Consider the following 43218-nt stretch of genomic DNA (forward strand, 5'->3'; position numbering starts at 1 on the left):
CCCCCGCCGCTACCGGAGTACGTGCCCCATGCCCCCCGTCCTCGGCCTCGATTTCGGCACCACCAACACCGTCCTCGCGCGGGCGGGCGACGATGGCCACGCCACGCTGGTCCCGCTCGCCACGCCGCACGGTCCCGACAGCGTGTTCCGCTCGGCGCTGTGCTTCTGGCAGGACGAGGTGCCCGGCGGCATCGCCCATGCCGCCGGCCCGTGGGCGATCGACGAATATCTCCAGTTCCCCGAGGGTTGCCGCTTCCTGCAATCGTTCAAGTCGGTCGCCGCCAGCGCCTCGTTCGACAGCGCGCCGATCTTCCAGCGCCGCTACCGGTTCGAGGATCTCGGCCGGACCTTCCTCGATCATCTCGCCAGCCATGCCGGCGGCGCGCTGACCGGGGCGAAGCGGATCGTCGTCGGCCGCCCCGTCACCTATGCCGGCCACCGCCCCGACGAGGCGCTCGCCCGCACCCGCTACGACGCGATGTTCGCCGCGCTGGGCGCGCAGATCGTCTATGTTCACGAACCGCTCGGCGCGGCGTTCAGCCATGCCGCAACATTGGATGCCGCCGCGACGATCCTCGTCGCCGATTTCGGCGGCGGCACCAGCGACTTCTCGATCGTCCGGCTGGAGGCACCGGGGTCGGAACGGCGCGCTACCCCGCTCGGGTCGGCCGGCATCGGCATCGCCGGCGACCAGTTCGACCGCCGCATCCTCGACCGCCTCGTCCTGCCGTTGCTCGGCAAGGGCGGCACCTATCGCTCGTTCGACAAGGTGCTGGAAATCCCGCCCGGCCATTTCAGCGACTTCGGCGACTGGTCGCGCCTCGCGCTGATGCGCAACCGCAAGACGCTCGCCGAACTCGAAACGCTGCGCCGCGCCGCGACCGACCCGGCGGCAATCGAACGCATGGTCGCGGTGATCGAGGGCGAACAAGGCTATCCGCTCTACGACGCGGTCGGCCAGGTCAAACGCGCGTTGTCGCAGGGCGACGAGGCGACCTTCGCGTTCGAAGGCGGCGGCATCGCGATCGAGGCCCCCGTCACCCGCGCCCAGTTCGATGACTGGATCGCCCCCGACATCGAGCGCATCATGGGCGTTGTCGAGCGCGCGCTCGACACCGCTGGCGTATCGGCCGACACGATCGACCGCGTGTTCCTGACCGGCGGCACCTCGCTCACCCCCGCCATCCGCCGCGCCTTCGCCACCCGCTTCGGCGAGGGGCGCCTAGCCAGCGGCGGCGAACTCACCTCGGTCGCCCACGGCCTCGCGCTGATCGGCGCGCAGGAGGATGTCGCCGCCTGGGCGGCGTAGCGGTACGCGATCCGTCATGTTGCCCCTTCGTCACCCCGGACCTGTTCCGGGGTCCACCGGGCCGCAAACGCTGTCGATAGTGCATCCATCGATACCGGTCGCTGCACCGTAGACCCCGGAACAAGTCCGGGGTGACGGCGCGGAAATGAATGTCGCGTCCGACGACCTCCCCCTGTCCTACACCGCCACGCTGCTGCAGGATGCCGCCCGGACGCGACGCGACAGGAGGAACCCGCGATGGACAGACGATCGATCCTGACCGGCATCGGCGCGGCGGGCTGCGCCGCGATCCTCCCCCGCCCCGCCGCAGCGCGGACCTTGAGCGCCCGCCCCCGCGCGCGCGTCATCCTCGACAATGATTTTTCGGGCGATCCCGACGGGCTGTTCCAACTTGCACACCATCTGCTCTCGCCCGCCGTCACCGTGCCGCTGGTGATCGGATCGCACATCCACCCGAACGATTTTCTCGACAAATGCACGACGCAGGCGGACCATGCGGTGCGCGTCGCCAGTGAATTGATCGACCGGATGCGCCTCGCACAGCGCCCCGTTCTGATCGCCGGCCGCAACGCCGCGCCGCCGCCCGGCGCACCGCCCGAAGCGACCCCCGCCGCCCGCCGGATCGTCGCCGAGGCGCTGCGCACCGATACCGACCTGCCGCTGTTCTACGCCGCCGGCGCAGGGCTGACCGATCTCGCCGAGGCATTGCGGATCGACCCGCGCATCGCGTCGCGCCTGAAGCTGGTCTGGATCGGCGGCCCCGAGCATGACGATCCGGTCCGCGCCGCCACCCCCGAATACAACCTCACCATCGATCTCGCCGCCGCGCAAACCGTGTTCAACGATTCGGGCGTCGAGATCTGGCAGGTCCCGCGCGACGTCTATCGCACGCTGCTCGTCAGCCATGCCGAACTGGTCGAGGGGCTGCGCGGCGCCGGCGCTCTCGGCGACTATCTGCTCGACCGGCTCGAAGCGACGATCGCGCTGGCCCGCTACCGGCTCGGCGAAACCTATGCGCTGGGCGACAGTCCGCTGGTCACACTCACCGCGCTGCAATCGGCGTTCGACGCCGATAGTTCGTCGAGCGCCTATCGCGTTCGCCCGACCCCGCGCATCACCGATCGCGGCGGCTATGCGCCCATGCCCGGCGGCCGGCCGATGCGGGTCTATACCGCGATCGACACCCGCCTGACGCTTGCCGACATGTTCGCCAAATTCCGCACGGCAAGCGGATGATCGCGCCACCTCGGAATGCTACGCATTCGCAACAAACCCGTCGCTAGTGTAAACTTTGTAAACTTTGGACCGACTTTCGGTATGAAACGGCCCATTCTCCCCTCCCTGACAAGGGAGGGGAGCAAGTCCGGCCTAATTCCGCCCCGCCGAAGCCCGGTCGAGCAACGCCCGCGTCACGCCGTTGGTCCAGCCGAACCCGTCCTGCAACGGATACTCGCCGCCCCCGCCCGGCCGCACCGCCTCGACGTCATATTTCTCGACCAGCTTGCCCGAGGCGGCATATTCACGCTCGACCGTGGTCAGGAAGCTGCCCGCGATCCGGTCGGCCAGCGCGCGCTCGCCGACCCGGTCGAGGCCGTGGACCGCCACCCATTGCAGCGGTGCCCAGCCGTTCGGCCGGTCCCACTGCTGCCCGGTCTGAACCTCGGTACTGCGCAGGCCGCCGGGCGCGACCAGCCGTGCCTCGATCGTCCGCGCCACCCGCGCGGCGCGCGGCGCGGTCGTCAGCCCGACGAACAACGGAAAGGCGGTGGCGGCGCTCGCCCCGCCGCGCAACCGCCGGCGGGCGACGTCATAATCGCCATAGCGCCCCTCGTCCTCGCTCCACAGCCAGCGCTCGATCGCCTGCCCGCGCCGCGCGGCCCGCGCCGCAAAGTCGCGCGCGGTCGCCGCATCGCCGGTCCGCGTCGCCAGATCGGCGATCGATCGCTCCAGCCCCCACAACAGGCTGTTGAGATCGGCGGGCAGCAGATTGGCGGTATCGATCGTCGCCAGCGTCCGCCCATCGGCCAGCCAGCGCGACGAATAGTCCCAGCCGCTCTCCGCCCCGGCGCGCAGGTGGCGATACACCTCGGCCGCCGGTCGCCCGCTCGCCCGCGCCGTCTCGACATCCTCGCGCCACGATTCGTCGCGCGGGGTATCCCTGCCATCCCAGTAATGCTGGAGCACCGCGCCATCGGGCAGCGTCACCGACCGTTCGGGCGCGGTGAAAAAGGCGTGCTCGCGCTTTAGCGCCGCCAGCCGCCGCTTGAGCACCGCCGGGTCCTGCACCTTCGACAGCCCCATCATCAGATACAGGAACGGCGGCTGCGACCGGCTGAGATAATAGCTGCGCGTGCCGTTGGGCACATGGCCATAGCGCTCGACCAGATCGGTGAAGCCGGCGACCATCGATTCGATCAGGTCCTGCCGCCCGTCCGCCGCCAGCCCGAGCATCGTGAAATAGCTGTCCCAATAGTACAGTTCGCGAAACCGCCCGCCGGGCACCACGAACCGGTCGCTGACCGCCAGCGCGCTCGACCCCGGCGGCGGCGTGACGGGATCGCGGGTCAGATGCGGCCACAGCTCGGCGATATGCCGCGCGATCGGCAGGCGCGGCCCGGTGGCGGACGCAGGCGGCGTCTCCAGCCCCGGCACGTCGAAATTGGCCAGCACGAACGCGCGGAGCGCCGCGTCATCGGCAAAGCTTCCACGGCGATACTCGGCAAGGATCGCCGCGTCGCTCCGCCTCGGCACCGCATCGACGAAGGTCTTGCCGTCGGGAAAGATGCGCCGCATCTGCACCGCCTCGAACAACGGCCCGAAGCGTTCGGCTGGCGTCGCCACCGCGCCCGCCCGCGATACCTGCGCCACCGGCGGCGCGCCGTGCGTCGTCGCGCACCCGGCGAGCAACAGCGGCAGCGCCCAGCGCAGCGGTTTGGCGTGAATCATGGCATGGCCCCCGGACGGTTACGACTCCGGTGCAAATCGTCGAGGGGCCACCCCCGTTCCCTTGAACGTTACCCGCCGACGACCTGTTCGATGACCCCGAAGATCGGATGATGCCGGTCGTCCTCGGCCCAGATGCGGACGGTATCGCCGCTTTTTAGGAACGGCGTCTCCGCCTTGCCGCCCCGGATCGTCTCGACGGTGCGCAGTTCCGCCAGGCACGAATAGCCGACCCCGCCGTCGCCCACCGGCTTGCCCGGCCCGCCGTCGGCATCGCGGTTGGACACGGTGCCAGAGCCAATGATCGTCCCCGCCCCCAGCGCGCGGGTCTGGGCGGCATGGGCGATCAGCGTGCCGAAATCGAACGTCATGTCCTCGCCCGCTTCCGCCCGGCCGAACGCCACGCCGTTCAGATCGACGCACAGCCGGCGGTGCAGCTTGCCGTCCCGCCACCAACTCCCAAGCGAATCGGGCGTCGCGAACACCGGCGAGAACGCCGAGGCCGGCTTCGACTGGAAGAAGCCGAACCCCTTGGCCAGTTCGCCAGGGATCAGCCCGCGCAGGCTGACGTCGTTGGTGAGGCCCACCAGCCGCACCGCCGCCAGCGCCTCCTCGCGCGACGCGCCCATCGCGACATCGCCGGTCACGACCACCACCTCGCCCTCAAAATCGAGGCCCCAGCTATCGTCGCCGGCCGGGATCGGATCGCGCGGGCCAAGGAATCCGTCCGACCCGCCCTGATACATCAACGGATCGTGCCAGAAGCTGTCGGGCATCTCCGCGCCGCGCGCCTGCCGCACCAGCGCGACATGGTTCACATAGGCGGAGCCATCGGCCCATTGATACGCGCGGGGCAGCGGCGATGCCGCGTCGCGCTCGTGGAACCGGTCCTTGGGGATGACGTCATGGTCGAGATCGGTGGCAAGGTTGCGCAGGTCGCCCTCCACCCGGTCCCAATCGTCCAGCGCCGCCTGCAACGTCGGCGCGATCGCGCTCGCATCGGCATACCACGCCAGGTCGGTCGAAACGACGACCAGCCGGCCGTCGCGGCCATGCTTGAGGCTGGCAAGTTTCATGGGCACGCTCTCCTGCGATTATCCTGTGCGCCCGGTTGTGCGCGCGGGTTTCACGGATGTCGAGGGCGCGTATCCCTCATGCTTTGTTAGCGTTTTCATACGATCCATATGTATTGTCATCCGCACCGCACCGGGGGAATCGAGCGATGTTGCACCGGGATCGACTGAGCGAGGAACACAGGGCGATCGAAGCGGTCGCCGCCGGCTTGCTGGGCCTGTGCGCCACCCGTCCGCTCGATCCGGGTGCCGTCGCCCGGGCCCGCTGGCAGCTCAGCCGCCTGCTGCTCGCCCATCTCGCGACCGAGGACCAACTGCTCTACCCGCTGCTCGAACGCGATCCGTCGCCAGAGGTCGCCAATCTGTCGCGGCGGATGCAGGCGCAGATGGGCGGCCTCGCCGATGCGTTCAAAGCCTATATGCGCGACTGGGACGGCACCGCCCTCGCCGCCGATCCCGACGGCTTCGTTCACGCTACCCGTGCCGTGCTCGCCGCGCTCGGCCAGCGCATCCGGCAGGAGGAATCGCAACTCTATCGTCACATTCCGCCGCCTTCGGCACCGCGCACGGTGGACGCGGCCCCGCGACGCGCCTAAGCGCCGTCCACATACGCGGACAGTATCGAGGAATTGGACGGAGTGGCCAACGTAGCGGTGATCGGCGCCCAATGGGGTGACGAGGGCAAGGGCAAGATCGTCGACTGGCTGGCGGAACGCGCCGACATGGTCGTCCGGTTTCAGGGCGGGCACAATGCCGGCCATACGCTGGTCGTCGGCGGCACCACCTATAAATTGTCGCTGCTGCCCTCGGGCATCGTGCGCGGCACGCCGTCGATCGTCGGCAACGGCGTGGTGCTCGACCCTTGGGCACTGAAGGCCGAGATCGAGCGGCTGCGCGATCAGGGCGTCTCGGTCACGCCCGACACGCTGATGATCGCCGAAACCTGCACGCTGATCCTCCCCTTCCACCGCGACCTCGACGGTCTGCGCGAGGATGCGAGCGGCGCCGGCAAGATCGGCACCACCCGTCGCGGCATCGGCCCGGCGTACGAGGACAAGGTCGGCCGTCGCGCGATCCGCGTGTGCGACCTTGCCCATCTCGACCAGCTCGAACCGCAACTCGATCGCCTCACCGCGCATCACGACGCGCTGCGCGCCGGCTTCGGCGAGAGCGCGATCGACCGGGCGCAACTGATCGCCGAACTGCGCGAGATCGCCGGCTTCGTGCTGCCCTATGCCCAGCCGGTGTGGCGCGTGCTCGCCGACGCCCGTGCGAAGGGCAAGCGCATCCTGTTCGAAGGCGCGCAGGGCGTGCTGCTCGACATCGATCACGGCACCTATCCCTTCGTCACCTCGTCCAACACCATCGCCGGCACGGCGGCGGGCGGTTCGGGCATGGGGCCGGGCGCGGTCGGCTTCGTGCTCGGCATCGCCAAGGCGTACACCACCCGCGTCGGTTCCGGCCCCTTCCCGACCGAACTGGAAGACGCCACCGGCCAGCGGCTGGGCGAGCGTGGCCATGAATTCGGCACGGTCACGGGGCGCAAGCGCCGCTGCGGCTGGTTCGACAGCGTGCTGGTGCGTCAGGCGGTGGCGGTATCGGGCGTGACCGGCATCGCGCTGACCAAGCTCGACGTGCTCGACGGGTTCGAGGAAATCCGCATCTGCACCGGCTATCGCCTCGGCGATCGCACGCTCGATTATTTCCCCGCCCATGCCGCCGACCAGATGGCGGTCGAGCCGATCTACGAAACCATCGCCGGCTGGTCCGAATCGACCGCGGGCGCACGGAGCTGGGCCGAACTCCCGGCGCAGGCGATCAAGTACATCCGCCGGATCGAGGAACTGATCCAGTGCCCGGTGACGCTGGTATCGACCAGCCCCGAGCGCGACGATACGATCCTCGTCCGCGATCCCTTCGCCGACTGATCGCACGTCGACCGACGCGAAAAAGGCCCGCCCGGAACCTCCGGGCGGGCCTTTTTCATACGCAATCCGTACCGCGTCAGCGGGGCGTCGCGCCCGGCGGCGTGCCGACCGGTGTATCGCCGGTGGTATTCGGCGGGGTCGTATCGTCGGTCGTGGTTGTCGACGGATCGGTCGGACGTGCCGGATCGTCGGGCTGCGTCGTGGGTTCCGGCACCGGGTTGGTCGGACCGGTCGTCAGCGGCGCGGGCTGCGTCGGACGGGTCGGATCGATCGTGCCGGGTGTCGTCGTCGGTGAGGTCGGCGACGTCGGGGTCTGCGGCACCTGCGCGATGGCGGCGGTCGATCCCGCGAGGATCAGCAGGCCGGTAAAGATGGTCTTACGCATCGGAAGTCTCCTTGCATCAAGCAGGAGGTTCAAGTCCCCGGGCGTCCGATTGGCTCCACCAGTCCTGCTCAACCCATCGCAGGATACCAACATTTCCCGGACCAGCCGTTGCCGATCGACGATGGCCGGTCCGGTTGGTTCAGCCGGTCTGCCCGCGATGCCGCAGTTTCTGGTCGGCCAGCACCAGCGCGACCATCGCCTCCACCACCGGCACGCCGCGGATACCGACACACGGATCGTGGCGGCCCTTGGTCGCGATCACCGCCGCTTCGCCCTGCGGCGAAATCGTCTCGACCGGCGTCAGGATCGAGCTGGTCGGCTTGAACGCCACGCGCAGCCGCACCGGCTGTCCCGTCGAGATGCCGCCCGCGATCCCCCCGGCATGGTTCGCCAGAAACTCCGGCCCATTCGCGCCGGGGCGCATCGGATCGGCATTCGCCTCCCCCGACAGCGCCGCCGCCGCGAAGCCGTCGCCGATCTCGACGCCCTTTACCGCATTGATCGACATGGCAGCGCTCGCCAGTTCGGCATCGAGCTTGGCATAGAGCGGCGCGCCCCACCCCGCCGGCACGCCGACCGCTTCGCAGGCGATCACCGCGCCGAGCGACGATCCCGCCTTGCGCGCGCCGTCGACCAGCGCTTCCCAACGTAGCGCGGCGGCGGCATCAGGGCAGAAGAAAGGGTTACGGCCGATCTCTTGCAGGTCGAACTTCGCCGGATCGATCGCATCGCCGCCGATCGATTCGACCCATCCGGTGATCGTCACTTCGGGGATGACCAGTCGCGCGACCGCACCCGCCGCGACCCGCGCCGCCGTCTCCCGCGCCGACGACCGGCCACCACCGCGATAGTCGCGAAAGCCGTATTTCGCATCATAGGCGTAATCGGCATGACCGGGGCGATAGGCCTTGGCGACCTCCGAATAATCCTTCGACCGCTGGTCGACATTCTCGATCATCAGGCTGATCGGCGTGCCGGTCGTCCGACCCTCGAACACGCCCGACAGGATGCGCACCGCATCCGGCTCGCGCCGCTGCGTCGTGAACCGGCTGGTCCCCGGTCGCCGCGCGTCGAGGAACGGCTGGATATTACCCTCGCTCAGCGGCAACCCCGGCGGACACCCGTCGACGACCGCGCCCAGCGCCGGCCCATGGCTCTCGCCCCAGGTGGTGAACCGGAACAGATGCCCGAAGCTGTTGTGGCTCATTGCTATTCTCCAAGCATCGCGAACGCACCGGCATGGGTCGCCGTGCCGGGGGTGTGGATGCACGGCCCGTCGTTCAGGCGCAGCGCCATGAAATGCTCGCCGGCATAGGGGCTGTCGAACCCTGCCGCGACGGCGGCGTCGAACCCGAAGCGGTCGTAAAACGCCGGATCGCCCAGCACGAACGCCAGTTCCGCGCCACCGCTGCGCAGATGGGCGATGGCGGCGGCGGTCAGCGCCTCACCTACCCCTTGCCCACGCGCCTCACGCGCCACCGCCAGCGGCGCGATGGCGACCGCCGCCACCTCGCGCGTATCGGCGGTGACGTGCATCCGGCTGGCGGCGACCATGCCGGTGATCGCGCCGGCATCCTCGGCGACCAGCACCAGCACCAGATCGCCGTCGACGGCGAGGTGCTGCACCAGCCGCGCTTCCTCATCCCGTGGGAAACAGGTGCGCAACAGCGCATCGACCGCCGGAGCATCGCCGCCGGTCGCGGCACGGATCACCGCCACGGTGGCCTCAGGACAACGCGATGTCGGGCGCGTCCTCGGCCTTCATGCCGATGACATTGTAGCCGGCATCGACATGGTGGATCTCGCCGGTCACGCCGCTCGACAGGTCGCTCAGCAGATACAGCCCCGCCCCGCCGACATCGTCGATCGTGACGTTCCGGCGCAACGGCGAATTCAGCTCGTTCCATTTCAGGATGTAGCGGAAATCGCCGATGCCGCTCGCGGCCAGCGTCTTGATCGGACCCGCCGAGATCGCGTTCACGCGGATATTCTCCGGCCCCATGTCCATCGCCAGATATTTGACCGACATGTCGAGCGCCGCCTTGGCGACGCCCATCACATTGTAATGCGGCACGACCTTTTCCGACCCGTAATAGGTCAGCGTCACCAGCGATCCGCCATTCGGCATCAACGCCCGCGCGCGCTTGGCGACGGCGGTGAAGGAATAGACGCTGATGTTCATCGTCATCAGGAAATTGTCGAGGCTGGTGTCGTAATAGTGGCCGCGCAGCTCGTTCTTATCCGAAAAGCCGATCGCATGGACGACGAAGTCGATCGTCGGCCAGCGCGCCGCGATCCGCTCGAACGCGGTGTCGAGCGATTCCATGGTCGCGACATCGCATTCGATCAGAAAGTCCGATCCCAGTTCGCCCGCCAACGGCCGCACGCGCCGCTCCAGCGCCTCGCCCTGATAGGTGAAGGCCAGTTCGGCCCCCTGCGCGGCCAGCTGCTTGGCGATGCCCCAGGCCAGCGACCGATCATTGGCGAGTCCCATGATGACCCCGCGCTTGCCCTGCATCAGTCCGTTCACGCGACTTTCCCTTTTTCTTCGTCCGTCGGCCCCTCTAGCGCGGCTTCGGGCGTCTCCGCCAGCGCCGCGTTCAATTCCCCGCCGATCACCACACCCAGCCCGACGATATAGAAGAAGAACAGCGCGATCATCACGCCCGCAAGGCTGCCATAGGTGCGATCATACCCCCCCAGCATGTCGAGCGTGAGCGGCAGGAGCTGCGTCGTTCCGATCCACACCCCGGCCGTCGCCACCGCGCCCGGCCATTTGGGGCAGCCCGACTGCCGGTATCGTTTGGGGGCCAGCGTATAGAACAGGATGTAGAGCGCCAGCAGCAGCGCCAGCGCCGGAAACAGCTTCGCGATCGACAGATACGCGGCATAGGGCGCGAGGAACGGCAGCGCGCGATAGATCAGTTGCTCTACGCCGACCAGCACGACCTGCAGGCTGAACGCCACCATCAACAGCACGACCGACCCAACGATCAACCCGATCGATCCCAGCCGATATTCCCAGAACGGCCGCGAGAACGGCACGCCATACGCTTGCCGCAGAATCGATCGCACCGTTTCGATGAACCCGGTCGTCGTCCACAACCCCACCAGCGCACCGAGCCACAGCAACGATCCCGACCGTGCCTGCAACACGTCGAGGATCGGCTGCTGCAGGACGCTCGCCACTTCGGCGGGCACGGTTTCGAGGAACGCGCTGACCGCATGGACGCTGTCGTCGCTGCGCCCGAACGCCCGCGCGATCGCCGCCGCGACGATGAAGAACGGGAACAGCGTCAGCAGCGACAGATAGGCGAGGTTGCCGGCATGGGTGAAGCCGTCGTTGAACGTGCCGACCACCACCCGCTTCGCCACCTCGATCGCGCGCACCGACGGGCGCAATCGCGACAGGGCGGGGCGGCCGCGCCGGTGGCGTGCTTCGGGGCTTTCGGGCGACGGCTGGGTCATGGCTGCTCCAGCCGGGTTCAGGTCGGCGTCAAACGCCGAAGCGGCCCCGGGGGTCCGTCGCCGGTCCGTCCCACCGCTGGACGAATTCGACCAGTGCATCGTCATCGACCGGCAGATCGACCAGCAACGTCACCAACTGATCGCCGCGCGTCGCGTCCTTGCGGTGGAACCCCCGCCCTTTCAGCCGCAGCGTCTTGCCCGAGGTCGACCCCCTCGGCACGCTCAGCATCACCGCGCCTTCCACGGTCGGCACGCGAATCTTCGCGCCAAGCACCGCTTCGGACAGCGTGATCGGCAGGTCGACGCGAACGTCGTCCCCGTCGCGGACATAGAAGCGATGCGGTTCAACCTCGATCGTCACGATCGCGTCCCCCGCCCCGCCGGGGCCGGGCTCGCCCTTGCCCGACAGCCGCATCTGCGTACCGCTCTCGACGCCGGCGGGCAGCTTCAGGTCGAGCGTCTTGCCGTCGGCCAGCGTGATGCGCTGCGGGCTGCGCGTCGCGGCATCCTCGAACGGGACTTTCAGGCGATAGGCGACGTTCGCGCCCTTGGGCTGCGGCCGGCGGCCGAACCCGCTGGCGAAGCCGCCGCCCGGACCACCCGCATTGCCGCGCCCGCCGAACAGCCCCTCGAAGATGTCCGAAAAATCGCCGCCCTGGCCCGCACCGCCCATGTCGAAGCCGCCGCGTCCGCCCGGCCCCGGCTGGAACCCGCCGCCGGGTCCACCGCCATAGCCGAACGGCGACGCCGGATTGCCCTCTCCGTCGATCTCGCCCCGGTCGAACCGCGCGCGCTTGTCCTTGTCGGTCAGCAGGTCATAGGCCTGCGTCACCTTGGAAAAACGGTCGGACGCCGCCTTGTTGTCCTTGTTGCGATCGGGATGCAGCTCCTTCGCCAGCTTGCGATAGGCCTTTTTTATATCCGCTTCGCTGGCGTCACGCGCCACGCCCAGGGTTGCATAGGGGTCTGCCATGGCCCGGTAGCTAGGGCGGGCGCGCGGAATCGGCAATGGCTGGCATCGCGAAACGGCCGCAAAAGCGTTCACGGTTCAACATCGGTTCACGGCAGGGACGGCACCGGAACGCGCATGGCTGCGTTGGCAGCGCATTGGATTGTCCCTGAAGGAGACCGCATGCTCCAGTCCCCCGTTTCGCGCCGGCATATCCTGGGTGGTGCCGCGCTGCTGCTGCCGGTCGCGATGCTCGGCGGCTGCGCCACGCCGCTGGGCAGCTATGGCGTCGAGGAAGGGGTGCGCCGGCTGCTCACCCTGTCGAGCGAGCGCGCCTTTTCGCGACTGATCCGGCCCGGCGGATTCTACGACGATCAACTCACCCGGCTGACGCTGCCCGACACCGGCGGGCAGAACAATGTGCTGGCCGCCGTGCTGCGGACCAATGCGGTGCGCTCGCGGATCGCGCTGGCGCTGAACGAAGTGGCGGTCGATGCCGCCGACCGGGCGACGCCGGTGGTGCTGGACGCCATTCGCGGGCTGACGCTGGGCGATGCGCTGGCGGTGCTGCGCGGCGGGCCGACCGCCGCCACCGACCTGCTGGCGCGCGAAACGCGCGGCGCGGTGGTCGAGGCGATGTTCCCCGAATTTTCGAACGGCCTGCGATCCGACGCGACCGAAATCCTCTCGGCGATCGTCACCGCGCAGACCGGGATCGACTATACCGCCATCGCCCGCAGCGCGGCGGACCAGGCGGGTGCCGCGATTTTCCGCGCGATCGGCCGGGAAGAAGCCGCCATCCGCGCCGACCCGCGCCGGACCGGCGATCCGGTGCTGACCGCGCTGTTGCTGGGGACGGGGCGGTAAATCTTGTCGTAGACGCAGAGCACGGGAATCATAATCCTGGGGTCGGAGGTTCAAATTCCCCTCCCGCGCTACCACCGCCATCCCCGCGCAGGCGGGGATCCATATGCGCCAACGTTCGCGATCAATCGTAACCGTCAGCGGCTATGGATTCCCGCCTGCGCGGGAATGACGACGGTGGGAAAACCTACTCCACCAACACCACACCCTCACGTCGCGGATCATAGCCGCCGTCGATCCGCCCATCGCGCACGATGACGCCGTGCAGCCCCGAATCCTCGCCCTGCCCCGGCTGCACCCGCACGCCGCGCGCCGCCAGCGCCGACAGCACGGCGGGCGGGAACTTCGTCACCTCGCCCTGAAACCCGTCCCCCTTGGCGACGAGGTTCGGCAACGCCAGCGCCTGCTGCATCGGCAGCTTCCATTCGACCGCGCCGACCAGCGACTTGCCGACATAGGCGAGGATCGCATTGCCCCCGGCCGATCCCAGCGCGCCGGCGAACTTGCCGCCGCGGTCGATCATCACCAGCGGCGTCATCGACGATCGCGGCCGCTTGCCCGGCGCCACCGCATTGGCCGCCGCCCGCCCCTGCGCATCGCGCGGGGCAAAGGCGAAATCGGTCATCTGGTTGTTGAGGAAGAAACCGTCGACCATTCGCCCGCTGCCGAAGAAGCTTTCGACCGTGGTGGTCATCGATACGACATTGCCCGCCGCATCGCCGACGATGAAGTGCGAGGTGCCGGTCGGCTCCAGCGTCGAATCGATCCCCGCCGTCACCGTACCCGCCGGCACGCCCGCCACAGGCGCAGGTCCGGCGACCGGACCGATCAGCTTCGCGCGATCGGCGATATAGGTCGGGCTGAGCAGTCCGGCGATCGGCACGGTGACGAATGCCGGATCGCCGACATACCGGTCGCGATCGGCATACATCAGCCGGCTCGCCTCAGCGAAGAGATACCATGCCTGCGGATCGTTCGGCCCCCGCGTGTCGATGTCGGTCCGCCCGAGGATCGCGAGCAGTTCGAGCAGGCCGACGCCCGACGACGGCGGCGGCGGCGTGCAGACGATATAGACGCGCCAGTTGCCGCACAGCGGCGCGCGCTTGACCGCACGGTAGCCGGTGAGATCGGCCAGCGTCATCGTGCCCGGCAGGCTGCCGGTGGTCGTCGCCGCGACGATCGCCTCCGCCGTCCTGCCGGTATAGAGCGCGTCCGGCCCCCGTTTGGCGAGCCGTTCGAGGAAGTCGGCATAGCGCGGGTTCTTGATCCGCGTGCCGGCAGTGACGAAGCCGCCGCCCTTCGTCCCGAAATAGCGCTTCACGTCGTCGGTCGCGAGCTGCGGCGACTTGCCGGCAAGGAACCGGCCGAGACGCGGCGAGACGAGGAAGCCCTTGCCCGCCGCGCGCTCGGCATCGTCGAACAAGTCGCGCCAGCGCAGCGTACCGTGATCGCCATGCGCGGTCGCCAGCATCCGCACCACGCCCGGAACCCCGGTCGCGCGGCCGCTGACCACGGCTTGCGCGAACGGCATCGGCTGGCCATCGCTCCCAAGGAACATCGTCGGCGCGGCGCCCGCCGGGGCGGTTTCGCGCCCGTCGAAGATTTCGACCTTGCCGGTCTTTGCGTTGAAATAGGTCAGGAACGCGCCGCCGCCGATCCCTGAGCTTTGCGGTTCGACCAGCGACAGCATCGCCTGCACCGCGATCGCCGCGTCGATAGCGCTGCCGCCCTTGCGCAACACCGCCATCCCCGCTTCTGCCGCCTGCCGGTTGGCGGCGACGACGAACTTCTGCTGCGTGGCGGCGGGAGCGGCGGCGGCGGGCCGGGCGACGGGGGCATCGGCGGCGGCGGTGCGCGGCCGTCCTATTCCGAAACAACCGCCAAGCGAGAACGCGAGGGCGGCGGTGAGCGCGGTGGCGATGATCCTCATGGAGCAAGGGCTTAGCCAAGCCGGCCCGCCACCGCCACAGGAACATTGCCGTGTGCCCGAGCGCTGCCTAAACCAGCGGTCAGGAGAAGGACATATGATGGCCCGGCAACTGGAACATTTCCCCAATCTGGTCGCGATGTTCTTCGCACGCGCCGCCGAGCGCGGCGACGCCCCGTTCCTGTGGTCCAAGCGGCAGGGTACGTGGCACAGCATCAGTTGGGCCGATGCCGCGCGGCAGGTCGCCGCGCTGGCCAATGCGTTGCGGGCGATCGGGCTGAACCGGGGCGACCGGGTAATGCTGGTCAGCGAAAACCGCCCCGAATGGTGCATCAGCGATCTGGCGATCATGGCGGCGGGCTGCGTGACCGTGCCGACCTATGTCACCAACACCGTGCGCGACCATGCGCATATCATCGAGAATTCGGGCGCCTGCGCGATCATCGTGTCGACCGAGAAGCTGGCGCGCACCGTGCTTCCGGCAGCGCTCAACGCCTCGCAATCGTCGGAAAAGATCATCATGATCGAGCCGATGCGCAACGCGCAGCACGGCAGCCTCGAATTCCACGACTGGCACACGCTGATCGCCGACCATCCCGCCGATCCGGCGACGATCGCCGCCCGCGCCGATTTCGCGCGCGGCGACCTGGCGTGCATCATCTACACCTCGGGCACCGGCGGGAGCCCGCGCGGCGTGATGCAGCACCACGGCGCGATCCTGCACAACGTCAACGGCTGCTGCACTGTCATCTCGGAAGATTTCGGCTGGGGCGACGAGGTCTTCCTGTCGTTCCTGCCGCTCAGCCACGCCTATGAACATACCGGCGGGCAACATTTCCCGATCGGGCTGGGCGGGCAGATCTATTACAGCGAGGGCCTCGACAAGCTGGCGAGCAATATCGAGGAGGTCCGCCCGACGATCATGGTCGTCGTCCCCCGCCTGTTCGAAGTGCTGCGCACCCGCATCGCCAAGGGCGTGCAGAAACAGGGCAGGCTGTCGGGCTGGCTGCTCGACCGCGCGATCGCGATCGGCGGGCGCGAGAACGGCCCGGCGCTGACCGACTATCCCGCCAAGCTGCTGGTCGACACGCTGCTGAAACCGAAAATCGCCAAACGCTTCGGCGGACGGCTGAAGGCGATGGTATCGGGCGGCGCCCCGCTCACCCCCGAGGTCGGCCTGTTCTTCCAGTCGCTCGGCCTCACCTTCCTACAAGGCTATGGCCAGACCGAGGCCGCGCCGGTCATCTCGTGCAACCGCCCCAAAGCCGGCCTCAGGATGGACACGGTCGGCCCGCCGCTCGCCGAGACCGAAGTGCGTATCGCCGAAGACGGCGAAATCCTCGTGCGCGGCGAACTGGTGATGCACGGATACTGGCGCAACGACGCCGAAACCGCGCGGGTGCTGAAAGACGGCTGGCTTCACACCGGCGACATCGGCGAAATCGACGCGAAGGGCCGCATCCGCATCACCGATCGCAAGAAGGACATCATCGTCAACGACAAGGGCGACAATGTCGCCCCGCAGAAGGTCGAGGGGATGCTGACGTTGCAGGACGAGATTGCGCAGGCGATGATCGTCGGCGACCGACGGCCCTATATGGTCGCGGTGATCGTGCCCGACGCCGAATGGACCCAGCGCTTCTGCGCGAAGGGCGGCGCGCGCTGCGACTTCGCCCGGCTGCGCGAGGACAGCGATTATCGCGCCGCGCTGGGCGCGGCGGTCGAACGGGTCAACAAGGACCTGTCGGTGACGGAACGCATTCGCCGCTTCATCATCGCCGACGAACCCTTCGCGATCGAGAACCAGCAACTGACGCCGAGCCTGAAGATCCGCCGCCATGTGTTGAAGGACGTCTATGGCGAACGGCTCGACGCGCTGTACCGTGGATGAGGAACTTCCTGTTCGTGTGCAGCCAGAACAAGCTGCGCAGCCCCACCGCCGAACAGATCTTCGCCGATGTCGAGGGAATCGAGGTCAGTTCGGCCGGAACCAACCACGATGCGGAGAACCCGCTGACCGACGAACTGGTCGACTGGGCCGACACGATCTTCGTGATGGAACGCGCGCACCGCAACAAGGTGCAGCGCCATTTCCGCCGCAGTTTGAACGGCAAGCGGATCGTCTGCCTCGAAATCCCCGATGATTACGACTTCATGCAGCCGGAGTTGGTCGCATTGCTGAAAGCACGAATGGCGCGACACCTGCCGGTCGCGCCACCCGTCGGCTAGGCCGGGGGCGGCACCACGCCGCCCCCGCCCCGCATCAGAACCCGCGACGCAGCGTCACGAACCACTGGCGCGGCGCGCCCGCCAGCAGCGTCTGGTTGTCGCCGCTCGCGGTATAGCCGTTGCTGCCGACCGTCGCGACATAGGCCTTGTCGGTCAGGTTGGTCACGCTCCCCTCGATCGCGAGCCCCTCCAGCACGCCACCGGCACCGGTCAGGCGATAGCCGATGCTGGCGTCCACCAGCACTCGCGCACCGACCGACCGGTCGTTCAGATAGGTGAAGTAGCGCTTCGACATGTAATCGCCACCGACCCGCGCGAAGAAACGGTCGTCGTCATAGGCGATCTCGCCCTTGGCCATATGTTCGGGCGTGTCGACCACGGTCTTGCCCGCGATCGGCTGCAACACCACGCCGGCGGCATTGCGGACATCGTCCTGATAGGTCGCCTTGTTGTACGAATAGCTGGCGAACAGCGTCAGCGGCCGCATCACGCGGTAGCTCGCCGCCAGTTCGGCGCCATAGCTGCGCACGCTGCCGGCGTTGTTCAGCGTCGGCGGGTTGCCGATGATCCCCGCGCCATTGGCGAAGCCGAGCAGCCGGTCGGCGAAATCGACATGATAGCCGACCGCCGAAAGCTGCAACCCGCCCGATCGCAGCCGCACGCCACCCTCAATCGTCGTCGAGCGTTCCGGCTTCAACGTCGAGCGGATCGCGTCGAACCCGTTCTGCGTCGTCGCGAACGGACCCGTCGTCGCCGAGGAGACGAACGCGCGCATATTCTCGGTATAGCTCGCGAACACTTCCGCCCCTGCGCCGAGGCGATAGAGCGCGGCGGCCTGCGGCAGGAACCAGTCGCGCGCCTCGATTCGACCGGCGACCAGCGTGCCGACGCGCAGGTTGGCGCGGTTCTGCACGCGCATCCCCTTCCATCCGCCGCTCAAGGTCAGGTCGCCCAGATCGAGCGTGTCAGCGACATGATATTGCAGCGTCGCGGTATCGTACTTCCCGTCCCATTGCGTGCGATACGCATTGCCCTGGAAATCGCGCGCGTTGCGGATCGCAGTCGCGCCGTCGTTCATGCCATAGAAGCGCCGCGCCTGCTGGAAGCTGTTGCTCTCGACCCAGCCGCCGACCTCGAACCGGTTCGGCCCGGTGGTCAGTGCGATACGGGTCAGATTGCCCGCCCGGTCGATGCCATATTCGGTGGTACGAAAGCCGAGCGGCGAGGCGAGGCCAGCGGTCGAGGTCGCCGATGCCGCCAGCGCCACGCCATCGGGACCGAGCGCGCCGGCCGGGGTCGGCGAATAGGGGGTGATCCACGACCCCTGCCCCTTGTTATGGTGATAATAGCTGGTCGAGGTGAGCGACAACGCCTCGGTCAGCTTCGCATCGACGGTGAACCCGCCCAGCCAGTCGCGCCGCAGCCCGGCCGCGTCGTAATAGGCATCGTCGACCGTGCCGAACCCGGCCGGAAAGGTGAACCCCGCCCCGGTCCATGGCGCGACGAAGCCCGTCATCGATCCGTTGTTGGCGGCGGCATAGCCGTTGCGCGCCACCTGATTCTGGTAGACCTTGCCGATCTGCACCGCGAGCGGATAGTCGTTGCTGATATTGTCCGCGCGCAGCCCGCGCCGGGCGATGATGTCGTAGCTCAGGTCCTGATAGTCGTTCTCGCGCCGGTCGGAGAAATTGACGAAGGCGGTGATGCTGCCGCGCGTGTCGATCTCTTTCACCAGCTTGGCGTTCGCCTGATGCTGGCGCTGCGTGCCGAAACCCTTCCACTTGTCGGTCGTCAGATAGCCGTAGGACAGATAGCCCTTCAGCCCGCCGCCCAGATCGCCGCTGTCGATCCGTGCGAAGGCACGGATGGTGTCGTTGCTGCCATAGGTGCCCGACGCCACCAGATCGGCATCGTCCGACGGCGTACGACTGACGAACGCCAGCGTGCCGCCCAGATTGCTGGTCGACGCGGTGCCGAGCGCACCCGCCCCCTGCGCCACCGTGGTCGAGGCGAGATTTTCGGAGATCACCGCGCGGCTGACATGCAGGCCGTTGACGTTGCCATAGCTCATGTCGCCCAGCGGCACGCCGTCGAGCGTGAAGCCCAACTGGTTCTGGTTGAACCCGCGCAGGCTGATCCGCGTCGACCATTCATAGGCGCCGAACGCATCAGCCGACTGGAAATTAACGCCGGGCAGCTTGGCGGCGGCTTTCAGCGGCGAGGTGCCGGGGGTCAGCCGTTCCAGATCGGCGGCGGTGATCGTCTGCACCTGTCGCGTCTGGCCAAAGCCCAGCACGACGATCTCGTCCCCCTCGCCATCCGCCGCGACCGGTTCGGTCGTCGGCACGTCGGGCGCGGCCACCGGCACGTCGCGGGCGGCGGCCTGCTGCGCGATCAGCGCCAGTGGCGCGACGCTGGCGAACCAGAATGAAATGGACATGCTTTCCCCGATAGTAATGTTGTTCCCGCTCCGGGCCGCTAGGCGGATCGGATGACGCGCGCGGGGCATTCGTGGGTCGGTTCGATGACGACCGGTGGCGATCGGACGGCCCTGCTACGAAAGGTTGATCGCGACGCGACGTCTCCCATATGGCCCGATGGAAATGCTGCGATGCAGCAAATGGAGCCTGTCGCATGTCTGCCCAACGATCCCCCGCCCTCGTCCACCTCGCGCTCGCGCTCGGCGGGTTCGCGATCGGGACGACCGAATTCGCGACGATGAGCCTCGTGCCCTTCTTCGCGCCCGGTCTCGGCATCGACGAGACCACCGCCGGCCATGTCATCAGCGCCTATGCGCTGGGTGTCGTCGTCGGCGCGCCGTTGCTCGCGGTGCTGGGTGCGCGCATGGCGCGGCGGACGCTGCTAATCGCGCTGATGGCCTGCTTCGGCATCGCCAATGCGGCCAGCGCGCTCGCCCCCACCTATGATGCGATGCTGGTGGCGCGCTTCTTCAGCGGGTTGCCGCATGGTGCCTATTTCGGGATCGCCGCGCTGGTCGCGGCATCGCTGGTGCCGCCCGAAAAGCGGACGCAGGCGATCGGGCGGGTGATGCTCGGCCTGACGACCGCGACGATCGTCGGCGTGCCGTTCGCCAATGCGCTCGGGCAATGGCTCGGCTGGCGCTGGGGGTTCGGCGTGGTGGCGGTGCTCGCCGCCGCGACGATGGCGATGATCGCATGGGCCGCCCCGCGCGATTCGGGGGACCCGCAGGCCAGCCCGCTCGGGCAATTGCGCGTGCTGCGCTCGTCGCAACTGTGGCTGACGCTCGGCATCGGCGCGATCGGTTTCGGCGGCATGTTCGCCGTCTACACCTATCTCGCCTCGACGCTGATCGAGGTGACGGGCAGCGGACCGGCGATGGTCCCGGTCGTGCTGGCGGTGTTCGGCATCGGCATGACGATCGGCAACATCGTCGTGCCCCGCTTCGCTGATCGCGCGCTGATGCCGACTGCCGGCGGCCTGTTGCTGTGGAGCGCGGCGACGCTCGCGCTCTATCCGCTGGCGGCGGGGCAGCTCTGGTCGATGCTGGCCATCGTGTTCCTGATCGGCATCGGCGGCGCGCTCGGCACCGTGCTCCAGACGCGGTTGATGGACATCGCCCACGACGGGCAGAGCCTCGCCGCCTCGCTCAACCACTCCGCGTTCAACACCGCCAACGCCATCGGCCCGTGGGCCGGCGGTCTGGCGATCGCCGCCGGCTATGGCTGGACCTCGACCGGTCTGGTCGGTGCCGGACTGGCCTTGGGCGGCTTCGCGGTATGGGCCGTGGCCGTCGCCACCGCCACGCCGAAGCGGGTGGCGGCGACCGCCTGAACCGCTGTGTGCAGCGCCGGCATTCGATCATCTGCACGGAAACGTCGCCCTGGCGAAGGCCGTGGCCTCAAGCGGTGCCAGAGCGGATCGACATTCAGGCGCGCATCGTCACCCCGGACTTTTTCCGGGGTCCACCTAGTCGCCAACGCGGTCAATCGAGATTCAGGGCATACCGATCGCCGAGCCGTGGACCCCGGAACAAGTCCGGGGTGACGTTCCTTTCAGGATAGCGCGCCTCTCCCGGCGCTTTCAGACGTATCCCCTCACTTCTTCTCCGGCACGACGACCATCGACCAGTCCTTGCCCGGCACCAGATATTTCGCGGCCAGCGCCTGCAACTCCGCCGGGGTCGTCCCCCGTATATCGCCGGCCAGACCGGGAATCGCCGTCAGCCGCACCGGGTCGCGCGTGCCGCCCGCCGTCTGGTTCATCCAGAACATGTTGCCGCTCGACATCCGCGCGATCAACTGCACGACCGGCAGCTTGGCCCGGTCCAGTTCGTCGGCCGGCACCGGGGTCTTGACCAGATCGGCCGCGATCTCGCGCACCAGCGTGAAGAAATAGTCGGTGCGATCGGGCGGGACCATGCCGATCGCCATGATCCGTCCGCCACCGGCCAAGCCGACCGGCCAGCCATTGTCGACGTTGGGCGAATAGCTGACCCCCGCCTGGCTGCGCAGCCGGTCGAGCAGCCGGTCGCGGAACACCGCCGCCAGCACTTCCAGCTTGCGGCTTTCGGTCAGGCCGGCGCTGCCGCCGCCGGTCGGCCACGCGATCGCCGCCGCCGCCTGATTAGGCTGGCCGCTGTGCGTGCGCGTAACCGGCTGCGCAACGTGCGCCGGGAAACGGACCGGCGGCGGTGGGGTGGCGGCGGCGCTGCGCGGGGCCATCGCCCCGATCGTCGCCGCGACCGCATCGACGGCCGCCGCCTGCGTCACGTCGCCGAACACCTGCACCTCGATCGGGCCGGAGGCGAGCAGCGGCGCCCACAGCGCCTTGAACGACGCGGCATTCAGCGCCTCGATCGCCTTGCGGTCGGGCGAGCCCCAGCGCGGATCGCCGGCGTGGAGCAACCCGTCGAGGTCGCGCGCCATCACCCCGTCGGGCGACGAACCCAGCCCGTCATAGCCCGCCAGCATCACCGCCCGCGCGCGCGCGACCGGCTTGGGGTCCCATGCCGGCGATTGCAGCTTGGCCGCGATCAGCCGGAGCTGGTCGGTCAGGTCGGCGGCGGTGGTGACGCCCGACAGGGTAAAGGCGTCCTCGTCGATCCCGAACGACAGCCCGATCTGCCGCCCACCGGTCATCCGGTCGAGCTCCTCCTGCCCGAGCACGCCCTTGGGCGTCTGGATGCCCGAACTCACCAGCGCCAGATCGGCGGCGAAGGCGGGCGTCGTGCGATCGGCGGGCAGCGCGTTCAGCCCCCGGCCGAAGCGGACCCGGACATAGACCTTGCCTGTCTCCGATTCGTTGGGAAACAGCAGCAGCGACGATCCGTTGGCGAAGTCGACCCGTTCGACCGGCGGATCGGCCAGCGCCATGCTGCGCTGGGTGATCGTGCCGGGCTTGCCAAGTGCGGGCAGCCGGTCGAAGCCGATCGCCGCCTGTCGCGTGCGGCTGGCGGCGCTGGCGGTCAGCTTCGCCGACAGCGCGGTCGTCAGCTTTGCCTGCGCGGTCGGGTCCGGGGTGCGGGTGTTGACCAGCGCGCGGGTGGCGGTGCCGGCGAACACCTTCTTCGTCGCTGCCAGCACGCGCGCGGGCGTGAAGAACCGCTTGGTCACTGCGCCTTCGAAGATGCGCAGCGAGGTTTCCGGGCCGGCCACCGTCTCGCGGATGTCGGTCGCCGCGATCAGATTGTCGGCGAGCAGCGCGCCCGCCGTCACCGGTGCGGTGCGGACCTCGTTTTCCATGCCGGCGCGGATTTCGCCCACTTCGCGGTCGATCTCCGCTTGGGTCGGCGCGGTGCGCATCGCGTCGGCAATCGTCTGGCGCACGTCGCGCAGCGCCGCCGCCCAGTCGTCGCCGACCGGCAGGATCGACACCTGCGTGATATTCGCCGACCGCGACACATCGTCGAGGTTCGCGCCGGCCGAGATATAACTCGCCCCCGCCCGCGCCCGGCTCTCCAGCCGGCGGTTCAGGATGCGCAGGCCGATCTGGTCGATCATCCGATCCTGATTGAACACGATGGTATCGTCGCCCACGGTCCACGGCCGCAGCACCGCCATCTGGACCAGTGGCGGCACCGCCGGCTCGGCGGTGACGGCGGCGACGGGCTTGCCGGCGACCGGTGCGCCGAACTTCGGGTCGGCCGGAGCCGGGCCGGTGCCGGTCCAGCCGGCGAAATGCTTCTTCACCGCCGCTTCGAGGATCGCCGGATCGGCATCGCCCGCGATCACGATGATCGCGCGGTCGGGTCGATACCAGCGGTCGTGGAACGCCTTCACGCTGGCGGCGGTCGCGGCCTGCAACGTCTCGACGTTGCCGATCGGCGACCGGTCGGCGAGCGGCTGCCCGGCGAAGAACAGCGCGCGGGTGGCATCGCCCATCCGCACCTGTGGGCCGGGCTGTTCGCGCTGTTCGGACAGCACCACCGGCCGTTCGGCGTCGAGCGCCGTCTGGCTCAGCGTCGGCTCGGTCATCATGCCCGACAGGATCTTCATGCTCTCATCGAGCCCGGCGGGCGTCGCGGCGGGCAGGTCGAGCTTGTAGACCGTCTGGGTGAAGCTGGTCGACGCATTGCTGTCCGACCCGAAGGTGACGCCGAGGCGCTGCCACACCCGCTTCGATTCGCCATCGGGCACATGCACCGATCCCCGGAACGACAGATGCTCGATCAGATGAGCGAAGCCGCGTTCATTGTCGGTTTCCATCAGCGACCCCGTGCCGATCGCGACGCGGATCGCGATCTGCCCCGGCGGCACGCCATTCTTGCGCACGGCATATTTCAGGCCGTTGGACAGCACGCCATAGGTCCACGACCGGTCGGGCGGAATGTCGCTGCCCTTGAACAGCCAGGGCGTGTCCGGCCCCTGCGCCACCGGTTCGAGCGGTGGAAGCTGCCGGGCAGGAACGGGCGACGATGCCGGGGGAGCGGTCTGCGCGACAAGCGGCGCGGCGATCAGGGCCAGGGCGGAACACGCGCCCATGGCCAAACGAACGATGGATGCCATGGACCGGGGTGTAGCGCCGATGCAACGCCGCCACCAGTATCGACGAACGCCCTGAAAGATAAAGCCGGATCGCCGCTCCGGTTCAGCCCCCGCTAAGCTTTATCGCGCCTCGCGGCGGAGATAGAGGTAATTGTCGTCGAACTCGGCCAGCGCGATCAGCCCGGCCATGTCGTGGATCGTCACCCGCTTGCTACGGAACTCCATCAATCCCCGTTCGCGCAGGTCGCGCAGCGTCCGGTTGACATGGACCGGCGTCAGCCCGGTGCAGTCCGACAAGTCGGTCTGCGTGAGCGGCAGGTCGAACCCGCTGTCGTCGGCCTGATCGACCAGCCCCAGCCGCACGCGCAGTTCGCACACCAAATGCGCGATCCGCTCGATCGCGGTGCGCCGCCCGAGCGACAACACCCATTCGCGGTGGATCGCGGCGTCCAGCGCGGTCAGGAACCAGTAGACCCGTGCCAGATGCGGGTGATGTTCGGTGATCGCCGTCAATGCGGTGTGCGGCATCAGCACCACGCGGCTGGCGGTCAGCGCCATGATATTATGGTCGAGCTGCTTTAGCGAAAAACTGTGCAGGTCGAGGAAATCGCCCGCGGTATGCACTTCGGTGATCTGCCGTTCACCACCCGGCAAGTCCTTGTAACGGCACATGAACCCGTCGAGCAGCAGCGTGCTGAACGTCAACCGTTCGCCCGCGCGGATACAGGTGGTGCCCGCCGGAACGACCCGCACCTCACCGAACGACTGGCGGATCACCGCCTCTTCCTCCGCCGAGATCGTGTCGCGGGCGCGCAATTTTGCCAGGTGCCTGTCGATCATCGCGCGTTCGTTCCTTACAAGCATCGCCACCGGGCCTAGACAGTCCGTTACGCCGTTGCAACGGCTTGGCCGCTTTCGCGAACGTTGCGTTTCCGGCGGGCGGCCCTTGATCCGGTCGGACGCGCGCGCCAAATGGCGGCCATGTTGATCGAAACCGAACCGACGCCCAACCCTGCCACCCTGAAGTTCCTGCCGGGACAGGCGGTGATGGACAGCGGCACCCGCGACTTCGCCTCGCCCGAAGAGGCCGAGGCGTCGCCGCTCGCGACGCAGCTATTTGCGCTCGGCGATGTGGTGGGCGTGTTCTTCGGGCGCGATTTCGTGTCGGTGACAAAGGCGCCGGGCAGCGAATGGTCCGATCTCAAGCCCGATGTGCTGGCGTTGATGCTCGACCATTTCGGCGGGCGGATGCCGTTGTTCCATGCCGCCCCGGCGGCGGGCTTTTCCGTACCGGCCGACGACGCGAGCTTCGGCGACGATCCGGCCGACGCCGACATCGTCGAACAGATCAAGGAATTGATCGAGACGCGGGTCCGCCCCGCCGTCGCCAACGATGGCGGCGACATCGTCTATCGCGGGTTCGATCAGGGCAAGGTGTATCTGCAATTACAGGGCGCCTGTGCCGGCTGCCCCTCATCCAGCGCGACGCTGAAGAACGGGATCGAGCAGTTGCTCAAATATTATGTTCCTGAAGTAACGGAGGTCCGTGCAGTCTGATGGCCAAGCTCGACGATCAGGCGCTCGATACGCTGTTCCGCGGTGCCCGCACCTTCAACCACTATACCGACCGGTCGGTCGACGAAGCCGTGCTCCACGACATCTGGGACCTGATGAAATGGGGCCCGACCAGCGCCAACCAGTTGCCGGCGCGGATCGTGTGGTGCGTGTCGCAGGACGCGAAAGACCGGCTGGCAGCATGCTGTACCGGCGCCAACCCGGACAAGGTCCGCGCCGCGCCGGTCACGGCGATCATCGGCATGGACCGCGAGTTCCATCAATATCTGCCCGAACTGTTCCCGCACACCGATGCGAAGTCGTGGTTCGACGGCAATGCTGAACTGCGCGCCGCCTCCGCCTTTCGCAATTCGTCGCTGCAGGGGGCCTATTTGATCCTCGCCGCGCGGGCGCTGGGGCTGGATACCGGGCCGATGTCGGGGTTCGATGCCGGCGCGGTCGACAAGGCGTTCTTCGCTGAGACACCGTCGGTGACGGCCAACTTCATCGCCACGCTGGGCTATGGCGATACGGACACGCTGCATCCGCGCTCGCCACGGCCGGACTTCGCCAAGTTCAACTGGATCGCCTGACGCTTCGCCGGTGCGCACCCTGGTGATCGAAACCGCGACCGCCGCCTGTTCGGTCGCCCTGCTGGAAGGCGACCGGGTGATCGCGCGCGACCATGCGGTGGTCGGGCGCGGTCATGCCGAACGGCTGGTGCCGATGATCGGCGCGCTGCCCGGTGGTGGCCGTGCCGACCGCATCCTCGTCGATTGCGGGCCGGGCAGCTTTACCGGGGTGCGCGTCGGCCTCGCGGCGGCGCGCGGGCTGGGGATCGGCTGGGGCGTCCCGGTGCAGGGCTATTCGTCGCTGGCGCTCATCGCCGCCGCCGCGCTGGCCGGGCGACCGGGCGACGCGATCGTCGCGGTGCTCGACGGCGGACATGGCGAGGTGTTCCAGCAGGCGTTTGACGCCGACCTGACGCCGCTGGAGCCGATCGCCTCGCGCAAGCCCGCCGATGCGGTTACATGGCTCGCCGGACGGCGCGCCGTCGGACAAGGCGTCGCCCGGCTGCGGCTGGCGGACCCGACGCTTGGCCATGACGATCGCTTGCCCGATGCGGGCGACGTCGGTCTCTTGCCCGGAGCGCTGCGCACCCTGCCCCCCGCCCCGCTCTACGGCCGCGCACCCGACGCAGTGCCGAGCGTGGCCGCGTGAGCGACACGCGCGATCCCGTAACGCTGATCGCCGGTACGCCAGCGATGATCGGAGCGGTCGACCGGGTCATGCGCAGCGCCTTCGACCCGCGCTATGGCGAGGCATGGACGCCGGCCCAGTGCCTTGGCATGATGTCGCTGCCCGGAGTCTGGCTGACGCTCGCCTGTCTCGACGACGACGTGGTCGGCTTCGCGCTCAGCCGGGCGATCGCGGGCGATGCCGAATTGCTGCTGATCGCGGTCCTGCCCGAACGGCGTGGCCATGGCATCGGCACGACACTGCTGAACGAAGCGATCGCTGGCGCGGCGACACGCGGCGCGGTGCAGATCTGCCTCGAAATGCGCGCGAACAATCCCGCCACCCGCCTGTATCTGCGGGCCGGTTTCGTGAAACGGGGCGAGCGGCGCGGTTATTATGCCGGGACGCAAGGCGAGCGGTTCGACGCGCATACCTATGTCTGCCCGATTGCGTCGTGAAACTTCCAAAAAAGTAGCGAATATTATTGCGCGGCCCGGCATCCGCGTCGATAGCGTGCGCACGGCGCCAGTTTTGCCGCAGCGTAACGGTAAGGAAGACCATGGAACTCCAAGCGGAGCGGGACGACACGCTCATCGCCCTCACCGCCGACATCGTCGCGGCCCATGTCAGCAACAACAATGTCGAGGTCGCGGACATCCCGCAATTGATCCGCAGCGTCCATCACGCGCTGCACGGCCTTGGCACCACGCCTGAGGAAACGCCGGTACGTGCTGATCCGGCGGTGCCGGTGCGCAACTCGATCAGGCCCGACTATATCGTCTGTCTGGAGGATGGGCGGAAACTCAAGATGCTCAAACGGCATCTGATGACGCATTACGACCTGACCCCCGACCAGTATCGCGCCAAGTGGAACCTGCCCGCCGATTATCCGATGGTCGCACCCAACTATGCCGAGCAGCGCCGCGACCTCGCCAAGAAGATCGGCTTGGGAACGCAGCGCCGCACGCGCTGATGCGGGGCTTCCGCTGACGCGACCGGCGCGTTAGAAGGGGGCATTCGTCAGGGAAGTCACAGGAACGCATGGCCCGCAAGATCGATCTCGAAGCGCTTTGTCATCAAAAGGGGCTGCGCATCACCGAACAGCGTCGGGTGATCGCTCGCGTCCTGTCCGAAGCCGAAGACCATCCCGACGTCGAAAAAGTCTATGAACGGTCGTCGGCGATCGATCCGGGCATCTCGATCGCCACGGTGTATCGCACCGTGCGGCTGTTCGAAGAGGCCGGCATCCTCGACCGGCACGACTTCGGTGATGGCCGAGCGCGCTACGAACCCGCGCCCGAGGCGCATCACGATCATCTAATCGACGTCGAGAGCGGCCGGGTGATCGAATTCGTCGATCCCGAACTGGAACTGCTGCAAAAGCAGATCGCCGAGCGACTGGGCTTCCGGCTGGTCGATCACCGCATGGAACTCTACGGCGTCAGCCTCGACCGCAAGGGCTGAGGCGCTTGCCCCTCTCCGCGCGCCTTCGATTGCTGCGGCGCGCGGGCGGGATGCTCGCGGCGCTGCTCGGCTATCTGGTGCTGCACAGCGGCTGGCGGCTGGTCCGGTGCCGCTCGCCATGGCCGCCGCGCTTTCTCGGGCGGATCGCCCGGATCGTCGGCGCGCGGGTGCGGGTGGTCGGCACGCCGGTGCCGCGCGACGTGCTGTATCTCGCCAATCATCAAAGCTGGCTCGACATCCTCGCCATCGCCGGGGCGAGCGGCAGCGCCTTCGTCGCCAAGGGGGAGTTGCGCGACGCACCGCTGGTCGGCTGGCTCTGCACGCTCAACCACACGCTGTTCGTCGATCGTGGCGACCGGCTGGGCGTCGCGCGGCAGATCGATACGCTGCGCCAGGCATTGGCAGCGGATCATCCGGTCACGGTGTTTCCCGAAGGAACGACCGGCGACGGGACGACGCTGCTGCCGTTCAAGGCGGCGCTGCTCGGCGCGATCGATCCGCCCCCGCCGGGCCTCCGGGTGCAGCCGGTCTATCTCGACTATGGAGCAGGCCGGGAGATCGCATGGGTCGGTGACGAACCGGGCACCGCGAACGCGGTACGGGTACTGGCACGGCCGGGTCACGTACCGCTGACGATCCATTTCCTCGAACCGTTCGATCCTGCGGGCATGGGGCGCAAGGCAGTCGCGGCGCGGGCAAGGGATGCGATCGCCGCGGCGATGGGGTCCTAGGCGTCCGCGCGACGCCGCAGAGAAGCCGCAGCCCCTCCACGCCGCCTCCGCGCGAACCCACCCTATTCGCTGAACTCGCCCACCGTCACCCGCCGCCCGAGCAGGAAGGCATCGTTGACATGGACGAACGGCGACAGATCGACGTCACTTTCGCGCGCGGCCAGGCATTGCGCGAAGCGGCGATACAGCCGGGCATATTCCGGCTCGTCCCCGACATCGACCGCCACGCCGTCGACCGCCATTTTGGACGCGCCCATCGACAGTTTTAGCGACCCGTTATCGGTTTCGACATCGATGTCCCATGTCTGCGGCCCGGTCTGGTCGAAGTCGAACTCCACTCGCACCGGCACGCCTGCCGTATCGGTGAAATCGAGATCGGCGGCGATCGGCGCATCGCGGTTCGACGGGAAGCGCAGTTCGGCCGTGTCGAGCAGCAGCGGACGCGGCAGGATGCGGGTGATGACCGACAGCGCGTTGATCCCCGGATCGAACACGCCGATCCCCGGTTCCCAGATCCACGCCTGTCCCGGATGCCATACCCGGACATCCTCCTTCCAGTTGACCGCGACCCGCGTGATCGTGCGCTCGTCCAGCCACTGGCGGGCGGGTTCGACCGCCGCCGCCTCGCGCGAATGCCATGTCGCGAACAATACCTTGCCCGCCGCGTCGGCCGCGCGGGCGAACGCCTGCGCCTCGCTCAGCGTCGCCGCCGGCGGCTTCTCGACCATCACGTCGAGGCCGTGGGCCAGCGCTTCCTCGATCAGCGTCAGCCGGCCGCGCGGCGGGGTGCAGATCGAGATCGCCTGAACGCCCGGCACCGCCGCCATCATCTCGGCGATGGTGGTGAATCCCGGCACGCCTTCGGGCGGATCATGCCGGGTGACGGCGGCGACCAGCTCGAAATCGGGGCTGGCCGCGATGTGCGGGATATGCTGGTCGCGCGCGATCTTGCCGATGCCGGCCAACGCGATGCGGGTCGGGGCGTTAGCCAACGTCGCTCTCTCCTGAATGTTATTAATCAGACTTATCGCCCATCCACGCCAACGGCAAGCGCCGTCACGCCGGGAGCGTGACGCGCGTGTCCTGAAACGCCATGTCGACCAGATCGGTCATCGCGGCATGGGCGGCGGCACCGTCGCCCGCCTCGACCGCCTCGAACACGCGGATGTGATCGGGCAGCGGATCGCGGCGCAGCGGACTGTTGCGCTGTTTGAACACCGTCGTCCACGCCACCGCCGCGCCGACCCCGCTGGTGAGCGTCACGAGGAACGGATTGGCCGAGGCGTCGAGCATCGCCGCATGGAAGCGCTGATCGGCGTCGCGCCCGGCATCGGTCGCCAGCGTATGGTCGGCCATGTCGGCCAGCGCCTGCCGCATGACCGACAGGTGATTCTTGTCACGGCGAAGCGCCGCGAACTGCGCGGCGGCAGGCTCGACGATCTTGCGCAACTCGAACAAGCTCCCGATCAGCCGCGCGTCGGGTTCGGTATCGAACACCCACGACAGCACATCGGGGTCGAGCAATTGCCACTGGTCGCGCGGCGACACGCGCGTTCCGGTCTTGGGGCGCGATTCGACCAGCCCCTTGGCGGCGAGCATCCGCAGCGCCTCGCGATAGGCGGTGCGCGAAACGTTGAGGCTGCCGCTGGCCGCGACCTCGCCATCAAGCAACTCGCCCGGGGCCACCGCGCCGGAGACGATGCGGATGCCCAGGTCGCGCGCGATCGTGCCGTGGATACGCAGCGGCCGCGCTCGCACAGGCGTTGGTGCGATCATATCCCCCCCTCGACCGGGTCCCGCCCCGTGGCGCGCAGCCGTTCGGCCAGATCGGCGAGGCACTGGTCGACCACCGCCCGATCGGTCGCCCGCACCACGAAATTCGCGCCGGTCCGGCCTTCGCGAAAGAACGGATAGCTGCCGATCGCCACGCCCCCATGCGCCTTTTCGACGTCGCGCAGCGTGTCGGCCACCTCGCTCTCGCCCACCCAGCAGCCGATCGTGCCGGAGACGACGGGCAGCCCTCCCTCCAGCGTGCCGGTGAGGCTGTCGAGCATCGCCGCCGCGATATGCGGCACCCCGGCCATGATGAAGATATTCTCGACATGGATACCGGGCGCGCCCGACATGCGGTTCTCGATCAGGTCGGCACCCTCCGGCACCCGCGCCATGCGGAGGCGCGCGTCGGTCAGGCCGCCGCGAGTCGCGTAATAGGCGTCGAGGATCGCGCGGGCTTGGGGATGCACCACGACCGGCCGGCCGAGCGCCGCCGCGATCGAATCGACGGTGATGTCGTCGTGCGTCGGGCCGATCCCGCCGGTGGTGAACAGATAGTCGTTGCGCGCGCGCAGGATGTTGACCGCCTCGACGATCGCTTCCTCGCGGTCGGCGACGACGCGCACTTCGGCGAGGCGGATGCCTTGCACGTTCAGCCAGCTCGCCAGTTGCGCGATATTCTTGTCCTGCGTCCGGCCCGACAGGATTTCGTCACCGATCACGAGCAGGGCGGCGGTCCAGATACGGTGCGTCATATCGGCTGGATAGCGCGTGGTCGCGCCCTCGCATAGCGCGTCGTGTCGCACTATAGGTTGGACATGAACGATTATCAGACCGTCACTGCCGACACGCCGCTGGCGCGGACCGGCGCGATCAAGCTGCACGATGCCGCCGGGTTCGAAGGGATGCGCCGCGCCGGACGCCTCGCCGCGCATATCCTCGACGCGATCACGCCGCATGTCGTGCCCGGCGTCACCACCGCCGAGCTGGACGCGATCATCTTTCGCCTGATGCGCGAGGGCGGCGCGGTGCCCGCCACGCTCGGCTATCGCGGCTATGCCCATTCGACCTGCATCTCGATCAACCACGTCGTGTGTCACGGCATCCCGTCCGACCGGACGCTGAAGGACGGCGACATCGCCAATATCGACGTCACGCCGCTGCTCGACGGATGGCATGGCGACAGCAGCCGGACGTATCTGGTCGGCAATGTGCCGATCAAGGCGCGCAAGCTGGTCGACGTGACCTATGAATGCCTGATGATCGGCATCGAGCAGGCCAAGCCCGGCAACCGCATGGGTGACGTGGCGCACGCGATCCAGCGCCATGCCGAATCGCACCGCTATGGCGTGGTGCGCGACTTTTGCGGCCATGGCCTCGGCCGGCTGTTCCACGATGCACCCGAAGTGATCCACGCCGGGCGGCCGGGGACGGGTCCCGAACTGAAGCCCGGCATGTTCTTCACCATCGAACCGATGATCAACATCGGCCGGCCGGATGTGAAGCTGCTCGACGACGGGTGGACGGCGGTGACGCGCGACCGGTCGCTGTCGGCGCAGTTCGAACATTCGATCGGCATCACCGACGATGGTTGCGAGATCTTCACGCTGAGCCCCATGGGATTCACCAAGCCGCCGTATCTGTAACAGCAGATTGCCCGAAAACCGGGCACGCTGCCCCTTCGGCGGGCAATATCGACAGCGACACGCGGATGCCCGATGGTCGTCCACAGGGCGAATCGCCTGTTGGCACGGTATTTGATTAACAGGATGCAAACGGCCCCTGCGGGCCGACGTCCGGGGGATCGGCAAAGCGCATGAAAAAGATCGAAGCCATCATCAAGCCGTTCAAGCTGGATGAGGTGAAGGAGGCGCTGCACGAAGTCGGCGTGAGCGGCATTACCGTGACCGAAGCCAAGGGCTTCGGCCGGCAAAAGGGCCATACCGAACTGTATCGCGGCGCGGAATATGTCGTCGACTTCCTGCCCAAAGTGAAGCTGGAAGTCGTGGTCGAGGATGGTCTGGCCGAGCGCGTGGTCGAGGCGATCGCCGCGGCCGCACAGACCGGCCGGATCGGCGACGGCAAGATTTTCGTCATTCCGGTCGAGACGGCCTTGCGTATCCGCACCGGCGAGCGCAACGACGACGCGATCTGACGCAGCGCAGCATTATTTCGATTAACGGGGCGTTCCGGGGCGATTGATTGCGCCGGAACGGGGGTTTCATTCAGAAAGGGCAGTTTCCATGGCTACTACCGCCAGCGACATCCTGAAGCGCATCCAGCAGGAGGAGATCGAGTGGGTCGACCTTCGCTTCACCGATCCCAAGGGCAAGTGGCAGCATCTGACCATGGTCGCCTCGCTGCTGGGCGAGGACGAGTTCACCGACGGCCTGATGTTCGACGGCAGCTCGATCGAGGGCTGGAAGGCGATCAACGAGTCGGACATGACGCTCATGCCCGATCTGGAAGCAGTGTATACCGACCCCTTCTCGGCAACGCCGATGCTGGTCGTGTTCTGCGACATCGTCGATCCGGTGACGGGTGAGCTGTACGCTCGCGATCCGCGCTCGACCGCCAAGCGCGCCGAGGCGTATCTCAAGACCACCGGCATCGGCGACACCGTCTATGTCGGGCCGGAAGCCGAATTCTTCATGTTCGACGACGTGCGGTTCGAGAACACCTATTCGTCGAGCTATTACAAGATCGACGACATCGAACTGCCGGGCAATTCGGGCCGCGAGTATGAGAGCGGCAACATGGGCCACCGCCCGCGCGCCAAGGGCGGCTATTTCCCGGTCGCCCCGGTCGACAGCGCCGTCGACATCCGTGGCGAGATGGTGTCGACCATGATCGAAATGGGCCTGCCGTGCGACAAGCACCACCATGAGGTGGCCGCCGCGCAGCACGAGCTGGGCCTGACCTTCGGCACGCTGACCACGACTGCCGATCGCATGCAGATATACAAGTATGTCGTGCATCAGGTCGCGCATGCCTATGGCAAGACCGCGACGTTCATGCCCAAGCCGATCAAGGAAGATAACGGCTCGGGGATGCACACCCACTTCTCGATCTGGAACGGCAAGACCCCGCTGTTCGCCGGCGACGGCTATGCCGGCCTGTCGGACATGTGCCTGTATTTCATCGGCGGTGTCATCAAGCATGCCAAGGCGCTCAATGCCTTCACCAACCCGTCGACCAACAGCTACAAGCGGCTGGTTCCGGGCTATGAGGCACCGGTGCTGCTCGCCTATTCGGCGCGCAACCGTTCGGCGTCGTGCCGCATTCCGTACGGCACCGGTCCGAAGGCGAAGCGCGTGGAAATCCGCTTCCCCGACGCGATGGCCAACCCCTATCTCGCCTATGCGGCACTGATGATGGCGGGTCTGGACGGCATCCAGAACAAGATCCATCCGGGCGAAGCGATGGACAAGAACCTGTACGACCTGCCGCCGGCCGAACTCGCCGCCGTGCCGACCGTCTGCGCGTCGCTGCGCGAGGCGCTGGAAGCGCTGACCGCCGACCACGACTTCCTGCTGAAGGGCGACGTGTTCTCGAAGGACCAGATCGAGGCCTATGTCGAGATCAAGTACGGTGAAGTGGCGCGGTGGGAAATGACGCCGAGCCCGGTGGAATATGACATGTACTACAGCGCGTAAGGCGGTCGTGCCGACCGCCGGTGGCGCAAAGCGCCATACGCGCTGTCGGCCGGCCTCGCCCACGCGAGGACCGACGACGTGGCTTCGCCACGTCGCGTGAGACAGGAGGCGTCGGGGGTTGGCTCCCGGCGCCTCTTTTCTTTGGGCGGTTCGCTTGGGGCTACCCCTCCCCCAGCCCCTCCCGTGAAGGGGAGGGGGGATCACTATTGATGGTCATCGTCCCGTCATATTCGCGTGGCTTTGGGACTGGCCTCGCTCCCACCAAGGACCCCTGCCCCATGACCATCCGTATCGACCGCCGTACCCTGCTCGGCGGGTTCGCCATCGGGGCGGCGGGGCTGGCAGCGCCGGTCGAGGCGCGGGCGGCACCCAAGGGGTGCAGCTTCGCGGTACTCGGCGACTGGGGGCGCGATACGCCGGAACAGCACCATGTCGCGGCGGCAATGGGCCGGGCGGCGGCGGCGGCGCGGAGCGATTTCGTGCTGGCGATCGGCGACAATTTCTACAGCGACGGGGTGGAATCGGTCGACGACCCGCTGTGGCAGTCGGTGTTCGAGGGGGTCTATACCCATCCGGCGTTGCAGGTGCCGTGGTATGCGCTGCTCGGCAATCACGACTATCGCGGCAATCCGCAGGCACAGGTCGACTATGCCGCGACCAGCAAGCGGTGGCGGATGCCGGCGCGCTATTACCGGGTGGCCGATCCGGCGCTGGCGCGCGCCGATGTCGAGTTGCTCGCGATCGATACCTCGCCGTTCGTCGAACGGTATCGGAGCAACGACGGGGTGATCGGCAGCAATACCCGGTCGCAGGATACCGATGCGCAACTGGCGTGGCTCGATGCGACGCTGGCCGGATCGCGCGCCAAGTGGAAGGTCGTGACCGGGCATCATCCGATCCGGTCGGGCGGGAGCGGACATGGCGACCAGCCGGAGATCATCGCGCGCGTGCTGCCGATCCTGAAACGGCATGGCGTGCAGGCCTATATCGCCGGGCACGACCATGACCTGCAGCATATCCGGCGCGACGGGATCGACATGATCCAGTGCGGCGGCGGCATGGAGGCACGGCCGGTCGTGGCGGTCGAGGGTACGCGCTTCTGCCGCGCCGCTGCCGGGTTCGGCATGGTGCAGGTGGCGGGCGACCTGCTGTCGTTCGACCTGCGCGACGAGCGCGGGGCCAGCCTGTACAATGCGTCGGTGCCGGTGCGGGCGGCGGCGTAAAGTTTACAAAGTTTACACTAACGACGTCGTGGCGAGAATTGACGCCGCGGAGACTATCCGTTCGTTTTCAGTTACTTGGCGGATCAACCTATCTGAACGTCCGAGGTGTACGTTTACGTCGTGCAGACGTCACAGACCATGCCGCAGGGGCGAAGTTCATATGGCTAGCCGGTAGATGTCCTCGATCATGTCAAAGAGCGTGGCGCTCGTTGCGCTCCGGGGTGGGTGTAGCGGCTGGCCGGGGATGTAGGACAGCGATGATCCATTGCGACTGCGGGGCAGGCGCCGGTCGAGGCTCCAGCCTTCGCTGGAGCGAGGGTGTGGGGCCAAGGGAACCTCAATAATCGCGTGACACGCGCACGTTCACGCTCTGGCGGCCGATCGTCGAGATCGAGGACAACAGCGAGAGCCAGCGCGTGACCTGAAACTCGATGCGGGTGGCGCTGTAGCCCTGCCCGTCGGTCACGATCTCGGCATAGAAACGCCGCGTCAGATATTTGCCGGCGGCGACCGAGGTGCCCTGCCCCGTCTGCGGATCGGCGGGGAGGATGCGCAGACGGTCCAATCCGGCGGCACGGCGGACGGCGTTGATCGGGTTGAGGCCCCCTTCCCCGTTCTGGAGCGCGGCGACGGCGGCGGCCAGTTGCAGCGCCTCGGGCGCGGACAGGTTGGTGATCGAGGTGCCGAACAACAGACGCGAGAGCAGTTCGTCCTCGGGCAGCGCGGGCACGCTCTGGAAGCTGATCTCCGGCCGGGTCGCGGTGCCGGCGACGCGGATGGTGGCGTTCAGCCCCTGCGTATCGGCGTTGGCGACGATGTCGATCGCCGGATCGGCGGGGATTTCGCCGTTGAAGCGCAGCGCGCCGCGATCGATCTGAAACTCGCGGCCGGCGAATTCATAATTGCCGCGGATCAGGTCGGCCCGGCCGTTGATAACCGGGTTGGTCGGCTCGCCGGTGATGGCGAGGTCGGCGGACCATTCGCTGGTGAGGCCGAGGCCGGTGACGATCAGCCCGCCGGGCGCACGCGCGCGCAGGTCGAGCCGCCATGGCGTCGCGGCGGCGGTGACTTCATCGTCGCCGTCGGGGCGGTTGATCTCGCGGATGTTGAGACGTGGCAGCGGCGCGGTGGCGGTGGCGCGGCCGAGGCGATAGCGGCTGCCGTCCATCCGCACCTGCCCCGAAATCACGCCGCCCGCGCCATCACTCTTCACCCGGATCGGGCCGGTGACGGTCGCGCCGATCGAATCGGTGTTGATAAGCCTCGCGCGATCGGCGTTGAGCGACAGGTCGATGCCGAAGCCGCGCACCGCCGCGAATTCGAAATTGCCGGTGCCGGTGACGCGCCCCTGCCGCCCGTCGCTGGCGGCGAAGCGATCGATGACCAATTGCGATCCGTCGAAGCGACCCTGCGCCTCGACGCCGGTCAGCACGGTGCCGGTGATTGCGCTTTCGATCCGCGCGCCGCTGGAGCGGACGACGCCGCGAATGCGCGGATCGGCGAGGCGGCCGGTGACGTCGGCACCGACCGCGACCGGGCCGGACAGGTCGAACAGTTCGATGCCGGTCAGCCGCCACAGCGTATCGGCGGGGCCACCGTAGCGAAGCTGCGCGAACAGCGGCGCATTGGCGATGCGGGTGGCGAGGTCGCCCTGCCCCAGCGGCGCCAGCCGGGCCTGCGCGCGGCCGATAGTCTTGCCGCCGCTGGCCATGACGGCGCGCAGGCCCGCGCGGTTGGCGTCGAGCACGGCGGCGATGCCGACGTCGATCGGCGTCGAGGAAAGGACCAGCCCCGATCGGGTCAGGCCGCGAATGGTCAGGTCGACGCGCCCTGAGGGAGTCTCGCCATCCTGCGCATAGGCGATCTTGCCCGAGGCGGTGCCGCCCAACCCAAGGCCGGGATAGCCGATGTCGAGCACGGCAAGCGGCATGCGTGCGACGTCGAGGTTGACCTCGCTGCGGGTGCCGGTGAGCGCGCCGGCGATCGTGGCGCTGCCGCCGGCGAAGGTGAAGCGGGTGTCGCCAAGCCGCCAGCCCGCGCCGTCGCGACGCAGGACGGCGGGAGTTTCGAGTTTGAGCGGGCGGCGGTCGAGCGTGCCTTCCGCCGAGATGCGATATTCGTCCTCGGTGATGCCGATGACGCTCTGGATCGCGAAGGCGCGGCCGCGCGAGCCGGCGATCGAAGCGCGCGCTTCGCCGACTCCGTTCACGAGGCGCAGGTTGCCCGCCATCCGCGCGATCGACAATTTGCCGCGACGGAACCCCTGTGCGGTTACGGTGGCGTCGAGGCTGGTGGCGTCGCCGAGCACGATCGCTGCTTCGAGGCGGCCGCGCCGGACCTCGCCAAGCGTACCGAGCCGGGCACGCGCGGCGTCGAGCGCGAGGTCGATGCGCTGGTCCTGGCCCTGCGGACGGAAGTCGATCGTCCCCGACAGGCCACCGCCGGCGACGGTCAGGCGGCCGAGAAAGCCGTCCTCGACAATATCGACGCCGCCGGTGGCGCGGGTGCCGCTGACCTCCAGCGCGTCGACCGCGATGCGCGCGGTGCCGCCGCTCGGCAACAGGATCGCCCCTTGCGCAGTGAACGGGCCGAGACGCGAACCACCGGTAGCGCGATAGGCGAAGCCCTGCGGCGTGGGGTCGAGATGGGCGACGACATCGGACAGGCCGAGCGTTGCGTTGGGGCTGGCGAAGCGCAGGTCGAGCGTCGGGCGCGAGATGTCGCCGTCGAGGATGAGGCGCACCGGGCCATAGGTCGCCTGTCGGCCGACCGCTTCGATGTGGAAACTGCCGTCGCGGCGGCGATAGCCGTTGCCGACGAGCGTCAGGCCGGGCGAGGTCAGCCGCAGGCCGCGCAGATAGAGCGTGCCGTCGCGCCCGCGCTCCAGCCCGGTTTCGACCCGCGGCAACCCTTGCGTCAGCGAGCGAAAGAAGGCGTTGTCGAGCCGGCGGACCTGCGCCATGCCCCGCCCGATAATGCGGGTTCCGCCGCCGGGAATCGGCACGGCGCTGAGGCGGGTCTGGACATCGACGAGGCCGAGGCCGGGGATGAGATAGCGGGTGAGCGCGCCGCTGATGCCGATGTCGTAGCGGCCGGTGGCGAGATCGAGCGTAAGCATGATCCGGCCGTTCAGCTTGTCCGACCGCACGATCAGGTCGTTGCCGACGAGGGTGCGCGCATCGACGCGGAGATTGCCCACGACCGAGAGGTTGCGCAGGATGCCGCCGGCGACCTCGCCGATGCCGGTGACGCGCTTTGCGGCGAGGCGGATCGGGATGGTGACGGGGGCGCGGCTCAACCGCCCCTGCCCGGCGGCGACCACGCCCTCGAACCCGGTCTGGTCGAACGCCAGCCGGTCGGCGCGCAGGCGATAGTCGAACTTCGCGGTGGCGAACGCGCCATCGAGGATCGCGCGCAGTTCGATGGCGCGGCCCGTCATGTTAGGGAACAACGCGGCGGGGCGCAGCAGGCGGGTGCGCAGGCGCAGGTCGCGGAACGCGCTGGTGCCCAGATCGACGATGCCGTCGGCTTCGAGCGCGAGCGCGGGGCTGCGCAGCGCAAGCTGACCGTCGATCCGGCGGTTGGCGAAGGTGGCATTGCCGGCGACGCGGACCCGGGGGGCGGTAAGGCGTTGCAGCTTGCCTTGCAGCAACATCGAAGGCGCGAGCGTGCCGTTCAGCGCATAGCGGCCGGCGCGGACGGAAAGGTCGAGGTCGGCGATCGACTGGCCGGCGGCGGTGGCGGCGAGGCGGCCGTCCCATGCGCTCCAGCGGCCGTCGCCGGTGAGCGTGAGATCGAGCGGACGGCGGATGCCGCTGGCGGTGGCGAGCAGGCCGTCGGCGACGCCGCGCGCGCGCAGCTCGACGTCGAAGCGGTCGCGATCGGGTTCGGCGTCGAGGCGTAGCCGCAGGCGGTCGCTGCGCGCGATGTCGAGTGCGAGGTCGACCAGCGCCCGCCCCGAGCGAATATCGGCCTGCCCGATCAGCCGGCCGATACGCGGGGTTCCGGTGACGGCGCGGGCAAGTTCGAGTCGGTCGATCGAGAGGCGGCCGATGCGGATGTCGAACGACGGCAGGATCGGCCCGCGCCGGCCGGTCGGCGTCGGTTGCGGCAGTTTGGCGAGGATCGCGCGCGGGATGTGCAGGCGGGTGATCGACAGGCGGTTCGACCAATACTCCCATGGCCGCCAGTCGAGCTGCGCCAGCGGCGCGCGCAGGACGAGGCCTTGCGGGTCATAGATGCGGACGTCGACCAGCCGGGGGTTGCGGTAGATCGAGCCTTCGATCCGGCCGATGCGGTAGCGCATGCCGTTGGTGGGCTTCAATGTCGCGATGCGGTTGGCGATCAGCCGGTGGCCGGGACCGGTATCGATCGCGATCAGCAGGCCGGCGATGGCGACGACGATCGCCAGCAGCAGTTGCAGCAGCCGGCGGCCCCAGCCGATGCGCGGTTTGGCCGGCGGCGGTGCGGCGTCCTCGCTCAAAACGCCTGTCCGAGCGAGACATAGACGGCGATGCGCGGGTCGCCGCGTTGCGGGTTGATCGGCGTGCCGACGTCGACGCGGATCGGGCCGAAATTGCTGTAATAGCGCACCCCGATCCCCGCGCCGTAGCGCAGGTCCGACAGGCCGGGCAGCGGCGAGGTATCGATGTTGCCCGCGTCGAGGAACGGCACGACGCCGAAATTGCCGAACGCGCGCACCCGCGCCTCGATCGAGAATTCGGCGAGGCTGCGGCCGCCGATCGGATCGTTGTTGGGATCGCGCGGGCCGATGCTCTGGAAACCATAGCCGCGCACCGACGCGCCGCCGCCGGCATAGAAGCGCCGCGACGGGGCGACCGCATCGCGCGGTGCGCCGAGAATCGAGCCGATCCGCGCGCGGCCGGCCAGCACGAGGGAGTCGTTCACCGACTTGTAGACGCTGCCGTCGAGCTGCACGCGGGTGTAGCCGAACACGTCGCCCTGCAACGACAGTTCGGGGCTGAACCGGCCGCCGAGGCGAAAGCCGCGCGTCGGGTTCAGCAGGTCGTCGGACCCGTCATAGTTGAGGCTGGTCGGCACCGCGCCGATGAAATAGGTCCGCCGGCGTGGATCGCCGGTGGCGACGATCACGTCGCGCTCGTCGGTCGCCAGCAGCTCGGCGCCCAAGGACCACGTCCATGTCTTTTGAAAGAAGATGTTGGTCTGGCGCTCGAGGCTGCCCGAGAGCGAGACGGTGTTCGCCTCGAACGCATCGCGCACCAGATGGGTGGCGGCGATCTGGCCGGTCAGCACGCGGTCGCGGCCGTGGAAATTGTTGCGGCGGAAGGTGACGGCCGCGACCTGCTCGCGCGTGCCCAGCACGCCGCGCAACGTCAGCGCGCCTTCGGGGGGGAACAGGTTGCGGTGGGTCCAGCTCCCCTCGACCCGCGCGCCTTCGCCCGTGCCATAACCCAGTTCGGCGGCGATGGTGCGCGGCGGCGCGGGCTCCATCGCGAGATCGAGGTCGACGGTGCCGGGCACCTGTCCCTCGACCGGGGTCAGGCGGACCTGCGAGACGAGGCTGGTCTGAACGATCGCGCGGCGCAGATCGTCGACCAGCGTCGAATCATAGGTCTCGCCAGGTTTGAAGCGGGCGATGTCCTGGGCATGATCGCCATCGAACACGCGGTTGGGGCGGGCGACGATCCGGCCGAAGCGACGCTCGCCGCCGGGCTGGACCGGCACCTCGATCGTCGCGGTGCGCGTGGCATGGTCGACGGTGATCTCGGCTTCGCCGACCTTGGCGAAGGGGAAGCCTTCGCGGCCGATGGTTTGCGTGAGCTTTTCCTGCGCGGCGACCACCGTGTCGCCCTGCACCGGGGATTGCGGGGCGATCGGGAAGGCTTCGCGCAAGGTTTCGGCCTTGGTGCCGGCGACGGCGATGCCGGGCGTGCGGACCTGCGCGAAGCGGTAGCGTTCGCCCGGTTCGACTTCGAGGTAGACGATCAGCCGGTCGCCTTCGGGCCGGACGCTGGTGGCGATGCGCGCATCGAAATAGCCTTCGTTGCGCAGCAGTTCGTCGAGGGTGCGGGCATCCTCGCGCGCGCGACGATCGATCTGCGCGGCGTTGGCCGGTTCGCCTTCGTTCGCGCGCAACGTCGAGAGTTCGTTAAAGCGCTGGCGGAACAGGTCGGTGTCGACCGCGTCGATGCCGGTGATGCGGTAATTGTAGCGCGTCTCCCCCGCCGCGTTGACCGATCGGATCGCGGCCAGCGGATCGGCCGGTTCGGGCGCGATCTCGGGCCAGGCGACGCCGATGTCGGGCAGGTCGGCCAAGGGCGCATCGGGGGCGAGCGGTACATCCTGCGCACGCGCGGGCGCGGCGACGACCACGAGCCATCCGGCGCTCAACAGCAACACAAGCCGGACACTCGACATGGCAGCCGTCCTAGCCCGTGGGGGTAGCCGCCGCCAAGGGGCTAAACCAGCGTTGCTGCGCCGGATGGTAGCATGGGCGCGGCGATTGTGGCAGGAGGGCGCGCAATGAGCGATCCTTCCCACACTCCGCGCGCCGGCGGCCTGCCGATCGCGATCGGCACCATGGCCGGGGCGATCGGCGGCGCGCTGGCTGGCGAGGCGACGATCGGCGTGCTGGCTGGCTTTGCGATCGGCGTCGTGGTTGCGATCGTCATCTGGCGGCGCGACCGGCGCGGGTAGCGTTTCCGAACAGATTTCCAGACTTCGATCCATGCCGCATCGTCACCCCGGAACCAGTCCGGGGTGACGAACGGGCGGCCGTTTCGGCCGAAAATGACGAAGATCGGCCGGAAATGCCGAATATCGATCGGTCCTAGAAACGCACCGGCACCCCGAGCATCAACGTGCGGTTGACCCCCGCCAGTTCGCGATAGTCGAGGCGGACGCCGATCCGGCGCGACGCGCGAACCTCGATGCCGCCGCCATAGGTGACGCTGTGGCTCCAGTCCGAGGCACCCTCGACGGCGAAATCGTCGGTGACGCGCACCCGCTGCGCGCCATAGCCGAGCGTGGCATAGACCAGCGCGCGGTCGCCGATGACATAGCCGGCACGCCCGCCGACGCGGTAGCTCCATTGCGGATCCTCGGCATAGACGCCGCCGGGCAGCCGTGCGGTCGCCTGCGTCCCGCCGGTGCCGATCGCCGCTTCGGCCCCGAGCCGCACGCGCGGCGCGACGGCAAGGTCGAACCCGGCGAAGGCACCGCCCGCCACCCCACGCGAGCGATAGGTGTTCGTCTCGGTCACGTTGAACAGCGGCACGGTGATCTCGAGATCGAAATGATGCTCCTGCACGCCGATCTCGGCCCCGGCATAGCCGCCGGTAAAGGCAGTGTTCAGCCGGTCCTGGGCATGGCCCGGCATCGCCGACGCGACCATCGCCGCGCCGGTCGCCACCAGCAGTTTCATGTTCATCACTATCCCTTTCGCTCGATCGGCAGCGACTCCCGCGGCGCCGATAACGCTTGTGTAAGACAGCAAAATATTTCTGTAAAACAGAAATAGATTGGTGTTATGCAGCGATCATTCGAGCAGGCGGGGG

At 68.1% G+C, this 43218-nt stretch carries 38 protein-coding genes; 20 read left to right on the top strand and 18 right to left on the bottom strand.

The annotated features are described in order from the left end of the window. The first annotated feature begins 28 nt into the window (after positions 1 to 28). Both ASE78_RS13240 and ASE78_RS13245 read left to right on the top strand, forming a co-directional pair. Complete coding sequence (locus ASE78_RS13240) at positions 29 to 1309, top strand: Hsp70 family protein (RefSeq protein WP_056497844.1); 1281 nt, start codon at positions 29 to 31, stop codon at positions 1307 to 1309. 237 nt (positions 1310 to 1546) lie between these two features. Next, the gene (locus ASE78_RS13245) at positions 1547 to 2545 is read left to right on the top strand and encodes a nucleoside hydrolase (protein WP_056497845.1); all 999 of its coding nucleotides are present in this window, start codon (positions 1547 to 1549) and stop codon (positions 2543 to 2545) included. 132 nt (positions 2546 to 2677) lie between these two features. Here the strand turns inward: ASE78_RS13245 and treF are convergent, their stop codons facing one another. After that, a complete protein-coding gene (treF, locus tag ASE78_RS13250) occupies positions 2678 to 4255 on the bottom strand; it encodes an alpha,alpha-trehalase TreF (RefSeq protein ID WP_056497846.1) in 1578 nt (525 codons plus the stop codon). Between the two features lie 68 nt (positions 4256 to 4323). Further along, positions 4324 to 5328, bottom strand: coding sequence for a fumarylacetoacetate hydrolase family protein (locus ASE78_RS13255; RefSeq protein WP_056497847.1), 1005 nt, complete (start codon positions 5326 to 5328; stop codon positions 4324 to 4326). Positions 5329 to 5474: 146 nt separating this feature from the next. Between ASE78_RS13255 and ASE78_RS13260 the strand changes: the two genes are divergently transcribed. Both ASE78_RS13260 and ASE78_RS13265 read left to right on the top strand, forming a co-directional pair. Next, on the top strand, positions 5475 to 5921 hold the full coding sequence (locus ASE78_RS13260) for a hemerythrin domain-containing protein (protein WP_056497848.1): 447 nt from the start codon (positions 5475 to 5477) through the stop codon (positions 5919 to 5921). Between the two features lie 42 nt (positions 5922 to 5963). After that, a complete protein-coding gene (locus ASE78_RS13265) occupies positions 5964 to 7253 on the top strand; it encodes an adenylosuccinate synthase (RefSeq protein WP_055759690.1) in 1290 nt (429 codons plus the stop codon). Between the two features lie 76 nt (positions 7254 to 7329). Here ASE78_RS13265 and ASE78_RS13270 read toward each other — a convergent pair whose 3' ends face one another. The 6 genes from ASE78_RS13270 to ASE78_RS13295 form a co-directional block, all read right to left on the bottom strand. Then, positions 7330 to 7638 (bottom strand): hypothetical protein, encoded by a 309-nt coding sequence (locus ASE78_RS13270; protein WP_055759686.1) that lies wholly within the window; start codon positions 7636 to 7638, stop codon positions 7330 to 7332. A 139-nt stretch (positions 7639 to 7777) separates the two neighbouring features. Next, the gene (gene aroC, locus ASE78_RS13275; RefSeq protein ID WP_056497849.1) at positions 7778 to 8845 is read right to left on the bottom strand and encodes a chorismate synthase; all 1068 of its coding nucleotides are present in this window, start codon (positions 8843 to 8845) and stop codon (positions 7778 to 7780) included. 2 nt (positions 8846 to 8847) lie between these two features. Continuing rightward, positions 8848 to 9357, bottom strand: a complete 510-nt coding sequence (locus ASE78_RS13280) for a GNAT family N-acetyltransferase (RefSeq protein WP_056497850.1) — start codon at positions 9355 to 9357, stop codon at positions 8848 to 8850. A gap of 7 nt (positions 9358 to 9364) precedes the next feature. Further along, positions 9365 to 10168 carry an enoyl-ACP reductase FabI gene (gene fabI / locus ASE78_RS13285; protein ID WP_055759676.1) on the bottom strand — a complete coding sequence of 268 codons (804 nt, stop codon included), beginning with the start codon at positions 10166 to 10168 and terminating at the stop codon, positions 9365 to 9367. Beyond that, on the bottom strand, positions 10165 to 11106 hold the full coding sequence (locus tag ASE78_RS13290) for a YihY/virulence factor BrkB family protein (RefSeq protein WP_056497851.1): 942 nt from the start codon (positions 11104 to 11106) through the stop codon (positions 10165 to 10167). The genes fabI and ASE78_RS13290 overlap by 4 nt, the downstream gene beginning before the upstream one ends. A 28-nt stretch (positions 11107 to 11134) precedes the next feature. Further along, complete coding sequence (locus ASE78_RS13295; RefSeq protein WP_056497852.1) at positions 11135 to 12079, bottom strand: DnaJ C-terminal domain-containing protein; 945 nt, start codon at positions 12077 to 12079, stop codon at positions 11135 to 11137. Between the two features lie 159 nt (positions 12080 to 12238). On the opposite strand from ASE78_RS13295, the gene ASE78_RS13300 reads away from it, so the two are divergent. After that, on the top strand, positions 12239 to 12922 hold the full coding sequence (locus ASE78_RS13300) for a DUF4197 domain-containing protein (RefSeq protein ID WP_056497853.1): 684 nt from the start codon (positions 12239 to 12241) through the stop codon (positions 12920 to 12922). Positions 12923 to 13106: 184 nt separating this feature from the next. On the opposite strand, the gene ggt is transcribed toward ASE78_RS13300, so the two are convergent. Then, the gene (gene ggt / locus ASE78_RS13305; protein WP_056497854.1) at positions 13107 to 14849 is read right to left on the bottom strand and encodes a gamma-glutamyltransferase; all 1743 of its coding nucleotides are present in this window, start codon (positions 14847 to 14849) and stop codon (positions 13107 to 13109) included. A gap of 97 nt (positions 14850 to 14946) precedes the next feature. Between ggt and ASE78_RS13310 the strand changes: the two genes are divergently transcribed. Then, positions 14947 to 16737 (top strand): AMP-dependent synthetase/ligase, encoded by a 1791-nt coding sequence (locus tag ASE78_RS13310; RefSeq protein ID WP_056497957.1) that lies wholly within the window; start codon positions 14947 to 14949, stop codon positions 16735 to 16737. Further along, positions 16734 to 17075 carry a low molecular weight protein tyrosine phosphatase family protein gene (locus ASE78_RS13315; RefSeq protein ID WP_055759662.1) on the top strand — a complete coding sequence of 114 codons (342 nt, stop codon included), beginning with the start codon at positions 16734 to 16736 and terminating at the stop codon, positions 17073 to 17075. The genes ASE78_RS13310 and ASE78_RS13315 overlap by 4 nt, the downstream gene beginning before the upstream one ends. A gap of 34 nt (positions 17076 to 17109) precedes the next feature. Here the strand turns inward: ASE78_RS13315 and ASE78_RS13320 are convergent, their stop codons facing one another. Continuing rightward, positions 17110 to 19515 (bottom strand): TonB-dependent receptor, encoded by a 2406-nt coding sequence (locus ASE78_RS13320; protein ID WP_056497855.1) that lies wholly within the window; start codon positions 19513 to 19515, stop codon positions 17110 to 17112. 194 nt (positions 19516 to 19709) lie between these two features. On the opposite strand from ASE78_RS13320, the gene ASE78_RS13325 reads away from it, so the two are divergent. After that, positions 19710 to 20888 carry an MFS transporter gene (locus ASE78_RS13325; RefSeq protein WP_056497856.1) on the top strand — a complete coding sequence of 393 codons (1179 nt, stop codon included), beginning with the start codon at positions 19710 to 19712 and terminating at the stop codon, positions 20886 to 20888. A 263-nt stretch (positions 20889 to 21151) separates the two neighbouring features. On the opposite strand, the gene ASE78_RS13330 is transcribed toward ASE78_RS13325, so the two are convergent. Both ASE78_RS13330 and ASE78_RS13335 read right to left on the bottom strand, forming a co-directional pair. After that, positions 21152 to 24061, bottom strand: a complete 2910-nt coding sequence (locus ASE78_RS13330; RefSeq protein WP_082467206.1) for a M16 family metallopeptidase — start codon at positions 24059 to 24061, stop codon at positions 21152 to 21154. Between the two features lie 99 nt (positions 24062 to 24160). Next, on the bottom strand, positions 24161 to 24880 hold the full coding sequence (locus ASE78_RS13335) for a Crp/Fnr family transcriptional regulator (RefSeq protein ID WP_055759650.1): 720 nt from the start codon (positions 24878 to 24880) through the stop codon (positions 24161 to 24163). Positions 24881 to 25021: 141 nt separating this feature from the next. Between ASE78_RS13335 and ASE78_RS13340 the strand changes: the two genes are divergently transcribed. The 7 genes from ASE78_RS13340 (at position 25022) to ASE78_RS13370 (ending at position 29028) form a co-directional block, all read left to right on the top strand. Beyond that, positions 25022 to 25597: a NifU family protein gene (locus ASE78_RS13340; RefSeq protein WP_056497958.1), complete on the top strand. Its 576-nt coding sequence runs from the start codon at positions 25022 to 25024 to the stop codon at positions 25595 to 25597. After that, a complete protein-coding gene (locus ASE78_RS13345; RefSeq protein WP_200911059.1) occupies positions 25597 to 26187 on the top strand; it encodes a malonic semialdehyde reductase in 591 nt (196 codons plus the stop codon). Before ASE78_RS13340 ends, ASE78_RS13345 begins: the two co-directional genes overlap by 1 nt. 10 nt (positions 26188 to 26197) lie before the next feature. Next, on the top strand, positions 26198 to 26815 hold the full coding sequence (gene tsaB / locus ASE78_RS13350) for a tRNA (adenosine(37)-N6)-threonylcarbamoyltransferase complex dimerization subunit type 1 TsaB (protein ID WP_056497859.1): 618 nt from the start codon (positions 26198 to 26200) through the stop codon (positions 26813 to 26815). After that, positions 26812 to 27291, top strand: a complete 480-nt coding sequence (locus ASE78_RS13355; protein WP_235515053.1) for a GNAT family N-acetyltransferase — start codon at positions 26812 to 26814, stop codon at positions 27289 to 27291. Before tsaB ends, ASE78_RS13355 begins: the two co-directional genes overlap by 4 nt. Before the next feature lie 101 nt (positions 27292 to 27392). Next, complete coding sequence (locus ASE78_RS13360; protein ID WP_055759639.1) at positions 27393 to 27806, top strand: MucR family transcriptional regulator; 414 nt, start codon at positions 27393 to 27395, stop codon at positions 27804 to 27806. Between the two features lie 68 nt (positions 27807 to 27874). After that, positions 27875 to 28297, top strand: coding sequence for a Fur family transcriptional regulator (locus tag ASE78_RS13365; RefSeq protein WP_055759636.1), 423 nt, complete (start codon positions 27875 to 27877; stop codon positions 28295 to 28297). A 29-nt stretch (positions 28298 to 28326) separates the two neighbouring features. Further along, on the top strand, positions 28327 to 29028 hold the full coding sequence (locus ASE78_RS13370) for a lysophospholipid acyltransferase family protein (RefSeq protein WP_235515056.1): 702 nt from the start codon (positions 28327 to 28329) through the stop codon (positions 29026 to 29028). 62 nt (positions 29029 to 29090) lie between these two features. Here ASE78_RS13370 and ASE78_RS13375 read toward each other — a convergent pair whose 3' ends face one another. The 3 genes from ASE78_RS13375 to ASE78_RS13385 all read right to left on the bottom strand — a co-directional run bounded on the left by ASE78_RS13375 (position 29091) and on the right by ASE78_RS13385 (position 31556). Beyond that, the gene (locus ASE78_RS13375; protein ID WP_056497862.1) at positions 29091 to 30020 is read right to left on the bottom strand and encodes a Gfo/Idh/MocA family protein; all 930 of its coding nucleotides are present in this window, start codon (positions 30018 to 30020) and stop codon (positions 29091 to 29093) included. A 64-nt stretch (positions 30021 to 30084) separates the two neighbouring features. After that, positions 30085 to 30804, bottom strand: a complete 720-nt coding sequence (locus ASE78_RS13380) for a FadR/GntR family transcriptional regulator (RefSeq protein ID WP_055759630.1) — start codon at positions 30802 to 30804, stop codon at positions 30085 to 30087. Further along, on the bottom strand, positions 30801 to 31556 hold the full coding sequence (locus ASE78_RS13385; RefSeq protein ID WP_056497959.1) for a competence/damage-inducible protein A: 756 nt from the start codon (positions 31554 to 31556) through the stop codon (positions 30801 to 30803). Before ASE78_RS13385 ends, ASE78_RS13380 begins: the two co-directional genes overlap by 4 nt. 63 nt (positions 31557 to 31619) lie before the next feature. Between ASE78_RS13385 and map the strand changes: the two genes are divergently transcribed. The 4 genes from map to ASE78_RS13405 all read left to right on the top strand — a co-directional run bounded on the left by map (position 31620) and on the right by ASE78_RS13405 (position 35680). After that, a complete protein-coding gene (map, locus tag ASE78_RS13390; protein ID WP_056497863.1) occupies positions 31620 to 32447 on the top strand; it encodes a type I methionyl aminopeptidase in 828 nt (275 codons plus the stop codon). Between the two features lie 170 nt (positions 32448 to 32617). Next, positions 32618 to 32956 carry a P-II family nitrogen regulator gene (locus tag ASE78_RS13395; protein WP_055759592.1) on the top strand — a complete coding sequence of 113 codons (339 nt, stop codon included), beginning with the start codon at positions 32618 to 32620 and terminating at the stop codon, positions 32954 to 32956. A gap of 88 nt (positions 32957 to 33044) precedes the next feature. Then, entirely contained in the window at positions 33045 to 34457 is a 1413-nt protein-coding gene (gene glnA, locus ASE78_RS13400; RefSeq protein WP_055759622.1) for a type I glutamate--ammonia ligase, read from the top strand. Between the two features lie 278 nt (positions 34458 to 34735). Then, positions 34736 to 35680, top strand: coding sequence for a metallophosphoesterase (locus tag ASE78_RS13405; RefSeq protein WP_056497864.1), 945 nt, complete (start codon positions 34736 to 34738; stop codon positions 35678 to 35680). Between the two features lie 337 nt (positions 35681 to 36017). Here ASE78_RS13405 and ASE78_RS13410 read toward each other — a convergent pair whose 3' ends face one another. Both ASE78_RS13410 and ASE78_RS13415 read right to left on the bottom strand, forming a co-directional pair. Continuing rightward, positions 36018 to 40163, bottom strand: coding sequence for a translocation/assembly module TamB domain-containing protein (locus tag ASE78_RS13410; protein ID WP_082467208.1), 4146 nt, complete (start codon positions 40161 to 40163; stop codon positions 36018 to 36020). Then, the gene (locus ASE78_RS13415; protein WP_056497865.1) at positions 40160 to 42079 is read right to left on the bottom strand and encodes an autotransporter assembly complex protein TamA; all 1920 of its coding nucleotides are present in this window, start codon (positions 42077 to 42079) and stop codon (positions 40160 to 40162) included. The genes ASE78_RS13410 and ASE78_RS13415 overlap by 4 nt, the downstream gene beginning before the upstream one ends. 105 nt (positions 42080 to 42184) lie before the next feature. Between ASE78_RS13415 and ASE78_RS19085 the strand changes: the two genes are divergently transcribed. Continuing rightward, on the top strand, positions 42185 to 42358 hold the full coding sequence (locus ASE78_RS19085) for a hypothetical protein (protein ID WP_164490761.1): 174 nt from the start codon (positions 42185 to 42187) through the stop codon (positions 42356 to 42358). Positions 42359 to 42491: 133 nt separating this feature from the next. On the opposite strand, the gene ASE78_RS13420 is transcribed toward ASE78_RS19085, so the two are convergent. Then, on the bottom strand, positions 42492 to 43091 hold the full coding sequence (locus tag ASE78_RS13420; protein ID WP_056497866.1) for an outer membrane protein: 600 nt from the start codon (positions 43089 to 43091) through the stop codon (positions 42492 to 42494). Between the last annotated feature and the right edge of the window lie 127 nt (positions 43092 to 43218).

The organism is Sphingomonas sp. Leaf25 (assembly GCF_001421635.1).
Lineage (GTDB): Bacteria > Pseudomonadota > Alphaproteobacteria > Sphingomonadales > Sphingomonadaceae > Sphingomonas.

Excerpts from the sequence above, each read along its gene's own strand:
- ASE78_RS13290 (WP_056497851.1), bottom strand. The coding sequence starts at position 11,106 with ATGACCCAGCCGTCGCCCGAAAGCCCCGAAGCACGCCACCGGCGCGGC.
- ASE78_RS13260 (WP_056497848.1), top strand. The coding sequence starts at position 5,475 with ATGTTGCACCGGGATCGACTGAGCGAGGAACACAGGGCGATCGAAGCG.
- aroC (WP_056497849.1), bottom strand. The coding sequence starts at position 8,845 with ATGAGCCACAACAGCTTCGGGCATCTGTTCCGGTTCACCACCTGGGGC.
- ASE78_RS13405 (WP_056497864.1), top strand. The coding sequence starts at position 34,736 with ATGACCATCCGTATCGACCGCCGTACCCTGCTCGGCGGGTTCGCCATC.
- ASE78_RS13360 (WP_055759639.1), top strand. The coding sequence starts at position 27,393 with ATGGAACTCCAAGCGGAGCGGGACGACACGCTCATCGCCCTCACCGCC.
- map (WP_056497863.1), top strand. The coding sequence starts at position 31,620 with ATGAACGATTATCAGACCGTCACTGCCGACACGCCGCTGGCGCGGACC.
- ASE78_RS13310 (WP_056497957.1), top strand. The coding sequence starts at position 14,947 with ATGGCCCGGCAACTGGAACATTTCCCCAATCTGGTCGCGATGTTCTTC.
- ASE78_RS13335 (WP_055759650.1), bottom strand. The coding sequence starts at position 24,880 with ATGATCGACAGGCACCTGGCAAAATTGCGCGCCCGCGACACGATCTCG.
- ASE78_RS13325 (WP_056497856.1), top strand. The coding sequence starts at position 19,710 with ATGTCTGCCCAACGATCCCCCGCCCTCGTCCACCTCGCGCTCGCGCTC.
- ASE78_RS13300 (WP_056497853.1), top strand. The coding sequence starts at position 12,239 with ATGCTCCAGTCCCCCGTTTCGCGCCGGCATATCCTGGGTGGTGCCGCG.
- glnA (WP_055759622.1), top strand. The coding sequence starts at position 33,045 with ATGGCTACTACCGCCAGCGACATCCTGAAGCGCATCCAGCAGGAGGAG.
- ASE78_RS13395 (WP_055759592.1), top strand. The coding sequence starts at position 32,618 with ATGAAAAAGATCGAAGCCATCATCAAGCCGTTCAAGCTGGATGAGGTG.
- ggt (WP_056497854.1), bottom strand. The coding sequence starts at position 14,849 with ATGAGGATCATCGCCACCGCGCTCACCGCCGCCCTCGCGTTCTCGCTT.
- ASE78_RS13385 (WP_056497959.1), bottom strand. The coding sequence starts at position 31,556 with ATGACGCACCGTATCTGGACCGCCGCCCTGCTCGTGATCGGTGACGAA.
- treF (WP_056497846.1), bottom strand. The coding sequence starts at position 4,255 with ATGATTCACGCCAAACCGCTGCGCTGGGCGCTGCCGCTGTTGCTCGCC.
- ASE78_RS13340 (WP_056497958.1), top strand. The coding sequence starts at position 25,022 with ATGTTGATCGAAACCGAACCGACGCCCAACCCTGCCACCCTGAAGTTC.
- ASE78_RS13330 (WP_082467206.1), bottom strand. The coding sequence starts at position 24,061 with ATGGCATCCATCGTTCGTTTGGCCATGGGCGCGTGTTCCGCCCTGGCC.
- ASE78_RS13245 (WP_056497845.1), top strand. The coding sequence starts at position 1,547 with ATGGACAGACGATCGATCCTGACCGGCATCGGCGCGGCGGGCTGCGCC.
- ASE78_RS13270 (WP_055759686.1), bottom strand. The coding sequence starts at position 7,638 with ATGCGTAAGACCATCTTTACCGGCCTGCTGATCCTCGCGGGATCGACC.
- ASE78_RS13255 (WP_056497847.1), bottom strand. The coding sequence starts at position 5,328 with ATGAAACTTGCCAGCCTCAAGCATGGCCGCGACGGCCGGCTGGTCGTC.
- ASE78_RS13345 (WP_200911059.1), top strand. The coding sequence starts at position 25,597 with ATGGCCAAGCTCGACGATCAGGCGCTCGATACGCTGTTCCGCGGTGCC.
- ASE78_RS13420 (WP_056497866.1), bottom strand. The coding sequence starts at position 43,091 with ATGAACATGAAACTGCTGGTGGCGACCGGCGCGGCGATGGTCGCGTCG.
- ASE78_RS19085 (WP_164490761.1), top strand. The coding sequence starts at position 42,185 with ATGAGCGATCCTTCCCACACTCCGCGCGCCGGCGGCCTGCCGATCGCG.
- ASE78_RS13415 (WP_056497865.1), bottom strand. The coding sequence starts at position 42,079 with ATGTCGAGTGTCCGGCTTGTGTTGCTGTTGAGCGCCGGATGGCTCGTG.
- ASE78_RS13240 (WP_056497844.1), top strand. The coding sequence starts at position 29 with ATGCCCCCCGTCCTCGGCCTCGATTTCGGCACCACCAACACCGTCCTC.
- ASE78_RS13320 (WP_056497855.1), bottom strand. The coding sequence starts at position 19,515 with ATGTCCATTTCATTCTGGTTCGCCAGCGTCGCGCCACTGGCGCTGATC.
- ASE78_RS13365 (WP_055759636.1), top strand. The coding sequence starts at position 27,875 with ATGGCCCGCAAGATCGATCTCGAAGCGCTTTGTCATCAAAAGGGGCTG.
- ASE78_RS13380 (WP_055759630.1), bottom strand. The coding sequence starts at position 30,804 with ATGATCGCACCAACGCCTGTGCGAGCGCGGCCGCTGCGTATCCACGGC.
- ASE78_RS13295 (WP_056497852.1), bottom strand. The coding sequence starts at position 12,079 with ATGGCAGACCCCTATGCAACCCTGGGCGTGGCGCGTGACGCCAGCGAA.
- ASE78_RS13315 (WP_055759662.1), top strand. The coding sequence starts at position 16,734 with ATGAGGAACTTCCTGTTCGTGTGCAGCCAGAACAAGCTGCGCAGCCCC.